We start from the raw sequence: 57671 nt of genomic DNA on the forward strand, positions 1-57671 counted from the left end.
ATCCCGACCAAGCAGACCGCGTTCAGCCAGTACGACCGGCCGAAGGGCGTGGCGCGCTACGCCGAAGTGGCCAAGCATCTGGGCCTGGATGCGGACACCGACCACCATCGTGTCGAGAAGCTGATTGAATGGGTGGAAGGCCTGAAGAAAGTGCTGGGTATCCCGGCCTCGATCCAGGCAGCCGGGGTGAATGAAGTGGAATTCCTGGCCAAGGTGGACGAACTGGCGGAAGCAGCGTTTGACGACCAGTGTACCGGTGCCAACCCGCGCTTCCCGCTGATCTCGGAGCTGAAGCAGTTGCTGCTCGATAGCTACTATGGCCGGGCGTATGCGGAGCAGTACCTCCGTGCAGTCGAAGGCGAAGAGAAAAAAGCCAAAGACGCTGCCTGATCTTTAGCTTGCAACCCTGAACCCCTGCCGAACCCGGCAGGGGTTTTTGTTCGTACTCAATTCAGGTCGCGTTAGCCTGGTCACTGCCAGATGGCTGGGCGATATACTTACGGCCTCTCCCAATTCTGGAATGACCCGCATCATGGCGAAAACGCTCCCCATGGCGATCATCGCGGACGAACTGGCTCGTCTGCGTGCAGCCACTCCTCTGGTTCATCTTTTGACCAACGAAGTTGTGCAGGAAATCACCGCCAACGTGCTGCTGGCTGCGGGTGCCGCGCCGGCGATGATCGTGGCCGAAGAAGAAGCCGCAGCATTCGCATCGATATCGGGTGCGCTGCTGGTCAATGTCGGCACGCTCTATCCGGCTCGCCTGACCGTGATGCAGCAGGCGGTGTCTGCGGCCAATCGCGCCGGCGTGCCGTGGACATTGGACCCGGTTGCGGTGGGCGTGCTCGATTATCGCACCGGAGCTTGCCGTGATTTCCTGGCGCAAAAACCTGCAGCGATCCGTGGCAATGGTTCGGAAATTCTGGCACTGGCCGGTTTTGCCGGTGGCGGCCGCGGTGTCGACAGTACCGCCGGATCGAACGCGGCCGTGGCGGCGGCAGAGCAGTTGGCGCGCGATACCGGCGCCATTGTGGCGGTGACCGGTGAAACGGACTACATCACCGATGGCGCTACGACCTGGGCCACGCCGTGGGGGCATCCGGTGATGACGCGCGTGGTGGGGACTGGTTGCGCGCTGTCTGCGCTGGTGGCGGCATTTACCGCCGGTGCTTCCAGTCGTCTCAATGCCGTGGCCGCCGCCTGTGCCGTGGCCGGAATTTGCGGTGAACGTGCGGCCATCAGCAGTCGCGGGCCGGGATCATTCAAGACCGATTTTCTGGATGCCTTGTATAACCTCACGCCGGATGAGCTTCGGGCGGAGACCGCATGAAGCCGCTGGATCTTTCGCTCTATCTGGTGCTCGATCCCGATTTGTGCGGTGGCCCGCTTGGCATGGTGGAAACGGCCCGTATCGCGGCCGGGCATGGCGCCACCGTGGTGCAATTGCGGGCACCCAACTGGAAAAAGCGGCAGTGGCTGGAAACTGCCGCCGAAATCAAGTCGGTACTGGCGCCATTCGGGGTGCCGCTGATCATCAATGATCATATCGATGTGGCGCTGGCGGTGGATGCCGAGGGTGTGCATGTGGGGCAGGACGACATGCCGGTCGACATCGTGCGCAGGCTGATTGGCCCGCAGAAGTGGCTGGGGCTGTCGGTTTCTTCGCCCGCCGAACTGGCGCAAGCACCGCTTGCGGGCGTCGATTACCTCGGGATTGGGCCGGTGTATCCCACCGGAACCAAGCTGGATGCAGCGCCTGCCTGCGGGCTGGACGGATTGGCCAGCATGGTGATGGCAGCAAATCTGCCCGTGGTGGCCATTGGCGGGATTCATCTGGGCAATTGCCAGCCCTTGCTGCAGGTGGGGGCTCATGGCGTGGCGGTGGTGTCTGCGATTTGTGGCCAGGATGATGTGGCTGAAGCAACCCGGTTGTTGCAGCAAAAGATTCGCGCCTTGCGTGCGCCGACCGGTCTGCAGCGTTGGCCTGCCGATTTTTGCTGCAATCACATTGGTTGAGTGTCTGCCGGTTCATAGCAATAGCCCGCGCCATAGACGGAGCGGATCAGCGTCTGGTCTGGGCACGCGGTCTCGAGTTTTCGCCGCAGGTTCTTGATGTGGCTGTCGACAGCACGGTCGGTGACGGCGCGGCCGTCATCGTAAAGCTGATCCAGCAATTTATCGCGTGAGTAAATACGGCCGGGCGTGGCCGCCAGCGTTTTGAGCAGTCGGAATTCCACCGCGGTCAGCTCCAGCGCACAGCCATTCAGGCTGGCGCGCAGGCGGTCGTCATCCAGAACCAGACCGGTGGATGGCGTTGGCGGATCATGCCGTTGCCGGCGCAGGATGGCACGCACCCGCGCCACCACTTCACGCGGGCTGTAGGGTTTGCAGATGTAATCATCCGCCCCGGCATCCAGCCCGAGCAGGCGATCCACTTCTTCCACCCGTGCCGTCATCATCACGATCGGCACATCGCTGAAACTGCGTAATTCCTGGCAGATGTCCAGCCCGTTGCGCCCGGGCAGCATCAGGTCGAGCAGGATCAGATCCGGATGGCTGCGTTTGAACGTATCGATGACCGCCAATCCATCGCTGACAATTTCAGTGCGATACGCGGCGGTGTGCAGGTAGCCGGCCAGCAAATTGGCGAGCTTGGGTTCGTCCTCGACGATCAGGATATGCGCGGGTCGGTCACTCATGTTCCGGATTCCATGCTGTAGCCGGCAGGCGAATTTCAATGCACAGACCGCCGAGATGGCTTGCGCTGGCGGCAATGTCTCCTGCGTGCGCTTCAACGATATTGCGGCAAATGGCCAACCCGAGGCCCGATCCGCCCGAGGCGCGATTGCGCGAGTTTTCTGCCCGGAAGAAGCGCTCGAACAGGCGGTTGATCTGGTCTGCCGCCACGCCCGGTGCGCTGTCTTCCACCGTGATGTGCCAGTGCTGGTCTTTGCGGGATAAGCGTATTCGTACCTGACCGCCACGATCGGTATAGCGCAGGCTGTTTTCCAGCAGGTTGTGAAACAGTTGCTGCAGGCGGGCGGCATCGGCCTGCATGCTGGCTCGGGGGGTATCGCATTGCAGGGTCAGGCTTAGCCCGTGTTGGGCAAAGCGCGGCTGCATGGCATCGACTGACTGCTGCAAGGCCTGGACCAGGTCATGCGTTTCAAAGCGGTAAACCAGCGCCCCGACATCCGACAATGACAGCTCGTGCAGGTCATCCACCAGTTTTTTCAGGGTGCCGACTTCCGCTTGCAGGGAGCGGATCGCCTCGTGGTTCAGCGGCAAGATGCCATCTTCGAGAGCTTCCAGCTCACCGCGCAGCACCGATAGCGGGGTGCGCAGCTCATGCGAGATATCTGCCATGAAGTCGCGCCGCATATGCTCGTTACGCTGCAGCGTCTGGGCCAGATGGTTGAAGTCGTCCGCCAGCTGGCCGATTTCGTCTTGGCTGGCGACATGCACGCGGGTTTCATAGCGTCCGGCCGCCAGCTGGTGGGTGGCATGCGCTACGCGCCGGATCGGTGCCAGCAGGATGCGCGCCAGCCAAAGCGCGATCAGCGCTGCCAGTGCGACGGCGACCAGGCTGGCGATGATGACGGTCTGCAACTGTCTTTCCTGCAGGCGTTGCTTGCCGGCATCGGTCACGCTCTGGAAAGAGGCAAGTACCACCCAGCCGACCACTTGCCCCTGATGGTGGATGGGATGGCGCAGCATGGCGGCGGTCAGATCACGGTAACCCGCCACCCATTGCTGCTGCGCGTCCACGAGGCCCATGCGCATCATTGCGCCGGTCAGATCGGATACCGGTACCCATCTGCCTGGTTCCGGGTTATCCGGCAATTCCTGCCCCAGCGCCGGGCGCGCCAGGCGAAACCAGGCAGCAGGATTGTCGTTGTCACGCAGAAAATCCCAGTTGCCATGACGGGCATAGGCCTGCTCGGTACGCGCTGCGACAAAGGTCATGCGTTCGATGGCCAGCTCGTTCAGGTAATCCAGGAATCCACGCGTGAAGCTCCAGTGCGTGGCGGTGCTGACCACGACCACGGCAAAGATCGCGATGGCAAGAACGACCAGAAACAGTTTGTGCGTGATGCCGATTTTCATGGAGGCGCAACTTCAAATTTGCTCCACATTTGTCGGGCATAGTGGCCAGCAACAATTGCGGAAGGAGTCTGCAGTGAATCGACATCATACTATTTCATTGCGCCTGCTGGCGTTGGTCCTGGCGCTGGGCGCTGCCGGGTTGTCCGGTTGCCAGAAGAGTGAATCCGCGCCTGCGGTGGCAGCCAAGGCGACGGAAGTGGGCGTGGTCACCGTGCAGGCCCAGCCCTTTACCCTGAGTACCGAGCTGGCCGGACGCACCACTGCCTACAAGGTGGCCCAGATCAGACCGCAGGTCGGTGGCATCGTGCAGCAACGCGCCTTTGTGGAAGGCGGGCAGGTCAAGGCGGGCGATGTGCTTTACCAGCTGGATGCCGCCTCGTACCGCGCCAGTTTTGCCAGTGCCGAGGCCAGCGTGGAGCGGGCCGAAGCTACCCTGCAGGCGGCACAACTCAAGGCCAAACGCCAGAGCGAGTTGCTGGCAATCCAGGCGATCAGCCAGCAGGATCATGAAGATGCCCAGGCCAGCCTGAAGCAGGCTCAGGCGGATCTCGCCTCGGCCAAGGCTGCGCTGGATACGGCGCGCATCAATCTGGAACGTACGCGCATCACCTCGCCGATTGCCGGGCGGGCCGAGGTTTCCACCGTCACGCAGGGTGCGCTGGTGACAGCGAATCAGGAAACCGCACTGACCACGGTGCAGCAGCTTGATCCGATCTATGTCGATATTCCGCAATCCAGCGTGCAACTGCTGCAACTCAGGCAGGCACTGGCCAGCGGTCAGCTCAAGCAGGCTGGCAAGGAAGGGATACAGATCCAGCTGGTGCTGGAGGATGGCAGCGCTTACCCGCATGCCGGCCAGTTGCAGTTCAGCGGTGTCAGCGTCAATACCGGCACCGGCGCGGTGACCTTGCGGGCGCTGGTGCCTAATCCGGAACATCTGCTTTTGCCTGGCATGTATGTGCGGGCCCAGATCAGCCAGGCAAAAGACCCTGACGCCTTGCTGGTGCCGCAACAGGCGCTCAGCCGCGATGGCAGCGGCCGGGCCTCGGTCTGGGTGGTGGCGCAGGATGGCAAGGCCGAACAGCGCGCGGTGACGACAGCTGAAGCGGTAGGCCAATCCTGGCGCGTAACCAGCGGGCTGAAAGCAGGTGAGCGCATCATTATTGAAGGTGCCGGCAAGGTGCGAAGTGGCCAGATCGTGCATGCGGTCAACGCTTCGCAACCTGCGGCGCAGACGGCTTCGGCCGTGACCATGGCTGCGCGCTGAGGAGATTGTAATGGCACGTTTTTTTATTGATCGGCCCATTTTTGCCTGGGTGATCGCGATCGTGATCATGCTGGCCGGTGCCTTGTCGATTCACCGGCTGGCGCTGGAGCAATACCCGGATATTGCGCCGGTCCAGATTTCGATTTCGGCCACCTATACCGGGGCTTCGGCCAAGACGGTCGAGGATTCGGTTACCCAGATCATCGAGCAGAAAATGCAGGGGCTGGATCACCTGCAGTCGATGTCCTCGACCAGCAGTGCCAATGGCAGTGCGCGGGTGCGCCTGAGCTTTACTGCCGGAACTGACCCGGATGTGGCGCAGATGCAGGTGCAGAACAAGGTGCAGCAGGCCCTGAAGCAACTGCCTGATGCCGTGCAGGATCAGGGGGTGACCGTTACCAAGTCCGGTAACGACTTCTTGATGCTGGTGACGCTGTATTCGGATAACCCCGCTTTGACCGCCACCGATATTGGCGATTACATGTCATCCAGTCTGGTTGATGTGATCAGCCGGCTGGATGGCGTGGGCGAGGTGCAATCGATGGGCTCCGGGTATGCCATGCGTATCTGGCTGGATCCGGCCAAGCTGGAAAAGTATTCCCTGATGCCTTCCGACATCACCTCGGCACTGACCGCGCAGAATACCCAGGTTTCCGCAGGCCAGCTTGGCGCCTTGCCAGCGGTAGGCGGGCAACAGCTCAACGCCACGATTTCGGCGCGCAGCAAGCTGCGTACTGTCGAAGAGTTCAACAACGTGGTGGTGAAATCCGCCAGCGATGGCACCATCGTGCGTCTGGCCGATGTGGCACGGGTCGAGCTGGGCAGCGAGAGTTACAGCGTCCAGATGCGTTATAACGGCAAGCCGGCTGCCGGGATGGGGATCAAGCTGGCGGCCGGCGCCAATGCGTTGGATGTGGCCGAGGCGGTCAAGGCCAAGCTGGCGCAGTTGCAGCCGTATTTCCCGGACCAGATCAAGGCCGAGATCGGTTATGACACCACGCCTTTCGTCAAGGTATCGATCAAGGAGGTGGTAGTGACGCTGGTCGAGGCCATGGCGCTGGTCGTGGCCATCATGTACCTGTTCATGCAGAACCTGCGTGCCACGCTGATTCCGGCCATTGCCGTACCGGTGGTGTTGCTGGGCACCTTTGGCGTGCTGGCGGCATTCGGTTATTCCATCAATACGCTGACCATGTTCGGCATGGTGCTGGCGATCGGCCTGCTGGTGGACGATGCGATTGTGGTGGTGGAAAACGTCGAGCGACTGATGACCGACAAAGGCTTGTCGGTGCGCGAAGCCACGCGCGAATCAATGCAGGAGATCACCGGCGCGCTGGTCGGCATTGCGCTGGTATTGTCGGCAGTATTCATCCCGATGGCCTTCTTCGGCGGCTCGACCGGGGTGATCTATCGTCAGTTCTCCATCACCATCGTGTCGTCGATGCTCTTGTCGGTACTGGTGGCCATGACCTTGTCGCCGGCCTTGTGCGCTTCCCTGTTGCGATTGTCCGATGTCGATCACCATGACGATGCCGCGCCGCACGGCCCGGTGCAGCGCTTCTTTGCCGCCTTCAACCGGGGTTTCGTGCGTGGCAGCGAGCGCTATCAGCGCGGTGTGGCGGGCGTGTTGCAGCGTGGCAAGCGCTATCTGGTGATCTATCTGCTGTTGCTGGCCGGGCTGACCGTTTCATTCATGCGCTTGCCAACCTCTTTTCTGCCGGATGAGGACCAGGGTGTATTGATGGCATCGATCCAGTTGTCATCGGGCGCCACACTGGCCCGAACCAATGAAGTGCTGCGCCAGTTTGAGGCCGCTTTGGCCAAACAGCCGGCCGTGAGCGATTTCATTACCCTGGTCGGGCTGAATGGCGATCAGGCTTCGGCCAATGCCTTTATCAAGCTCAAGGACTGGAGCGAGCGCGAAGGAGCGGGGCAGGATGCGGCTTCGCTGGCACGTGCCCTGAACGGGGCCATGAGCGGGATGCGCGATGCACGCGTATTCGTACTGTTGCCGCCAGCGGTGCGAGGCCTGGGTTCCAACGCCGGGTTCACGGTGCAATTGCAGGATCTGGCGGGCAATGGCCACGATGCCCTGGTCAAGGCGCGCGACCAGTTTCTGCAACTGGCGCGTCAGGACAAGCGCCTGGCGCAGGTACGGATCAGCGGTCTGGAAGATGTGGCCGAGTTTTCGGTCAATATCGATGATCGCAAGGCTGCGGCGCTGAGCTTGAGCACTGCCAATATCAACAGCACCCTGTCGACCGCGCTTGGCGGCAGCTACGTCAATGATTTCCTCAACAAGTCGCGCGTGAAGAAGGTCTATGTGCAGGGCGATGCGCCGTATCGGATGCTGCCGCAGGATATCCAGCGCTGGCATGTGCGCAACAGCGATGGCGAGATGGTGCCTTTCTCGGCGTTTTCCTCGACCAACTGGAGCTATGGCTCGCCGCGCCTGGAGCGCTACAGCGGCATGTCTTCGTATGAAATTGTCGGCTCGGCCGCAGAAGGCGTGAGCTCCGGCGATGCCATGGCTGCGGTGGAAGACATCATCAAGCAATTGCCTGCCGGTATCAGCTATGAATGGGCCGGGCAGTCGTACCAGGAACGTCTGGCAGGTTCCCAGGCTCCGGCTTTGTATGCGATTTCGATCCTGTTTGTATTCCTGTGCCTGGCTGCGCTGTACGAGAGCTGGTCGGTGCCGTTCTCGGTGATCCTGGGCGTACCGCTGGGCATCATCGGCGCCGTGCTGGCAACCTGGCTGGCCGGACTGGAGAACGATGTGTATTTCCAGATCGGCTTGCTGACTACTGTCGGCCTGTCTGCCAAGAATGCGATCCTGATCGTGGAGTTTGCCAAAACCCTGCAGGAGCAAGGTCTATCCCTGATCGATGCCACCTTGCAGGCAGTGCGCTTGCGCCTGCGCCCGATCCTGATGACCTCGCTTGCCTTTATGTGTGGCGTGTTGCCGCTGGCCTTCAGTAGCGGGGCGGGCTCGGCCAGTCGTCGCGCCATCGGCACCGGGGTGCTGGGCGGTATGGCCAGCGCGACCGTGCTGGGGCTGATTTTCGTTCCGCTGTTCTATGTATTGATTCGCGGTTTTTTTGAACGCCGTAAAGCCAGGGCTGCCCAGGCGTCCCCGGTCGTGATGGTTGAAGGAGAAGCATGATGCGCCGTTCCATTCTGGTGGTTTCCCTGTTGTGTGCCGGCTTGCTGGGCGGTTGTGTCAATCTGGCACCGGATTATCAGCGGCCTGCCTTGCCGGTTCCCGTTGCGCTCGATGGCAAGGCTGAATCCGGTCAGCAGATGGCCAAGATCGATTGGCAACAGGTGGTGACCGATGCGCGCTTGCGCCAGGTGGTTGATCTTGCGCTCGCCAACAACCGGGATCTGCGGATTGCCGTGCTCAATATCGATAAGGCCCGCGCCCAGTACCGGATTGCCGATGCCGACCGTTACCCGGCTATTAGCGGTTCTGCTGGCAGCAGCGCTTCACGTAGCGGTGGTAACGTATCGCACAACGTTAGTGCCAGCGTGGGCATGTCGTCCTATGAGCTGGATTTCTTTGGCCGCCTGACCAACCTGAAGGATGCTGCCTTGCAGGATGTGCTGGCGCTGGAATCCACCCAGCGCAGTGTGCGGACCAGCCTGATTGCCGAAGTGGCCAATGCCTGGCTGACCCTGGCGGGGGATCAGGCGCAGTTGCATCTGGCGCAGGAAACCTGGCAGAGCCGCCAGACCACGCTGGAACTGACCCGCAAACAGCAGGCCATGGGCGGGGCTTCCGGGCTGGATGTGGCGCAGGCACAGGCGTCCGCCGAGACAGCGCGGGGCGACGTGGCACGTTACACCAGCCTGGTGGCGCAGGACCGCCACGCGCTGGATCTGCTGGCCGGGACTTCCGTGCCGCAGGCGTTGTTGCCCAAGGCCGGGGATTCGCTCGATACCAGTCTGGTGGCCTTGCTGGAGGTGCCGGCAGACCTGTCTTCCGAGGTGTTGTTGCAGCGCCCGGATATCCAGTCGGCAGAGCACACCCTGATCGGGGCGCATGCCGACATTGGCGCTGCGCGTGCGGCCTTCTTCCCGTCCATTTCCCTGACTGCTGCGACCGGTAGCGCGAGCGCCAGTCTGGGCAATCTGTTCGAAGGTGCCAGTCGAACCTGGAGTTTTGCGCCGACCCTGACGCTGCCCATTTTCAATGCCGGCAGCCTGAAGGCATCGCTATCGGCAGCGGAAATTGCCCGCGATATCCAGGTGGCGACCTATGAAAAAACCATCCAGACCGCTTTCCAGGAGGTAGCCGATGCACTGGCCGAGCGCAGCACCCTGACCGAGCGCATGGCGGCACAACAGGCCCAGGTCGATGCCTATGCCAACAGCCTGCGCCTTTCAACCGAGCGTTACCGCTCCGGGGCGGACAGTTATCTGAGCGTGCTGGATTCGCAGCGCTCGCTCTATTCGGCCCAGCAGAGCCTGATCAGCTTGCGCTTGTCGGAGCAGAGCAACCGGATGACGTTGTTCAAGGTGCTGGGAGGGCAGTAACTCGCTACAAGGTACTGCAGGAATGCCACTTTCTTCACTCCCTCGCCCGCCTGCGGGAGAGGGTCGGGGAGAGAATCGAGCGTTGTGGTGGTCGTGGATGCCGGGATTGGCCGGGAGCCTGGGTTCTCTGCTCGCACTCGGCGACCTTGAAGGGGTTTGGGATGTACTTGCCTGCCTGTGCGAAAAAAGACAGCCAATGCAATGTAATGCTGTTCACTTAAGTGTCCATTTACCCTCTCCCCCAGCCCCTCTCCCGCAAGCGGGCGAGGGGAGTACTTGGCTAATCCACCAGTTTTGCTCCCTCTCCCGCTTGCGGGAGAGGGTTGGGGAGAGGGTAAACGGCCAGAATATCCCTTAAGTGAACGGCATTAGCCAATGCAATGGGTCTTATTCGGCCAGCCAAGCTGTTTACAGCACCCGTGCCAGATAATGCCCGGTATGGCTCGCAGAATTGGCTGCCACCTGTTCAGGGGTGCCGGTGGCGATGATCTGGCCGCCGCCGGCGCCGCCTTCGGGGCCGAGGTCGATGATCCAGTCGGCGGTTTTGATCACGTCCAGATTGTGCTCGATCACCACTACGGTATTGCCGTGTTCGCGCAGGCGGCGCACCACGGTCAGCAGCAGGTCGATGTCGTGGAAGTGCAAGCCGGTGGTCGGTTCGTCCAGGATATAGAGCGTGCGGCCGGTATCGCGCTTGGACAGTTCCAGCGCCAGCTTCACCCGCTGTGCCTCGCCGCCGGAAAGCGTGGTGGCGGATTGGCCGAGGCGGACGTAGCCCAGGCCCACGTCCATCAGCGTTTGCAGCTTGCGCGCGACAACCGGTACGGCACTGAAGAATTCCAGTGCCTGCTCGACGGTCATTTCCAGTACTTCGGTAACGTTCTTGCCCTTGTAGGTCACTTCCAGCGTTTCACGGTTGTAGCGCTTGCCGTGGCAGACATCGCAGGGCACGTAGACATCGGGCAGGAAGTGCATTTCCACCTTCAGCACGCCATCGCCTTGGCAGGCCTCGCAACGTCCGCCCTTCACATTGAATGAAAAACGTCCCGGCCCATAGCCGCGCTCGCGCGACATCGGTACGCCGGCAAACAATTCGCGGATCGGCGTGAACAGGCCGGTATAGGTGGCCGGGTTGGAGCGCGGGGTGCGGCCGATCGGGCTTTGATCAACGTTGATCACCTTGTCGAAATGCTCCAGTCCATGCACCGATGCATACGGTGCCGGTTCTGCGCTTGCGCCGTTGAGATCGCGCGCCGCGATGGTGTGCAGGGTATCGTTGATCAGGGTGGATTTGCCCGAGCCGGAAACCCCGGTTACGCAGACCATCAGGCCGACCGGCAGATTGAGTTCGACCTGCTTGAGGTTGTTGCCCGATGCTCCCTTGATCGTGAGCCATTTCTCGGGATTCGGCGCACGGCGTTCTGCGGGAACTTCGATCTTGCGTGCGCCGGACAAAAACTGGCCAGTGATCGAGCGCGGATTCTGCATCACGTCTTCCGGCTTGCCGATGCACAGCACTTCGCCGCCGTGTTCTCCCGCGCCCGGGCCCATATCCACGAGGCAATCGGCGGCGCGGATCGCGTCCTCATCGTGCTCGACCACGATCACCGAGTTGTCCAGATCCCGCAGGCGCATCAGCGTGGCCAAGAGGCGGTCGTTGTCGCGCTGGTGCAGGCCGATCGAGGGCTCATCCAGGACGTACATGACGCCGGTCAGGCCCGAGCCGATCTGGCTGGCGAGCCGGATGCGCTGCGCCTCGCCGCCAGAGAGCGTATCGGCCGAACGCTCCAGGCACAGGTAATCCAGGCCCACATTGACCAGAAAGCCCAGGCGCTCGCGGATTTCCTTGACGATCTTCTCGGCAATCTGCGCCTTGGCACCTTCCAGTTGCAGCTGGTCGAAAAATTCAGCGCAATTCTTGAGCGCCATCTGCGAGATGCGGTGCAGATTTTCACCACCCACCTTCACATGTCGCGCTTCCTTGCGCAGACGCGCGCCGCCGCAATGCGGGCAGGCCTGGTTGTTCTGGTACTTGGCGAGTTCTTCCCGCACCGCCATCGAATCGGTTTCCTTGTAGCGTCTCTCCAGGTTGTGGACGATGCCCTCGAAGGCATGCAGTCGCTGCACTTTCTGGCCGCGTTCGTTGACATAGGTAAACGCGATCTGTTCACGCCCCGACCCATGCAGGATGGCTTGCTGTGCTTCGTCCGGCAGTTCGTTCCACGGCAGGTGCAGATCGAAGCCATAGTATTCGGCCAGACTGGAGAGCATCTGGAAATAGAACTGGTTGCGCTTGTCCCAGCCCTTGATCGCGCCGCTGGCCAGACTCAGTTCCGGGTGCGCCACGATGCGTTTCGGATCGAAGAACGTAATCTGGCCCAGTCCGTCGCATTTCGGGCACGCACCCATCGGGTTGTTGAACGAGAACAGGCGGGGTTCCAGCTCAGGCAGGCTGTACGAACACACCGGACAGGCGAACTTGGCCGAGAACCAGTGTTCCTGACCGGAATCCATTTCCACGGCAATGGCGCGGCCATCAGCATGACGCAGCGCGGTTTCGAACGATTCCGCCAGCCGCTGCTTGAGGTCGGCCCGTACCTTGAGGCGGTCGATCACCACTTCGATCGTGTGCTTCTTGTTTTTGTCGAGCTTGGGCAGGTCATCCAGTTCGCATACTTCGCCATCGATGCGCACCCGCACAAAGCCCTGCGCGCGCAGCTCCTCGAATAGATCCACATTCTCGCCCTTGCGTCCGACAATCAGCGGCGCCAGGATCATCAGCTTGGTTTCTTCCGGCAGGGCCAGCACATGATCGACCATCTGGCTCACGGTCTGGCTTTGCAATGGCTGGCCGTGCTCCGGGCAGAAGGGCGTGCCGACGCGTGCGAACAAGAGGCGCAGGTAATCGTGGATTTCGGTGACGGTGCCTACGGTCGAGCGCGGATTGTGGCTGGTGGCCTTCTGCTCGATCGAAATGGCCGGGCTCAAGCCTTCGATCAGGTCGACATCGGGCTTTTCCATCAGTTGCAGGAACTGGCGAGCATAGGCCGACAGGCTTTCCACATAACGGCGCTGGCCTTCGGCATACAGCGTATCGAACGCGAGCGACGATTTGCCCGATCCCGACAAGCCCGTGATCACGACAAGCTTGCCGCGCGGGATGTCGAGGTTCACATTTTTCAGGTTGTGGGTGCGTGCGCCGCGAATGCGGATCATCGGCGTGTCGGGAGCAGGGCGATACATGGCAGTAGACCGGTAGCAGAGTAACCAACCATTTTACCGGACGGCGCGAGGCCGGGCAGGGGGAAATATGCCGATCGTCAGCGTGAACAGCTGGAATCGTGCGCGGGTGTTTCCATTTCCTGCCGGAAAAACTCGAAATGGTTGCGGCCGTGATATTTGGTTTCGTACATGGCCTGATCGGCATGCCGGATCAGTGTCTCGGAATCGCTGCCGTGATCCGGGCACAGCGCGATGCCGATCGATGGGGTGATCTGCAGGGTTGTTCCGGCCAGCACATAAGGGCGATCGATGGTATCCACCAGCTTTTGTGCCACATGGCTGGCATCGTCTTCCGGATCAGAGACATCGACCATCAACAGGAATTCATCCCCGCCTTGCCGGCACAGGGCATCGGTTGCCCGTACGCAGGTTTTCATGCGCATGGCGACTTCCTTGAGCAGCAGGTCGCCGATGTGGTGACCCAGCGTGTCGTTGATCTGTTTGAAATGGTCTAGATCAAGAAACAGCAGGGCAAAGCGGCCGCCATAGCGTTCTACGCGTGCCACAGCCTGTTCGATGTGTTCTTCGAACAGCCGGCGGTTGGGCAGTCCGGTCAGGTAGTCGTGTTCGGAAAGATAGCGGAAGCGTTCGCTGATTTTGCGTTCGGTAATGTCGGAAAAAACGCCGATAAAGTGGGTGGCTTTGCCGCTGTCATCCTCCAGGCAGGAGATGGTGATGTAGGCCGGATAGATCTCGCCATTTTTGCGCCGCAGGGAGACTTCCCCGATCCAGGGCTGGCTCTTGCTGATCTTGCCCCACTCCGGCGAGGGCGAAGATGCTTCACTGGCTGCGCACAGCAACATGGGCTGCTGGCCGATGATTTCATTGGCGGTATAGCCGGTAATGTCGGTAAACGATCGGTTGACGGAAAAAATCCGCATGGCGGCGGTGGCGATGAAAATGGCTTCGGTACTCGATTTGAACACCTGTGCCGACAGCCGCAGCTGTTCGTCGGCGGCCTGCTGGATGCGCGCGGTGTGTTCCAGGCGACGGTAGATGAATACAGCGAACCCGATCACGGCCATGGATGATAGGCCGATCACCCCTAGTAGCAGGTTCAGTTGCCTGTACCAGGGCTGTAGCAGGATATCGCGCTGCAGGTGAACTCCCAACAAAAAGGGAAAGGTGCGCGATGATTGATAGCTGGACAGATAGCTTTTCCCTTCACGTATCTGTGCCAGCACGCGTTGCGGCCCGGTGTTGTCCATCATGGTGGGAGGCAGGGTGGCTTTACTGCCAGGGCTGAGTGTCTCATCGGTCGCGAACAAGATGTTGCCATCAAGTCGTAAGGCCTCGATATGACCGTTTTCGGGAGGAATCATCTGGGCGAGATGATTGATGAAGTAGTCCGTGTTGATGGTGGCTACCAGTCGCAAGGTACGATCCGGCAGAATTACATCCTTCAATATCGGTAAAAACACCAGTGAATCGGGGTGTGCCGGCTTATCCTCGGAGATAACCTGTGCTTCGTACAGGTCGCGCCCCATTTGTGGCGTACCCAGCCGCAGCTTGTCGGAAGCAATCTGGCTGTCCGGCATGAAATCGGTGAGTACCACGTTATGGCCGAGATTCTGCGGGTTGGAACTGGCGAGTACAGCGCCTTGTTGGGTGAGGAGTGAAATCGAGCGCAGGTAAGGTGCATCCCTAAGTGCCAGTGCCAGTGCCTTTTCGGTTGACAAGCCGGATTCCCATACCAGCGGGATGTTGCGTAAAGCCAAGTCAATATTGTTGAAGCTTTGCGAGAGGTAATCCTCAAACAGTCGGGTTTGTGTGGTGGCCAGATCCAGCCCGTTCTCGATTTTCTGCCGGTAGATCAGCCAGAGCGCATAGCTGCTGACCAGCACCAGCCCACCCAGGAGGAAAGCTACGATGCTGATGTACAGCTGGCGGATTTTGCGGTCGCGGAAATCAAACAAGGCTTGGCTCCCGTCATTCAATCCGCAACCACGATGGCCGACAGGCCATGGCGCCCGGCAACGTCACGCAAGCGCCCGTCACGCTTGATATCCCTGACAAAGCGTTCAACCCGCGCCTGCCAGGCCGGATCATTTTTTTGCATGGCATAAGCGTAGGGCGTGACGTGATAGGTGCCGGGCGGGGAGACCAGCCTGGCCCAGTCGGTGGTTTCCAGCATGCGTTTGCTGTAGGGGTAATCGGTCATGAAAACATCTGCTCGTCCGGATTCCACTTCCAGCTCACGGGCATGCGGGCTGTCGAGAACCAGTAATTTGGCGGATTGCAGTTTCGTTTTCATGACGGTTTCATGCAGTGTGCCCTTGGCAACCGCCACGATCACGCCTGGCTTGTCGATATCGTCCCACTGCTTGATGCGCCGGTTGGATCGGGTGGTAATCGCGTAAATATCACTTTGCAGATAAGGTGCGCTGAAATGCAGTTTTTCTGTGCGCTGAGGCACAACGCCGATGGCGAACATGGCGATGTCGCAATGATTCTGGGTGATATCCTCGATCAGGCGGGCAAAGCTGCTGTCGATGAATACGGGTTTGGCCCCCAAATCCTTGGCCAGCGCATGGGCCAGATCAATATCGATGCCGCTCAGGCTCATGGTCATCGGATCGCGGTAGGTAATGCCGTAATAATCCGGCCAGATGCAAACCCGCAGCGTCTTGCTTTGCGTGACGTCTTCCAACCGGCCTGCCTGGGCTGCCCATGCGCAGGCACACAGCAGCGTGGCCAAAATTGTTCGGGCAGCAGGTCGCACGGTTTTCCTCCTGGCGGGAAACAATCATTTTGCAACAACAGGATTACAGTGTCGCACAAACGTAAGATTAGACTGAACTGTTACCAAATTGCAGGGTGTGCGCTGGTATTTATTTGGCAAGCGGATGCCACTGGCTGTGATCGCGGAAGATCACCACGCTCCCCAGCAATTTGCCCTGGTTGTCACGGATGCTGGCTGCAGCCTCTTCGATGTTGAAATTCAGCCCAAAATTGTTCAGCAGTATCCCATTGCGATAGCGTTGCAGCGTGCCTTGATCGGCCAGGATAAGCCGATGCAGCGATGCCAAGGGCAGACGCGTTTCCGCATCGATGACCTGATAAATATGATCAACCGGCTGTTGACGGGCTTCTTCGAGTTCGCGCCCGGTCAGCGCAACCGCAACGGGATTCATGTATTCGACATGGCCGGCGCTATCGGTGGTGATGATGCCGTCGGAAATCGATTCAAACAGCGCGGCCAGCTTGTGACAATGGTTTTCCGCCTGCCGGTGGGCCTGGTGCGTGCCGGTAATGTCATGGCCGATGCCATGGTAGCCGATGAAATAGCCGTCAGGATCAAATCTGGGGGAGCCGGAAAGACTCAATATCCAGCTGGCTTTTTCGCCATGCACGTTCAGGATGAAGTCGCGAAATGGCTGGTGTGAATCGAACAGCTGACGATAACGCTGCCAATCGCCTTCACCTGTCAGGAAGTGGCCCGGTGCCGGCGAACCGGCCTCGCGTAGCCAGCTCAGCCTCAGCCCCTGTTCGCTTGCCAGCCGGCCGGATAGCTCGGTGAATTCGCCTAATGCATCCTGCTCCCACACCAGATCGGCGGCGAGATCGAGCATTTTCTGCAGGCGCGTATTGTTCTGGTGCAGTGACTGGCTGTTTTCCGTGAGCTGGGTGATGTCCCGTGCCAGCAGGACCGTGCCATCTGCCGAACTATCTGTCCGGCTGAGCGAAACGACCATGACCGAGTAATGACGCAGCACGCCATCCATGTCCAGGTGTGAACTGATTGCCTGTACCGGTTCATTGGGGTGCCCGACTTCTGCCGATAGCAGCAAGGGAGCGCTGGAATGATTCAGCGGATGGGCCGCCTTGCCCAGGCGGTGGATGGCTGCCGGGTTGGCGTACTCTATGCGACCCTCGCTGTCGCGAATGACGATGATGTCGCTGGTGGTTTCCGCAACACCTGCCAGTTTGCGATGTTTGGCTTCCTGCCGCCGTAATGTCATGGTCATTTCGCTGGCCATTTTGCGCGCCAGGTCAACCGCATGTACCTGGGTTTGCATCAGTCCGCCTATCAGCAGGCTCAGGCCGATGCCCACCAGCCAGATCAACCAGATCTTGTTTTGATGCGCGCCAGTGATCTGGCCGGGCTGGGCGCACATTTGCAAATGCCATTGCCGGCCGGGTAGTTCCACCAGTTCCTTGTGGCAAAGCCAGCTGGCAGGGTCGACTTGCGTTGATGGGTCTGAATCGTACAGCAGGGTTTGTGCCTGACGTAGGCTGCGATCGATTGCCCCGCCCGTGTCATGCAGCAGAATTTTTCCGGTGGGCAGATGCTGCCCGAGCTCCAGAAAATCGATGAATTGCTGTACCTGATAGATGGCGCTGAGTGTGCCCAGGTAACGGGATTCGCGCCTGCTGGTAGGCAAGGCGCTTTCCTCATCTGGCACGAAGACAGGAACATGCAGCATGAATTCAACCGGTGATTCATTAGGTTTTCCCTGCCGGTAGGGGGCGGTGGCCAGTGCAATGCCGTTATCACGTGCAAAGTTGAGGATCTGCCGATTGACCTGCAGGCTGAGCAGATCCAGGCCCAGATATCGGGCCGTGGATGGCGTGAGCGGGTAGAGGTATTCAATCGGTTGCAGCCTGGATTGGCCAATATCCGGGTGGATGGTGTAGTCGGGGGAGATCGTGTCGACCGCTTCGCTGGCTTGTTTGTCCGTGAGAGGATGGCTCAGTTGTTCGCGTGTGAGCGGGCGCGAAAATCCGATTGCCACAAAGCCCGGCTGCCTTTGCAGGATGTTTTGCCGGTTCAGGATTTCGGTGATGGTCTGTTTCGATAGATCCGGCCTGGCATAAAACACCGATTGCAGGCTATGCAGGGTGCCGGTCTGTTCCTTCAGGCGGGTTTCGATTTGCCAGCTGGCCAGTGCCGTGCGTTGCGCCAACTCCTGGCCAGCGTTTTCTCGCAACTGTGTGGTGATCCATGTACTCAGCCATGCGGTCAGCAATAGCCCTGCCGCCAGTGCCAGCAGCAGGGTACGCATTTCCCGCCAAAGGATGAGTGGATGATGGTGCATCGGCATGAGTCCGTGAGTTCGCCCGGCTTGTTTTACTATGGCGTATGCCGGCTACCTCTGCCAGCAACATGCTCATGCTGCATGGGCGATCAGTGGGAGTGCTCGTTATCGGCCCAGTTGGAATCCGGATGCTCGGCAAAACGCAGGCGAACTTCGTTGATCTGACTCAGGACGCGGAAAAATGCATCGACGACTGCGGGATCGAAATGCACACCACTTTCGGCACGGATGGTTTCCAGTACTTTGTCCTGCGGCCAGGGCTCCTTGTAACATCGTGCGTGCGATAGCGCATCATAGACATCCGCGAGGGCAACGATACGGCCAGCCAGAGAAATGTTTTCACCGGACAGTCCGCGTGGATAGCCTTGGCCATTCCATTTTTCGTGATGCTCGTAGGCGATTTGTGCTGCCAGTTTCAGAATGCGCGGACGGGCATCCTTGAACAGCTGGTAACCGAGTTCGGCATGGCCATCCATGATCTTGCGTTCTTCGGAATTCAGCTTTCCGGGTTTGTTCAGCACGGCATCGGGAATGGCGACCTTGCCGGCATCGTGCAGCGGGCTGGCGGCGTGAATCATCCAAGCCTCTTCATCAGAAAGCCCTAACTTCTTGGCAATCAACCAGCAATATTCCGCCATGCGCCGGATATGGTTGCCGGTATCGGGCGAGCGGCGCTCGATCACTTCGGATAGCTGACAGATGACAGTGCGTTGTGTATCTTCGATTTCATGCGAGAGCATCAGGTTTTCATAGGCAATCGAGACATTGCGGCAGAACAGCTCCACCAGTCCGGTATCCGGATGCGACAGTGCCACCGGGCCATCGATGATCAGCAGATTGACCGGCCCGTGCGGCGATTTGAAAAAGCCGATGAAATGGTCCTGGCCATAGATGCTGCGCTCTTCACTGATGGCACGATTGATCGAATCCCGGAAATGCTCCAGTTCGCCATTTTCGAGATCGTTCCCGCATAGTTGCTGGTAACCGCCAGTGGCATACATGACCTTGATTTCGCCATCGTGCCCGGTCAGTGCGGTCAGGCCGCCATGAACGACGACGTAAAGCGCATCCTGCTCGAAGAACAGCAGGGCTTGCAGTTGTTCAAGCACGCCTTGCGCAAACTGATCGAGTGATTGCTGACGGAAGATGGTGCTGGATGCCTCGATGACTTTCAGCAGGCCGCGCCGGTTGGCATCCAGCATCGAGCGCTGGTGCTCGATGAGCATGATGTCGTTGTAGGAGCGCAGCGACCCGAGCACGGCGGTGAACAGCTTGTCGCGCGTGAGTTCGGTCTTGGCCTTGTAGTCGTTGATGTCGTAGGTTTCGATGACCTGGCGTTCCGGCGCGACACCGGGCTGGCCGGTACGCAGGATGATGCGGACACGATGGTTGTGCAATTCCTCGCGAATGATGCGGGCGACTTCCAGGCCGGCATTTTCCGATTCCATGACGACATCAAGCAGAACCAGCGCAATATCATCGCGACTACGCAAGGTATCCAGTGCTTGCTGGCCGGTATAGCAGTTGATTAGCTCGAGCGGGCGGCCAAGGAAATCGATATTGCCCAGTGCCAGCCGCGTGACCTGGTGCACATCCGGCTCGTCATCGACCACCAGCACCCGCCACGGCGGCTCCTTGTTGGCGCTGGTTTCTACGGTATCTTCCTCGAGCCAGTTGTCGTCTTCCTGATCCATATTTCCCGCCTTTGACCGTCATGCCCAATCCGGTTTTCCATGCCTCCGAACTTGTTCACGATCTGTCGCGAGAAGCCGTCAGCGGAGTGAAGAGCAGCGCAAAAACCGGAATGTACAAGTAGTACATGAGGATTTTGAGCAGCGCATGAGCCCCGATCACGGCTTCGCAGCAAGATCGTGAATACGTTCTCAGTGTAGACCGGCCGACTGGGCTTTGCGGTCTTTAATGGAAACCGGCCAAGGTGAGCACGATTCCAGATCGGATATGTTTTGCCTGTTTTTTGAGCAGTTGGTGCCGTAGCCAGCGGATTGCCACGCATCCTGCCGGTGCATCTGTCGATATCTCTGGGGATAAGCTGGGAATGCTTTGGGAAGTGTCGAGTCAGGAATTGATCATCATCAATCGCACTTTATTTGGTGTCGCGATGGGTGAGTTGGCACAATATATTGTGTTTCTATACGGAGGAAAACCACTAGAGGAGGGGCGATGGACAGGCAGCCGCAATACATTCTCAAGCGTGACGGTCGAGTTGTGCCGTTTGATATCAGGAAGATTGCCGCTGCCCTGGCCAAAGCCGGTGCCGTTACCGGCGAGTTCGACGAAGCCAAGGCCGATCGCCTGGCCCTGCTTGTGGTCGAACAACTGCCGCGCGATATCACCCCTGCCATTGAAACCATCCAGGACGTGGTCGAAGAAACGCTGCTCGGCCTGCATCACATCAAGACCGCCCGCGCCTATATTGCCTACCGCAGCCAGCACGCACGCTTGCGCAATGACATCCGTACCGTGGTGGATGTCGAATCGAGCATCAACGAATACCTCGATCAATCCGATTGGCGCGTGCATGCCAACGCCAACCAGGGGTGGAGCCTTGGCGGCATGATCCTGAATACTTCCGGCAAGGTGATCGCCAATTACTGGCTCAATCATGTCTACCCGCCGGAAATCGGCGCGGCGCATCGTTCGGGTGCCCTGCATATCCATGATCTCGACATGCTGTCGGGCTATTGTGCCGGCTGGTCGTTGCGCCGCCTGCTGCATGAAGGCTTCAATGGCGTGCAGGGCAAGGTGGAAGCCAAGCCGCCCAAGCATTTTTCCGCCGCCGTGGGGCAGATCGTCAATTTTCTTGGCACCTTGCAAAACGAATGGGCCGGTGCGCAGGCGTTCAGCTCGTTCGATACCTATATGGCGCCATTCGTGCGCACCGACAAGCTGAGCTATACCCAGGTCAAACAATTCATTCAAGAGTTGATCTACAACCTGAACGTGCCGAGTCGCTGGGGTACGCAAACGCCGTTTACCAACCTGACTTTCGACTGGATCTGTCCGGAAGATCTGCGCGAGCAGATTCCGTATGTCGGCGGCGAGGAAATGCCGTTCACCTATGGCGAGCTGCAGGCCGAGATGGACATGATCAACCGCGCTTATATCGAAGTGATGATGGAGGGTGATGCCAAGGGCCGCGTGTTCACCTTCCCGATCCCGACCTACAACATCACCGACGATTTCCCGTGGGATCACCCGAATACCGATCTGCTGTTCGAGATGACGGCCAAATATGGCCTGCCCTATTTCCAGAATTTCCTGAATTCCGATCTGGAACCGCAGATGGTGCGTTCGATGTGCTGCCGCCTGCAGCTCGATCTGCGCGAGTTGTTGAAACGCGGCAACGGACTGTTCGGCTCGGCCGAGCAGACCGGCTCGCTTGGGGTGGTGACACTCAACTGTGCCCGCATCGGTTTTGAATTCAAGGGCGACGAACATGGCCTGTTTGCGCGCGTCGACGAATTGCTCGAGCTTGCCAGGCAGTCGCTGGAAATCAAGCGCAAGATCGTCGAGCGCCTGATCCAGTCGGGCCTCTACCCGTACACCAAGCGTTACCTTGGCACCTTGCGCAATCATTTCTCCACCATCGGTGTGAATGGCATCAACGAAATGGTTCGCAACTTTACGCAGGATCAGGACGACATCACGACGCAGGCCGGGCATGCCCTTGCCGTGAAGCTGCTCGATCATATCCGCGCCAAAATGACCGAATTCCAGGAAGAAACCGGCCACCTTTACAATCTGGAAGCCACGCCAGCCGAAGGCACCACGTATCGCTTTGCCAAGGAAGACAAAAAGCGTTATCCGACTATCCTGCAAGCAGGGACTGCGGATGCGCCGTATTACACCAATTCGTCGCAATTGCCGGTGGGCTTTACCGATGATCCGTTCGAAGCACTGGCGCGCCAGGAAGAGCTGCAGCGCAAATACACGGGTGGAACGGTGCAGCATCTGTACATGAACGAGGCCATTTCCAGTGCCGCGGCGTGCAAGCAACTGGTTTACCGCGCACTGAAGAATTTCCGCCTGCCCTATATCACGATTTCGCCGACCTTCTCGATCTGCCCGAAACATGGCTATATTTCCGGCCATCACGAGTTCTGCCCTAAATGCGATGAAGAGCTGATCGCCAGAAAGCGGCGGGAATCCTGCTGCTAATCGAGATACTGAGGTGTTGTTTTTCCTCGCTTTGACCAAAACAACTGGAGAAAAGAAATGACCGTAACCGCAGTGAAGGAGCAGGCACAAGCCACCGTGGTGTTGAAAGACGAAGAGCGTACCCGCTGCGAAGTCTGGACTCGCGTGATGGGCTATCACCGCCCGGTTTCCGCCTTCAATGTTGGCAAGAAATCGGAATTTGCCGAGCGCAAGTTTTTCACGGAATGCCAATGCCGTTAAGCCAGGATACCGTCATAGCTGGCACTGACGATCGCACTGACGTGCACGAAGGCCCCCGGCTGCCCAAGCTCGGGGGCTTTGTGCCCTTTTCCAGTTGCGATTGGCCGGACAGGCTGGCGGCAGTGGTCTTTGTATCCGGTTGTCCCTGGCGTTGCCACTACTGCCACAATCCGCACCTGCAAAAACGCACCAAGGAATCGGGAGACCCCGCCTGGAATGATGTGCTGGCCTGGCTGGAAACGAGGCGCGGCTTGCTTGATGGCCTGGTCGTGTGCGGTGGTGAACCGCTGGCCGAGCCACGCCTGCCGGAAATGCTGGCGCAGGTGAAGACCATGGGTTTTGGCGTGGCGCTGCATACCGGTGGCGGCTACCCGGCGCGTTTGCGCGAATGCCTGCCGCTGGTCGACTGGGTGGGGTTCGATGTCAAGGCGCCTTTCGAGCATTACCCTCGTATCACGCGAATTCCACGCAGTGGCGATGCCGCCAGCCAATCGCTGCTGGCCGTGATCGACAGTGGCGTGGCGTTTGAATGCCGCACCACCGCACATCCGGCCTTGCTCAGCGATGCCGATCTGCTGGAGATCGGCCGGCGCTTGTCGGCGGCGGGCGTAGCGCATTACGCAGTGCAAAAATTTCGCCCGCACGGTTGCAACGATGCGGGCTTGCTGGCCAATCAGCCCTCTGCAGATTACCCGGCTGCCGAAACCCTGGATGCCCTGCGCGGACTTTTCCCGCATTTCAGTCTGCGTTAGCATCAATGGCCCTTGTTCGGGGCTGCAGGAAAAATCATGCACACCATCGGCATCTTCGGCGGTTCGTTCGATCCGATTCATTTCGGCCATCTGGCCATGGCACGTACCTTGCGCGCGACCTTTGCGCTGGAAGAGGTACGCCTGATTCCCACCGGGCAGCCGCCGCATCGCGAAGCTTCCGCGGTCACACCGCAGCAGCGCCTGGCCTGGGTGCAGATGGCGCTGGACGATGAGCCGGGGCTGGTGGCCGATGATCGCGAAGTCCGGCGTGAAGGCTATTGCTATACCGTCGATACGCTGCATGAAATCCAGCGCGAGCGTCCCGGTACCCTGCTGGTGTGGCTGATCGGTGGCGACTCGCTCAATTATCTGGACAAATGGCGCCGCTGGTACGATTTGCTCGAGGCCGGACATCTGGTGGTTGCGGCCCGGCCGGGCTTCGATCTGGCCGATTTGCCGCCGGCGGTGGCGCATGAATTTGCCGCTCGTGCAGTTTCTGCTTCGCCCGAATCGCTCGGGAAAGGTAGAATCAGTGTTTTGCCAATGCCGCTGCTGCCTTTTTCTTCGACCGAGATCCGGATGAAGCTGGCAAAAGGTGAGGATGTCAGCGCGTTGACCCCGGTCGCGGCGCAGTTGCGCCAGTCCGGTTATTACCGATAACGGATGAATGCATGGAAGAAATTGTGAAGCAAATGCGCGATGTTGCCGTCGCCGCACTCGAAGACGTGAAGGGCAAGGATATCCTGTCGCTCGATACCACCAAACTGACCGATCTGTTTGAATGCATGATCGTTGCCACCGGCGATTCCAACCGTCAGGTGCGTGCGCTGGCCAATAACGTGCGTGAAGAGCTCAAGGCCAAGGGCTACGATATCGTCAGCACCGAAGGCGAAGAATACGGCGAGTGGGTACTGGTCGATGCCGGCTCGGTGATCGTGCATGTGATGCTGCCGGCAGTACGCGATTACTACGATCTGGAACAGCTCTGGGGTGGCCAGAAGCCAGTCTTCAACCCGCTGGGCAAGGCCTGGAGCGCGGTCGACAAGCAGGATTGATTGGATTTTCCGCTCACCGAACCCCGGCACTTTGCTGGGGTTTCTTGTTTTTGCGAGTCAGCCATGAAGCTTTACCTGATCGCGGTCGGCCACAAGATGCCGGACTGGATTTCCGAGGGTTACGAGGAATTTGCCAAGCGCATGCCGCGCGATTTTCCGTTGCAACTGATCGAGCTCAAGCCAGACAAGCGCAATGCCGGGCGGACGCCACAGCAGGTGATGGCGGAAGAGGCCGAGCGCATTTTCGCCGCGATCCCGAACGATGCGCGCGTGCTGGCGCTGGACGAGCGCGGTGCGAACTGGACAACCATGAAACTGGCCGAGCAGATGAAAACGTGGCAGCGCGATGGGCGCGATACGGTGTTCATCATCGGCGGCACCGATGGGCTGGACCCGAGCGTGAAGCAGCGCGCTGATCAGTTGCTGCAATTGTCGGCGATGACCTTGCCACACGGGATGGTGCGGGTGCTGCTGGCGGAGCAGCTGTATCGGGCGGTGTCGATCTTGAATAACCATCCCTATCACCGCGAATGAAGGCAGGCGGCTGCGTCTACCGATGAGTGATGTTGAAGCCGTCGAAAGACGGCTTTCTTATGCGCCTTGCGGCGCCGGCATTTGGGTGCCGGTTCCGCCCGGCACGGCGTGATACTTTCTTTGCTTCTGCAAAGAAAGTATCCAAAGAAAGTATCCAAAGAAAGTATCCAAAGAAAGTATCCAAAGAAAGTATCCAAAGAAAGTATCCAAAGAAAGTATCCAAAGAAAGTATCCAAAGAAAGTATCCAAAGAAAGTATCCAAAGAAAGCAGCCCCCAGGCGGCCGCCCCTCCGGGGTGTCCTGCGTCGGTCGCGAGCCAAGGGTCTCGCTCCGCTCCTCGGCGGCCTTGCAGGGGGTTAGGGTGTTTCTGCGAATTTTGGTGCAACAATGGGGAGCTGCAAGAAGCGCAGGTGTAGGTTGGGCTGAATGAAATGAAGCCCAACATGCTTTGCGATCGACTGATCGCGATGTCAGGCGCTTGAAACTGCTGGATCATGCCCTGGGGCCGGCGAGATGCTTATTTCAAGGCAGAAAGCGCTCCAGCAAGGCATTCAGATAGCGCTGCCCCTTGGCCGTCGGCCAGGCCCGCAAATGGTCGCGGGCGAGCAGGCCTTCCTTTTCGGCACGGTCGAATTCAGCCAGCACCGTGGTCAATGGCAGGCCCGTGCGCTCGGTGAAAAGTGAAAGCTCGAATCCTTCGGTCAGGCGCAGTGCGTTGAGCATGAATTCGAACGGCAGTTGCTCGTGCGGCACCACTTCCTCGCTCTGGATGGCCGAACCCTGCCCGATGGCGCGCAGGTATTCGGTCGGATGGCGATAACGCGCCTGTCGCACGATGCGATCCGGGAAACTGATCTTGCCATGTGCGCCGGCACCAATGCCTACGTAATCGCCGAACTGCCAGTAGTTCAGATTGTGGCGTGTACGCCGGCCCGGTCGGGCAAAGGCCGAGGTTTCGTAATGCTCGAAACCGGCGGCGGCCAGATGCGCCTCGATGGCTTCCTGCATGTCGGCGGAAAGGTCGTCGTCCGGCAGCGGCGGCGGGGCGGCGGCGAAGGCGGTATTGGGTTCCAGCGTCAGGTGGTAGGCGGAAATATGCGTCGAGCCGGAGGCGATTGCCAAATCGATATCCGCCAGCGCCTCGGCCAGCGTTTGCTGCGGCAGCGCGTACATCAAATCCAGATTGAAGTTGTCGAAGGTCGCGCGCGCGATCTCGATCGCCTTGTGCGCCTCAATCGAGTTGTGCACGCGGCCTAGCGCTTGCAGGTGGCGGTCGTTGAAGCTCTGGATGCCGATCGATAGCCGGTTGATGCCGGCTTCGCGGTAGCCAGCGAATTTCTCGGCCTCGAAGGTGCCGGGGTTCGCTTCCAGCGTGATCTCGGCTTCCGGCAGCAGGCGCGTGCGGGCGCGGATCGCATCGAGCAAACGGCTGATCGCCGCGGCGGAAAACAGGCTCGGTGTGCCGCCACCCATGAAGATGGTCAGGATCGGCCTTCCCCAGAACAGCGGCAAGGCGTGTTCGAGATCGGCAATCAGCGCGTCGATGTATTCCTCTTCCGGCAGGCCGCTTTTCACCGCATGCGAATTGAAATCGCAGTATGGGCACTTGCGGATGCACCAAGGGAAGTGGATGTAGAGCGAGAGCGGCGGCAGGATCGGCAGCGACCAGTGGCCGGTAGACAGGGGTTTCATAATTTCCCGTATGGATTCACCAGCTTGCCCACCAGCCCGTGCAGAACCTCGCGGATCTGGATTTCCGAGACTTCCATCAGCAGGGCATCCTCGAACAGGTCCTGCGCCATCTGCTGCAGTTCGTCCAGGTTCTCGTTCATGACCTTGACTTTCTCGGTGCAGGAAACCACCGAGCCATCATCGCGCAGCCACACGGCCCAGCGCTTTTCGTCGTTGTTCACAACCCATGCTCCTTCAACTTGGCAATCAGCTCGCGCAGGGCCTTGCCTCGATGCGAAATCAGGCTTTTTTCCTCGGCGCTGATCTGGGCGACGGTTTTGCCGAACTGCGGCAGGAAGAAGTACGGATCGTAGCCAAAGCCGCCATCACCCTGTGGTATTTCGCTGATCTCGCCATCCAGAAAGCCATCGGCAATGACTGGCTGCGGATCGTCGGCGTGGCGTACCAGCACCAGCGCGGCGTAGTAGAACGCACGGCGGTCGGTCTGGCCGATGAGCGCGGAGACCAGCTTTTCATTGTTGCGCGCATCGGATTTGGGCTCGCCGGCAAAGCGCGCCGAGTAGACGCCCGGCGCGCCGCCGAGCACATGCACGCAGATGCCGGAGTCGTCCGCCAGCGCGGGCAGGCCGGTGCTGCGTGCGGCGTGGCGCGCCTTGGCCAGTGCGTTTTCGACGAAGGTGGCGTGCGGCTCTTCGGCTTCAGAAACGCCCAACTGGCCTTGCGGAATGATTTCAATGTCGAGATCGGCAAACAGGCGGGCGAATTCACGCAATTTGCCAGCGTTATTGCTGGCGAGAACGATTTTTTTCATGGCAGGACAGGGGTGTGCATGACAGCCTGCAAGTTTACCCGTTTGGCTATATGATTGGCCGACCGTTTTGATCAACTTGTACCGCCATGATTTTCCAGCAAGCCATCGACCGCGCCCTGTGGCAGATTGCCGTCGATCTCTCCAATACCATGCCGGGCGAAGTGCAGTTTCAGCGCCTGGTTTCCGCCATCGGCACCGTGCTGCCTTGCGATGCAGTGTCCTTGCTGCATCTGCAGGATGGAGTGCTGGTGCCGGTGGCCAGCCATGGCCTAGCGCCAGATCTGATGGGGCGGCGCTTTGATCCTGCCGCGCATCCGCGTCTGGATGCCATTCTGCAGGCGGCGCGACCGGTGCGTTTCCCCGTCGATTGCGATCTGCCTGATCCGTTTGATGGCCTGATGGCGATCGATACCGAGCGTGAGCAGCCGGTACATGCCTGCATGGGCTGCAGCCTGCATGTTGATCAGGAACTGGTGGGCGTGCTCACGCTCGATGCACTCGATCAGCATGCCTTCGATCGCTTGCCCGATTCCACCGTGGCGGCCTTTGCCGCGCTGGCAGCGGCGACTTTGCGCAATGTGGCGCTGATCCGGGCATTGGAGCAGGCGAGCGAACGCCAGCGCGCCATTGCACGCGATCTGATGCAGGAAGCGCTGCGGCGCGAAGGCAATCTGATCGGCAATAGCCCGGCGATGGGAAATCTGCGCCAGGAAATCGCCATGGTGGCGGCAACCGATCTGGCAGTGTTGATCACGGGTGAGACCGGTACCGGCAAGGAGCTGGTGGCGCGTACCGTGCATGCGTTGTCGGCACGGGCCGAGCAGGCGCTGGTGCAGATCAATTGTGCCGCCTTGCCTGAGTCGGTTGCGGAAAGCGAACTTTTCGGCCACAAGAAAGGTGCGTTCACCGGTGCGGTGAGCGAGCGCGCCGGCAAGTTCGAGCTGGCGCACGGCGGTACGCTGTTTCTGGATGAAATCGGCGAATTGCCGCTCAGCCTGCAGGCCAAGTTGCTGCGCGCCTTGCAGCAGGGCGAAATCCAGCGCGTGGGCGCGGACGAGGTGATACGCGTGAACGTGCGCATCATCGCCGCCACCAACCGCGATCTGCTGCATGAAGTCGAGGCCGGGCGTTTCCGGGCCGATCTCTATCATCGCCTGCATGTCTACCCGATTGCCGTACCTCCCTTGCGCCGCCACAAGGAAGACCTGGCCGCCCTGGCCGGGTATTTCCTCGATGCTGCCCGCCACAAGCTGGGGGTGCCGCGCATCGATCTGCATCCGCATGCGTTGGCGGCGCTACAGGCTTACGACTGGCCCGGCAATGTGCGCGAATTCGAGCACCTGCTGCTGCGCGCCAGCCTGAAGGCGGTACAGCGTGATAACGAACGCGCCATGCTGCGCCCGGATGATCTGGGCCTGCCGATCCAGGCTGAGGTGCAAGAAGTCGGCGGTGTGCCGGTATCAGCGGTGGTGGCGGAAGATTTGTCGCTGCGGGAAGGCGTGGATGCCTATCAGCGCCAGCGCATTCAGGCCGCGTTGACTATCAATCATGGCAACTGGAGCCAGGCTGCCAAGCAGTTGGGCGTCGATCGCGCTAATCTGCTACGGCTGGCCAAGCGCTTGGGGTTATGAGTCCGAGTGCATGCAGTCTCTGCTAATATGCAATTTTTGTAAGTAATGGTGCTGTAGCCATGTGTGGGCTGACAGGGATGTGTACATATAGTCGAGGGGTAAATCACTGTGAATAATCCGTCTGATGCGGTGCAAACACTTACTTTGCAGGCATTTCGTGCGCGAGCTGACCGGATTTTTCTGGTTACGCTAGGGCTGCTGTGGCTGGGTTCTGTCGTCTATGGATTGTTTACGGATACCTGGGGGCTTGCTCTGATCGTGGGCGCAGTGGCAACTCTTCTTCCTGTCGCCCTTTATCGTCTCAGTCCAGGAAGCATGCCTGCGAGATTGGCTGTGGCCGTAGCCTTGATGGTTTTTTCAGCGCTTATGATTCAGCAAGCGCAGGGACAAATCGAGGCGCATTTCGGTATTTTCGTTCTACTCGCATTTCTCGTGTTGTACTGTGATTGGCGCCCTTTGATTCTGGCTGCCGGGGTGATTGCTGTTCATCATTTGCTTTTCTGTTACCTGCAAGGTGCATCGTATCCGGTGTATGTGTTTCCAACTCACGATCATGGTTATTTGCGGGTATTGGTCCATGCCGCTTTTGTTGTAGTTGAAACAGGGGTGCTCTGCTATATCGCCATCATGCTACGCAGAATGGTCGAAGACAGCATGGAAGTATCGAGTTTTGCTCGCGAGGCCGCCGCTGGCCGAATAAATTACGTACTGGAAGGCGCCAGCGACTCCCCGCTTTTGCAGAATGTGGCCAGCATGCAGCAAGCCTTGCGTCATACTCTGGATGAGGTAACGCAGACCGCAGCAGATCTCAAGCAGCTTTCAGCTCGGATGCATCAAGCTTCTGCGGAGATTGCCTTGGGCACGCAGACACAACAGGAATCTACAACGGCCATGGCCAGTGCTGTGGAGGAGTTGTCGGTGTCGGCTTCCCATATCACGGATAGCATCGACAATGCCTATATGCTGGCTGATGAATCAAAGCGTGCCGCGAGTGGTGGCAGTGATGTGATCAAACGTGCCGCGAGTGAAATGGCTGCGATTGCAGAGGTGATTCGTCAGGTTTTGGTACGAGTCGAAGAATTGGGCGATAAGTCTGAAAAGGCCAGTGTCGCGGTTAATATCATCAAGGATATTGCGGATCAAACCAATTTGCTGGCGCTGAATGCGGCGATTGAGGCGGCGCGCGCAGGCGAGCTCGGACGTGGTTTTGCAGTCGTTGCGGATGAGGTCAGGAAGTTGGCAGAGCGGACAACCGAGGCTACTAGCGAAATTGCTGTCATGATGAGCGATATGCGCAATACCAAGGATAGTATGCTGGGAAGCATTGACGAGGCGGTCAGCAAGGTGAGCGCAGGGGTCGAGCATGCTCAGGCAGCGGGCGTCGCGATTGATGATATTACCCAGAAAGTAATGCAGGTTGGTGGCGTGGTTGAGCAAATTTCTGAAGCCTTGCGTGAGCAGGGGGCTGCAACACAGGAGATTGCCAAGCATGTCGAGCAGGTCGTAAATATGACGGACAGAAATTCGGCAGCTACGAATGAAATTGCCTCAGAGTCGCGCGATCTGGATCGTAGTGCTGTACAGCTGACACAGGCGCTCAGTCACTTTACCCTGTAAGACTGTTGTGTCATTTTGACTCATTGAGTCAATTTTACCCAACCTGGGCGCGTGTCTTTATGACTCTCGCCTGGGTTTGTAAAATAAGAAATTCATATAAATCATAGGGTTGTTGTTCTGGCACGCTTCTCGCTAATTGGATGAAGTCATTATCCTGATTAGCTTGGAGTCAAACAGATGTTTTGCGTGCAATGTGAACATACCATCCGTACCCCTCAAGGCACTGCCGGCTGCAGCTATGCGCGCGGTATGTGTGGAAAGACCAGTGAAGTTTCCGATCTGCAGGATATGCTGGTTCACCTACTGCAAGCCGTATCGACCTACGCCGTTGCCGCTCGCAAGGTAGGTGTGATCGATACCGAGATCGATGCCTACGCCCCGCAAGCTTTCTTCTCGACCCTGACCAACGTGAACTTCGATGCCGAGCGTATCATCGATTTCAGCCGCCGTGCTGATGCCTATCGCAACGATCTTCGCGCTCGTTATGAAGCTGCCTGCGCAGCACAAGGCGTGGCTGTGGAGACTTTGCCACCAGCCGCACACTACAAACTGCCGGATGCCAAGACCGTGATGCTGTCCGATGCGATGCAGTTTGCGTTGAATCGCCAGAAGAACGAAGTAGGCGAAGATATCATCGGCCTGCGTCTCTTGTGCCTCTATGGCTTGAAGGGTGCAGCCGCCTATATGGAACACGCCCGCGTTCTCGGTCAGACTGATGCGGAAGTTGCTGGCAAGTACCACGAATTCATGGCCTTCCTCGGTACCAATCCGGCCGACATGGCTTCGCTGTTCCAATGCGCGATGGACATTGGCCAACTCAACTACAAGATCATGGCCATGCTCGACAAGGGTGAAACCGATACCTTCGGCCATCCGGAACCGACCCGTGTGAATATGCGTCCGGTTGCCGGTAAGGCCATAGTGGTGTCTGGCCATGACCTGCATGACCTGGAAATGATCCTGCAGCAGACCGAAGGCAAGGGTATCAACGTCTATACCAACGGCGAAATGCTGCCGGCGCATGCTTACCCGGCGTTCAAGAAATACAAGCATCTCGTTGGCAATTACGGTACGGCCTGGCAGAACCAGCAGAAGGAATTCGCCGCGTTCCCCGGCGCGATCGTGATGACTTCCAACTGCATGATCGATCCGAACGTCGGCCAGTACGGCGCGCGTATCTTTACCCGCAGCATTGTTGGCTGGCCGGGGGTAACCCATATCGAGGGCGACGATTTCAGTGCTGCGATCGAAGCTGCGCTGGCACAGCCAGGGTTTGTCGAAGATGCTGCGCCGGTCTACTCGACCACCGGCTTTGCGCGCAATGCGCTGATGGGTGCCGCACCTGCGGTGATAGAGCAGGTCAAGGCAGGCAATATCAAGCACTTCTTCCTCGTCGGTGGTTGCGACGGCGACAAGAAGGAGCGTAGCTACTACGCCGATCTGGTCGAAGCTGCGCCGAAAGATACGGTGATCCTGACGCTGGCTTGCGGCAAGTTCCGTTTCAATACCAAGGAGCTGGGTGATATCAACGGCATTCCGCGCCTCTTGGATATTGGCCAGTGTAACGATGCCTACTCTGCGATCCAGCTGGCGCTGGCATTGGCCGATGCCTTCGAGTGCGGCGTGAACGATCTGCCGCTTTCCTTGGTGTTGTCGTGGTTCGAGCAGAAGGCCATCGTGATTCTGTTGACGCTGCTGTCACTGGGCATCAAGGACATCCGTGTCGGCCCGACCGCACCGGGCTTCCTGACCCCGAATCTGGTTGGCGTGCTGAATCAGCAGTTTGGTTTGAAGCTGATTACGTCGGTTGAGGAAGATCTGGAAGAGATGCTGGCTGCCTAAGCCCTTGCCGTTCTTCCGGCTCAGGCCGGAATCTCGGTAATGCTTAGCGCCTGCGGCGCGGGTTTTGAGTGCCGGTTCCGCCCGGCGGGCAGGAAGAGCTTGCTTCACCAAGCCCCCTTCGACCGAAGGGAGTCCCTGTGGGACACCCCCAAGGCGACCCCGCTGCCACGCCCTTCGGGTTCCCTTGCGCTTCTCGAGGATCGCGGCGGCTGCGGCGACGATTGGCAAAGCCAATCAAGTCCCTTTTCGGGAAACTCGCCCTGCGGGCTCAAACAGTCCTCGCCGAAACCCCACGATCTTCTGCGATGCTCGGCGTAGCAAGGGGAAAGGGTGTTCTTGCCAGCATCAGTTGCTCGATTGCTGGCAAGAACACCCTGAGCCCCCTTCTGGCTGTCGATGCCGTAGGTCGGGTTTTAACCCGACACAATACCGCTGCTGTCGGGTTAAAACCCGACCTACAGCAGAAGCAAAGAAAGTATCACGCCAAGCCGGGCGCGACCGGCACCCAAAACAGCGCGCCGTAGGCGCATAAAAATCGGGGTCACGGCTTACGAGACCATTCCGATTGCACGAACAGGCAATTGTCCAATACAGGTTTATCGGAACCATGAACAAACCCATCGAACTGCCTGCCGTCTGGCAGGGCGAAACCCCGCTGGTCTGCATCGCGCGGACCGAAGAAACGCACGATTGCGCCACCTTCGAACTGGCTGCCCCCACAGGCCAGCGTTTCGACTATTTCCCTGGCCAGTTTGTCTCGGTCGGTGCCGAAATTGATGGCCGTACCCACTGGCGCGCCTATTCGATTTCATCCAGCCCCAGCCAACCGGAAACGCTATCGATCACGGTCAAGCGTGTGCAGGGTGGGTTGGTGTCCAACTGGCTGCTCGATAACTGGCGTGCCGGCATAAGTCTGCCGGCCTTGGCGCCAGCGGGTGAGTTTGGCTTGAAGTCCGCCGATGTGCCGCAGACTCTGGCACTGTTTTCGGCCGGCAGCGGCATCACCCCAATGGTATCGATGTCGCGCTGGCTGCTGGAAACCGGCGCGGACGTGCAGATCCATTTTTTCCACAGCGCGCGCAGCGAAGCCGATTTCATTTTTGGACGCGATCTGCTGGCGCTGGCGGATGAGTATGCAAATTTCCATCTGCACCTGTTCCTGACCCGGCCCCAGGGCACGATCCCTTGCCACCGGGGGCGGCTGGATGCCGAACGCTTGCAGGCATTGCTGCCCGAAGTACAGCAGGCACAGGCCTGGCTGTGCGGGCAGGATGGCTATATGGACAGCGTGACCGAATGGCTGACGGCGGCAGGCATGCCGGAATCGCTGATTCACCGCGAAAGCTTCACGCCGACTGTGGCTGAGGTCGCAGCCGACGCGGCGCGCTTCGAGCTCAATGTACCGGCTTTCGGCAAATCGGCAGAAATCGCCACAGGCGAGACCTTGCTGGATGTGATGGAGCGTGAAGGCTTGCCGATCATCGGTGCCTGCCGTACCGGCGTGTGCGGCTCGTGCAAGTGCAAGGTGCTTTCCGGGATCGTGGAATCCACGAGCGCCGTCCCGCTGACGCCTGATGAAGTGGCTGCGGGCTATGTGCTGGCGTGCAGCAGTACGGTGACGAGCGATGTGACGGTTGCGCTGGGTTGATTGGATTCGCTGCTGGCGATCAAAAGCGCTTGGTCAGGATCAGCTTGTCGCCGTCGCGTTCCATACTGAAACGGCTGAGTACGCTCATGCCGATCAGCGGGATTTCGGGCGAGCTGCCATCGGTCACACCTGCTTCGACGTTGTAGAGCGTGATGCCGGCGAGTTTCACTTCGGTGAGCGAGAGCTTGTAGTACGGCACCACACCGGCGGCGGTGCGGACATGGCCCGGCGTACCGCGTTTCGGATCGATGCTGGCTTGTCTGGCTTGTACGCCCGACATGGCAAGCGAGGTGGCGCCGGTATCGATCAGGCCACGGAACGGCATGCCGTTGATCGTGATATTGGCAAAGAAATGCCCGCCGGTATCGGCGAACAGAATGATCTTCTTGCCATCGCCCTCGCTGCCGGGCGTGGTGCCGCTGCTGCGGAAAACCCGGCTGTCCATCGACAGTGTCTTGCGCTGGCCGTTGATGTCGAACACCGCCGCACCATTGGCCACCGATACCAGCCTGGCGCCATCGGCGCTCTGGCCTGGTGCGAGCAATCTGGGCTTGCCGCCGTTGATTTCCACCATTGCGCGCTCACCCATGATGGCGACCAGGTTCAATTCGGTGGCCGACGTGGCCAGACTGGTCAGCAGAACCAGAGCGGCGGCAAAGCGTTTCATCACAACTCCCGGGGTCTGCGGCTCGCTGCCACTTGGGCCAGCGCCTGTTCGATCAGGCCGAAATCGGCATCCTTGAGCAGTTTGGCATCGGATAGCATCCGGCGCCACTGCCTGGCACCTTTCTGTCCCTGAAACAATCCCAGCACGTGGCGCGCGATCAGGCGCAGCGGCAGGCCATCGGCCAGTTCGGCTTCGATGTAGTCGCGCAGGCCCAGCATGATTTCTTCGCGGGTTTTCTGCGGATACGCATCGCCGTAATAGCGCGCATCCACTTCGGCCATGATCCACGGATTGTGGTAAGCCTCGCGTCCGAGCATCACGCCATCGACATGCTGCAGGTGTTCGGCAATCTGTTCGTGTGTGGTGATGCCGCCATTGATCAGGATCTCCAGCGTCGGGAAATCCTGCTTGAGCTGGTAGGCGTATTCGTATTTCAGCGGCGGAATCTCGCGGTTTTCCTTGGGCGAGAGACCTTTCAGGATCGCGTTGCGCGCGTGCACGATAAAAGTGGTACAGCCGGCCTCGTGAATCCGGCCGATGAAATCGCGCACGAATTCATAGTCCTCGATCTTGTCGATACCGATGCGGTGTTTCACCGTCACATCGATATTGACGGCATCGCGCATGGCCTTGACGCAATCGGCCACCAGATCGGGCTCCAGCATCAGGCAGGCGCCGAAACTGCCGTTCTGCACGCGCTCGGAGGGGCAGCCGACATTCAGGTTGACCTCGTCATAGCCCCACTCCTGCGCCATGCGCGCGCACTGCGCCAGATCGGCCGGATCCGATCCGCCCAGTTGCAGTGCCAGCGGGTGCTCGCACGGATCGTATCTGAGGAAGCGTTCGCGATCGCCATGGATCAGCGCGCCGGTGGTGACCATTTCGGTATAGAGCCAGGCATGGCGCGAGATTTCGCGCGCAAAGCGCCGGTAAAAACGGTCAGTCCAATCGAGCATCGGGGCCACGGTGAAGCGGCGGGAAGGGGTTATCACTTGCATGGTTTCTACTAAGGGGTTCTTTATCGGGCAACAACGGGCGAGAACCCGTCCAGGTATTGGCTGAGCTGGTACATGTCCTGGTCGAAAGGGCGTTTCATGCTGGTCAGGCATTCGACGATGTCATGGTGCACCAGTGCATTGTTCAGCAAGCCGACGCAGCGCCCGCCATGGCCCTCGATCAGCAACTGAACAGCATAGGCACCCATGCGGCTGGCCAGGATACGGTCGCGTGCCGTGGGCGAACCACCGCGCTGGATGTGCCCAAGGATGGTGGCACGCGTTTCGATGCCGGTGCGCCCTTCGATCTGGTTGGCCAGCGCGCTGACATCGGTGATGTGTTCGCAGATCACGATCAGCGCATGGCGCTTGCCGCGGGTAATGCCGTTTTCGATCTTGCGGAACAGCGCCATCTTGTCCAGCCCACGCTCCGGCACGATGGCTGCTTCGGCACCACCGGCCACGGCTGCCGACAGGGCCAGGTCGCCGGCATGCCGGCCCATCACCTCCAGCAGCGAAATGCGTTTGTGCGAGGACGAGGTATCGCGCAGCCGGTCGATCGCATCCACGGCCACGTTCAGGGCGGTGTCAAAGCCGATGGTGAAATCGGTGCCGGCGATGTCGTTGTCGATCGTGCCTGGCAGGCCGATGCACGGGTAGCCCATTTCATTGAGCGCTTTGGCGCCCATGTAGGAGCCATCGCCACCAATGACAACCAGTGCCTCGATGCCATGTGCTTCAAGATTGCTGATGGCCTGACGGCGAACCGCTTCTTCCTTGAATTCCGGAAAGCGTGCCGTACCCAGGATGGTGCCGCCGCGGTTGATGATGTCGGAAACGCTCTGGCGCTCGAGCTTTTCGATTTTCCCAGCGTGCAGGCCGTGATATCCGTCATATATCCCGCAGACTTCCAGACCGTTGGTCAATCCAGTCCGGACCACGGCGCGGATGGCCGCGTTCATGCCTGGCGCGTCCCCACCACTGGTCAGGACGCCAATTTTCTTGATCATGCAAATGCCTCGACGGGGGTGAATAGATATGGCTGAAAATCATACCACCGCCGTCGTTCATCCACCCGGTTGGTGATCGATGCAGTTGGCGGCGGTCAATGCCGAATGATTTCTGCAGGTTCGGCAGCAACGGCTTGGAATCCGCGCTAGTATGCCGGCAACGCAGCACGATTTGATCCGGGCATGCCTTTGCGGCGTGCCGAAAATACCAGGAGAACACGATGGCTTCATCCCCCGACAATCTCAGCATGGCGATTTTCTGCGATTTTGAAAATGTCGCGCTTGGCGTGCGGGATGCCAAATACGAGCAGTTCGATATCAAGCCGATCCTGGAGCGACTGTTGCTCAAGGGCAGTATCGTGGTGAAGAAAGCCTATTGCGACTGGGATCGCTACAAGACCTTCAAGGCGACGATGCATGAGGCCAATTTCGAGCTGATCGAGATTCCGCATGTGCGCCAGTCCGGCAAGAATTCGGCCGACATCCGTCTGGTCGTTGATGCACTCGATCTGTGCTACACCAAATCGCATGTGAATACCTTTGTCATCATCAGCGGCGATTCGGACTTTTCGCCGCTGGTTTCCAAGCTGCGTGAAAACGCCAAGCAGGTGATCGGCGTCGGGGTCAAGCAATCCACTTCCGATCTGCTGATCGCCAACTGCGATGAATTCATTTTTTACGATGACCTTGTGCGCGAAAATCCGCGCGCGGCGGCCAAGCGCAACCCGCGCGGTACGCAAGCCGGCAAGCGTTCGCCCGAAGAGGAAAAACGACGCAAGGAAGAGCTGGAGAATCGCCGCAGTCAGGCCATCGAACTGGCGGTGGAAACCTTCGATGCGCTGCTGTCCGAGCGTGGCGACAGCGGCAAGATCTGGGCCTCGGCGCTCAAGGACGCGATCAAGCGTCGCAAGCCGGATTTCAGCGAGTCCTACTATGGCTTTCGCGCATTCGGCAATTTGCTGGAAGAGGCGCGCATGCGCGGCTTGCTGGAGTTTGGCCGCGATGAGAAATCGGGCACCTATGTTTTCCGCAGTGGCGCGCAGGAGGTTGCCGCAGCCATGGCAGAGCCGGTAGTTGCTGAAATATCTGAAACTGCGTCAGCACAGGAGATCAGTGTGCCGGTTGTCGAGCAGGCATTGGCACCGGAAGGTGAGGGCGGGGAAAAGCCGAAACAGGGCGAATCGCGGCGCAAGGGACGCGGCGGACGCAAGCCGGCAGCAAAGAAAGCCGAAGCCACCGTGCCGCCCGAGCCTGTGGCGGAAGTGCAGATCCCACCGGTCGAGGTGGCTGAGCCAGTTGGCAATGAGCCGCCGGCTGATGAGGCGAAGGCCAAGAAACCGCGCAAGCCTTCCACCCGCACCCGCCGCCCACGCAAGACCGATACTGCGCCCGAGAGCGCGTAGACGTATCTGAGTTTTCCCTCTCCCCAACCCTCTCCCGCAAGCGGGAGAGGGAGCAAAGTTGGTGGATTAGCCAAGCATTCCCCTCGCCCGTTTGCGGGAGAGGGGCTAGGGGAGAGGGTAAATTCGATGCTCAAGCTAACAGCATTACGCAGGCGCGGACGTTGCGTTTTCAGTCGGCCAGTGCCTGTTTTTGCAGGACAAACAGCTCGCGAATACCGGCTTCGGCCAGATCGAGCAGTGCATTCATTTCGGCACGGCTGAACGCTTCGCCTTCGGCCGTACCCTGGATTTCGATGAACTTGCCACTCTCGGCCATCACCACGTTCATGTCGGTTTCGCAGCCGGAGTCTTCCGGGTAGTCGAGATCGAGTACGGGTGTGTTGTCGAATACGCCCACAGAAATCGCGGCTACTGCTTCCTTGATCGGCGATTCCGTCAGCTTGCCGGCGGTGATCAGGCCGTTGATGGCGTCGGTCAGTGCCACGAAGGCGCCGGTGATGCTGGCGGTGCGGGTGCCGCCGTCAGCCTGGATCACGTCGCAATCGACCACGATCTGGCGCTCGCCCAGCTTTTTCAGGTCGACCACTGCGCGCAAACTTCTGCCAATCAGGCGCTGGATTTCCTGGGTGCGCCCACCCTGCTTGCCACTGGCGGCTTCGCGCTTCATGCGGCTACCGGTCGAGCGCGGCAGCATGCCGTATTCGGCCGTCACCCAGCCCTGGCCTTTGCCTTTCAGAAAGCCGGGCACATTTTCCTCGACGCTGGCGGTGCAGATGACCTTGGTATTGCCGAATTCGATCAGTACCGAGCCTTCGGCATGACAGGTGTAATGACGGGTGATGCGCACGGTGCGCAGTTCATCGGGGCGGCGGGAAGAGGGGCGCATGCAATGGACTCGGTAGGGAAGGGATGCGGGATTATACCGCTACGGCCGCCCTACAGCAGATGGGCCAGGCAAGCCAGCAGCCAGGTCAGGGCGGAGATGCCGGCGATCAGTAGCAGGAATTTCCGGTTGCGGTGCAAGAGCCAGGCCAGGCCCAACACCCAACAGATACTGAGCAGCCAGCCCCAATTCCAGCCGTTGAGCCACAGGGCGGGTACGATCGGCAGTAGCCAGCCGGTCAACGTCGCGCGTCGCAATTCGCGCTGGCTTGGGGCGGGTGGTGTCAGTTCGGGCAAGGCCGCCACAAGGGGAGGCAAGCCGGCTTGCGGATCACGTGCCAGTTCGGCCAGCAACTCGCTTGCCTGCCGGGTGGCTATGTCCTTGCTCATGAGCAGGCCATGCAAGCCCAGCGCTGCTTCTGCCCCGGGTAGCACTTCTTCGCCCGTGACCGCTGTCGTGGGCGCAGGCGGGTAATGGCGTCGGGCACGCCAGAGCTTGATGGCACCACCCAGCAACAGCAAGAGCCAGGCGGCAAACTGGCTGCTGGCCGGCAACAGATCGAATCCGGCCATAAGTGCACTCAGACAGGCCAGCAACAGTGCTGCGTCATCGAAACCCTGACGCAGAATCTGCCCTTGCATGCGTGCCTGGTCGCGATAGATATCCAGCCCCACCTGCTGCAATGAATTCAGAACCGGTAGCAATGGCGCAATACCGAGCCAACCGGCCAGCCTGGCCAGTAAGCGGGTGCGCCGGCTGTGTTGTGCTGATCCAAGCGCGGCAGCGATTTCCAGCAGCAGCCACTGGCGCGGCGAGCCGGATTCCAGATCGGACAATGCGCGCAACAGGTGAGCCTGTTCCGGACGGGACAGCGGGGCCAGCAGGTTTTGCAGAAGGCGCATGCGGAGAAACTGGGAAACGGGGCAGGAGGGAAATGGTAGGAGGGGAGTGATCTGGGCGCAAGAGGCCGTTGCGCCCACCCATTACTGCAGATTACTTGGCATAGCCGGCTTCATTGGGATCGACCACGATTTTCAGCAACCGCTCGCCTTGGGAAAAGGCACCGCCCGCAGCAAAAATCAGCCGCCCTTCTTTCTTGTAGTAATACTCGGTGCGATAGGCGTCACGGCCGAAATAGAACGGGATGAACGCCTTGCCGGACATGTGGCCGCTTTGGTCACTGTGTACCCCGATCAAGTCATCGACCTGTTTTTTGGACATGCCAATTTTGACCTTGGCAAATTTGCTCTTCGGGTTGATCTTGCCGATGATTTCGCCATCGAAGTCACCAGTGGTGGATTTGACGATGGTGATGGGTTGTCCATCACTGGTCGTGCTTGCCTGTGCGGAGGAGGCGGGCGCTTCGCGTGTTTCCATGGTTTTGCAACCGCTGGCTGCCAATACCAGCGCGACCAAGGACACAACTAGAAGTGGTTTGAGCTGCATGGGAACTCCTTTGCTTTCGGTAAAGCAGGCATTCTATCTAGGAATTCCTTTCTTTAATTAATTTGCTTGTCAATTTTTTACGTAAGTTTTGTGCCGGGCCTAATGCGCTGTTTCCGGAATCAGCCGAGCCAGTAATCCGCGACCATACCGGCAAACACGATCCCGCCAATGCGATTGTTGGCCAGAAACGCGGCAAAGCAGGCGGCCGGTTCCCGCATGCGGATGCGGCGGTACTGGTCGAACACCAGCAGCAGGCTGGCAACCAGGCTGGCGAAATAGAGCATCCCCCTGTCCGTTGCCAGGCCTATGCCCAGCATCAGGCCGAGGAATCCGGCGTAACAGAGCAGGATCGCCGCTACGTCGAAACGGCCAAAGGTGATTGCGGAAGTCTTGATGCCGATTTTCAGATCGTCGGCGCGGTCGACCATGGCGTATTCGGTGTCGTAGGCGATGGTCCACAGCACATTGGCCAGCAGCAGCCACCAGGCGATTGCCGGCACGCTGCCGGTCTGGGCTGCAAATGCCATCGGAATACCAAAGCCGAAGGCAATGCCGAGGTAGGCCTGCGGGATGGCGAAGAAGCGTTTGAAAAACGGGTAACTGGCCGCCAGCAATACCGCCGGGATCGAAAGCAGCCAGGTCAGCCTATTGAGCGGCAGGATCAGCAGGAACGAGGCGATAGCCAGCCCGGCAGCGAGCCAGAGTGCTTCTTTCGGCTCAACCTCGCGCGCGGCCAGTGGGCGTTTTTGCGTGCGGGCGACATGGCCATCGAAATCGCGGTCGGCCCAGTCGTTGATGGCACAGCCAGCGGAGCGCATCAGGAAGGTGCCCAGCACGAAGATGACCAGGATCAGCGGATCGGGGCGGCCAGCGCTGGCGATCCATAATCCCCACAGGGTAGGCCACAGCAGCAACAGCGTACCGATCGGTTTGTCGATGCGCATCAGGCGGATATAGGCAGACAGGCGTTGTCGGTTCATGGGGATGCATCGATGGCAGGGAGAAATAATTCGGTCACCAAAAGGCGATCGTTTCCGGTCTGAAATACCGAGCGACGGGCCCAGAGTCGCCGCGGCAGCGGGCCGACAGCCACTTGAGCCTTGCGCCAGAGCGGGTGTCGCGCATCGACGCAGCGCCACGATAGCGGTGAGCGACGGATGGTGGGGTTGGCGAACAGGGATTCACCGAGCGGCCGGGAGCCGATGCGCCCGAGCAATTGGAATCCGCCGCGCAGGGTTTTTCTTAGCGTGATGCTATGGGCGAAGACCAGCGGCGTATTGCCGCTGAGCAGCAGGACTTCACGCGTGGCAACGTGCAGATGTTGCCGGGTGAGTTGCAAGGGTATGTATTCATCCTGATGGGCGGGTTGCCAACCTTGCAGCAGAACCTGAACGCGAAACTGCGGAAAACGGGCCTTCAGCCTGGCGGTCAGCGAGCCAGGGTCGCTGAGCCATGGATGCAGGTGGTGCGGGGCAAGGCAGAGGGGTTGGTGCCAGCAGGCAGTCTTGGGCATCGCAAAACTTGGGTGACGATCTGCCCCGGATTATGCCACAGGCACTTTGCCGGGCCGGATGTGGATGGCAGTCCGCCCGCATCGTAGTGCGGGCGGACTGCCTGGCAGGGCTGGTGAGGTTACACGCGGAAATGGCTGACTGCCGTCAGCAGGTGCCTTGACGATTGCGTTACTTCCTTGATGCTTTCACTGGTTCTGCCGATGACCTCGCTGGTTTCCTCGGCCATCTGCGCTACCTTCTCCACATACTGGGCAATGGCCGTGTTGGCAGCCTGTTGCTCGCGTACCGAAGCCGCGATGCCATTGATGCCACTGTTGGCATGCTCCACCGCAACTTCCGCCTGGGCGAGGGATGTCTTGACGTTTTGCACCACGCCAAGGCTTTTCTCCAGCGACTGGATACCCTTGCTCAGGGCGGATTCCACTGTGCCGGACTGGCTGCTCAGGCTGTGGGTGACGCTGTCGATCTGCTGCGCCGACTGGCTGGATTTTTCCGCCAGCTTGCGCACTTCATCGGCAACCACGGCAAAACCGCGCCCTTGTTCCCCGGCGCGTGCTGCCTCAATCGCGGCGTTCAATGCCAGCAGGTTGGTCTGGTCGGCGATATCTCGTACCTGCTGGGTAAGCGAGGCAATCGCGTGCGTGCTTTGCACGAACGATGCCACCGTGCTGGCGATATCCTTGACCGAGCTTTCCACCGCCTGCACTTCGGCGATCAATGCCGCCAGATTTTGCGTGCCCTGGCGAGTGGCTTCATAGTTTTCCTGCGAACGCGTGCGCACGGTTTCGGCACTGTCGGCAATCGTGCTGATGCTGACCGTGACTTCTTCCACCGAAGCTGCCGTAGCAGCAGCGGTATCCGCCTGTTCCTGGCTAGCCTGCAGCACTGCAGCGGAAGAATCGGCCAGCCGGGTCGACATGGCATCGACCTGTTCGACCGTATTGCGCACCTGGCGCACCGTGCCGGAAAGATTTTCCACCATGCGGCCCAAGGCATTGAGCAGCTGGCCGGTTTCATCATTGGCACGGGAATCGACCCGGTCGGTAAGATCGCCATTGGCGACCGATTGCGCAACATGCACGGCACGCGCCAATGGCACGGTAATGCTGCGGCGAACCAGTGTGCCGAGAATGAAGCTGATGACCAGTGCTGCGCCGGTACAAGCCAGAACCACCGTCAGCATGGTGCCGGCGCTGCCATGAATCGCGCTCATGCGCGCCGTGCTGTCCTGGATCTCGTAATCGTCGAGCTGCTTCAGTGCCGCGATCAGCGACTCGCCCTGCTGGCTGAGTTCCTTCTGCCCGCTCTCGAACTGGTCGCTACGTGCATACGGATCGCGCAGGATCTTGATGAATTCACCGGTTTGCTTGTCATAGGGCGCGCGTACGGCGTCGACCTTGTCGAACAGGGTTTTTTCCTGTGCCGTGAGCTGGCCCTTCTGGATGGCTTTGGCTTGTTCCTGCTGGATCTGGGCCAGTTGCTTGTGCGCATCATCCAGTTTTTTGGCTGCTGCCTCGCGTTCATCCTGATTGATGGCCTGCAGCGAATCCCAGACGGCCTGCTGCTGGGTCTGGACCAGTTTGAGGATTTCCTTGCTGAAATTGATCTGTTCCTGATTGAATTGCAGGATTTTCAGGCTGGCGCGCTGGTTTTGCAGGCCGACAATGGCCACGACGGCAACGGCGAGAAAGATCAGGTTGATGAACAGAAAGGCGGCTTGCAATCGCTGCCCGATTCTGAGATTGAGGATAAGTCGATTGATTCCTTGGGTAAACGCCATGATTTCCCTCCTGATACTGTTTTTTATTGTCGATACCCGACCCATTGTCATGGAAGCGGGTTCGTCCTGCATGGGTTAATCGGCCAAGCGAAGAAAACTTTTTGCAGTTCGCCAAAGAAATACTCTCAGGTAAATCTGAGGCGGGCAACCTGGTTTTGTCAGCCTGGCTTGTAAGCTAGGCGCCCAGTATAGGTTAGTTACCGGTAACAGTTGAGGCCATCCGTCAAAAATGCAAATTTTGTCAGAAATCCAACACAAACTGACCCAGCGTCGGGCCGAAGGTCTTTATCGCCAGCGTCGAATCGTGGAAAGCCCGCAGCATGCGCAGGTGACGGTGGATGGCCGCGAGCTGCTGAATTTCTGCAGCAACGATTACCTCGGGCTTGCCAATCACCCGGCCTTGGTTGCTGCTGCACAGGAAGGTGCGGCGCGCTGGGGCGTGGGCAGCGGCGCCTCGCACCTGGTAAGCGGGCATTTCGCCGTGCACGAGCAATTCGAGCAGCGTTTTGCCGCCTGGGTTGGCTTGCCGGCGGCGCTGTCGTTTTCCACCGGCTATATGGCCAATCTGGCCGTGATCACCGCCTTGGCCGGGCGCGGTGATGCGGTGTTTGCCGACAAGCTCAACCATGCTTCGCTCAACGATGCGGTGCAGTTGTCGCGTGCCGAATTCAAGCGCTACGCCCACAATGATCTGGCTGCACTGGAACGCTTGCTGGCTGCCAGTACTGCCCGGCACAAGCTGATCGTCAGCGATACCGTGTTCAGCATGGATGGCGATATTGCGCCGCTGGCAGGCTTGCTCGATCTGGCCGAGCGCTACGATGCGCTGCTGTATCTGGATGATGCGCACGGTTTCGGCGTACTGGGGCAAGGGCGCGGCGCGCTGGCCGAGTACGGACTGGTCTCGCGGCGCATCATCTATATGGCGACGCTGGGCAAGGCTGCGGGCGTGGCGGGAGCTGCGGTGGCGGCTGATCCAGTCATCATCGACTGGATGATCAATCAGGCACGGCCGTATGTGTACACCACGGCCGCGCCGCCGTTGCTGGCGCATACGCTGCTGGCGAGTCTCGATCTGATTGCTACGGAAAACTGGCGGCGTGAACGACTGTCGCAGCACATTGCCTTGTTCCGGCAAATGCTGGCGCCGGTTTCCAGTCGCTTGCTCGATTCCGCCTCGCCGGTTCAGCCCGTACTGATGGATGACAATGCCCAGGCATTGGCCATGTCGGCCGCGTTCAAGGATGCCGGTTTCTGGGTCGCCGCCATCCGCCCGCCCACCGTGCCGACCCCACGTCTGCGCGTGACGCTGACTGCGGCGCATACCGAAGCCGAAGTGGTGGCATTGGCGCGCTGCCTGCTAGAACTGTTGGGAGCAGAAAAATGAGTCTTTACGTAGAAACGCACGGTCGTGGACCGGATGTGGTGCTGCTGCATGGCTGGGGCATGAATGGCACGGTCTGGCGCCATGTGGTGCCGGCGTTATCCGAAGACTATTGCCTGCATCTGGTGGACATGCCCGGACACGGCAAAAGTGACATGGTCGAGCCGTTCACGCTTGAAACCCTGGCGCAGCAGGTCGATGCCGCGTTTCCGTTTCCGGCGCATGTGATCGGCTGGTCGCTCGGCGGCGCGGTGGCCACGCAATGGGCCTTGCAGGAGCCAGACAAGATCCGTTCGCTCACGCTGGTGGCCTCTTCGCCGTGTTTCGTGCAGCGCGATGACTGGCTGCCGGCCATGCCGGCGGCAACGCTGGATCAGTTCTTCGCCCAGTTGCACGCCGATTGGCGCGGTACGCTCAAGCGCTTCATCGGTCTGCAGGCGATGGGCGATGCCGCGGCGCGTGCCGTGGCGCGCGAACTGACGCAAGATCTGTTCAGCCATGGCGAACCGCCGCTGGCAGCGCTGGAGCACGGGCTGGAAATCCTGCGCGATACCGATCTGCGCGATCGGGTCAGGGCGGTAGCTTGCCCGCTGCTGCTGCAATATGGTGACAAGGACATGCTCACGCCGGTGGGGGCGGCGCAATGGCTGGCAGAGGCTGTTCCTCACGCGGAGCTGATGATTCATGCCGGCGCGGCGCATGCGCCGTTCTTGTCGCATGCGGCTGAGTTTGTGGCGCGGCAGCGGGTGTTTCTCAATGCGGTTTGAGTGGTTGGTTTTGATGGGTTTTATGCGCCTGCGGCGCGGGTGCTTGGGCTTGCCGGGAGTTCACCCCGGCGGGTGAGTTACTTTCTTTGCTTCTGCAAAGAAAGTAACCAAAGAAAGCAGCCCCCGGGCGGCCGGCGCTCCGCGCTGCCCTCGTTTGGTCGGGAGCCTGGGTCTCCCTCCGCGCACTCGGCGGCCTTGTAGGGGGTTGGGGTGTTCTTGCCGATCTTTCGCCATGTTTCAAATGGGGCTGGCAGATTGCAAGGACACTTTCATGCCCTGGGAGGTGCCGAGAAGCACAGCAAGGTCCGGGAATTCGGCGAGGACTGTTTGAGCCCGTAGGGCGAGTTCCGCAGCCGCCGGTTCTTGTGAGCATCGCAGGGGACCCCGAAGGGGCACCGGATCGGGCTCGCCTTTGGGGTGAAGGGGGCTTTGGCGACGCAAAGCCTCCTTCTTGCCCGCCGTGCGGAAACGGCTCTAAATCAAACTGCGCCGCAGGCGCATAAAACCTTCTTGGCTGGGGGGCATTGAGCCATGATGGCCGATTATGTAACGGTTAACTCACCGACTCCATCTTCGGCGCCCGCCCCATCAGCTCCGCCACCACCTCGCGCGGCGGCACGTTTTCAAACAGCAGGTGGCAGACCGCGCGCGTGATCGGCATGTCGATGCCGAGTTTCTCGGCGCGGGCCAGCACTTCCTTGGCGGTCGGCACGCCTTCGGCGACATGGCCGAGGCTTTGCAGCGTGCCAGCCAGATCCATGCCCTGGGCCATCAGCAGGCCGACGCGACGGTTGCGCGAAAGATCGCCGGTAGCGGTCAGCAATAGATCACCCACGCCGGTCAGTCCCATGAAGGTTTCCGGCTTGGCGCCGTGTGCCATGCCAAAGCGCGCCATTTCGGCCAGTCCGCGCGTGAGTAGTGCTGCCCGGGCGTTGAAACCCAGATTGAGTCCGTCGCACACACCGGCCGCAATCGCGATCACGTTTTTCACGGCTGCGCCGATTTCCACGCCAACGATGTCTTCGCTGGCATACAGGCGCAGGACCGGTGTGTTGAGTTCAGTCACCATGTCGCGTGCAAAATCACCCTGGGCCGATGCCAGCGTGATGGCGCAGGGCAAACCTTGCGCCACCTCTTGGGCAAAGCTCGGGCCGCACAGCGTGCCACGTGCCACGGCAGGGGCCATTTCCTCATCAGCCACCTGATGCGGCAACAGCATGGTGTCGGCTTCCAGGCCCTTGCAGACCCAGATCACCGGCACGCGCGAGCCGAGTTCGCGCAACTTGCGCAGCGTCGGGCGCAAGCCGGCCATCGGCGTGGCGATGATGATCAACCCGGCATCCTGGATCGAGGTGTCGAGCGCGCTGGAGAGCTGGATAGTGTCGGGTAGGGCGATGCCGGGCAGATAGCGGGTATTGACGCGATCATGCTGCATCTCGGCGATGCTGTCGGTGTCGATGGACCAGAGTGTGACCGCATGCCGATCGGCGAAACGGATTGCCAGCGCGGTTCCCCATGCGCCGGCTCCGAGAATGGCAAGCTTCATAATCCCCAGATATCCTCGATGCGGATGAAGCCTGTAGCCCCATCGCGATGCTTGACGCGAATCCAGCCTGTCCGGGTATTTTCCTGCAGATTCAGCAGCAGCCCCGTATTGGCTCGGAAGGCAATTTCCGACAGGGCATTGGCTTCGCGATAGGCAACTGCCGGTTTGATGACCTGCACGGTACGTTGGCTGGATAGATCGCGTTTATGCAACCAGGCCAGTGCACCACTCTGGTCGCGCACGCGCGCCCAGTCACCCTGTTCGGCAAACACCTCGAGCGGGGTGCCGCGGCTGAGCACGAACACCTTGCGCGCATCATTGGCGGGGCGATCGTACAGGATCACCCCGTGCGTAGCCGCCGAGCGCATTTCCAGCGCGATGGCGGCCTGGCTGAAGAGCGCCAGCGCCGCGATCAGGCAAGATTTACTGATTTGCCGCATTGCCTTGAGCCTGTTCCATACGTTGCTGCAGGAAGATGGCTTCGAAATTCACGGGCTGCAGCACCAGCGGTGCAAAACCGGCGCGGGTGGTCAGGTCCGACACGGCTTCGCGCAGGTAGGGGAACAGGATGCTCGGGCAACCGATGCCGATCAGGCTGTCCATTTCGCCTTCCGGCACGTTTTCGATGTTGAACAGGCCAGCCTGGGTGACTTCAACCAGGAAAAGGGTGCGATCTTCGGTCTTGGCTTCGGCGGTAACTTTCAGCGAGACTTCATAAAAGCCACCTTCGAACGCCTTGGCGCCGTTTTGGAAATTTACGCTGATTTCCGGCGTGGTCGAATCCATGAAGGAAATCGGAGCATTCGGGGATTCCACCGAGATATCGGTGATGTAGAGCTTTTGAATCGAGAAGACCGGTTGCTGGGTTTCTTGGGCTTGTTGTTCGCTCATCGCGATTCCTATGAATGTGTGCGGGTTAAAAGGCATAAAACTGAACGCGGAATGATCGCATGATTCCTGTTCAACGATCCAGTTGCTGTTGCAGCGGCGCAAAAAAAGAACCCGGCATGCGCCGGGAGGGAGGAGGTTGAAGAAGTTTGATTCAACGGATGCCTGGTTTATTGGCTATTTGTCCGGCGGGCTGGCTTGTTATTCATTGTGGCAATGGGGCAGGAGTCAGCAGGCGCCCTTCGCTGAAAAACGCTTGCAGGTTGGCCAGTACCAGATCTTCCATGGCCTTGCGGGTCTCAACCGTACCGCTGGCGAAATGCGGTAGCAGTACCACGTTATCCAGTGTCATCAGTGCAGATGGCACGTTGGGTTCGTCCATATAGACGTCCAGCCCGGCACCTGCGATCTTGCGCTCGGTCAGTGCCGCTATCAGCGCCGCCTCGTCGACGACAGAACCACGCGAGACATTGATCAGGAAACCTTCCGGCCCCAGGGCTTCCAGCACTTCGTTTGAGATCAGATGCTGGGTGCCAGTGCCGCCAGAGACGGTCACAACCAGAAAGTCGGCCCAACGGGCAAGATCGGTCAGTGACGGTTCATAGCCATAATCGACCCCATCCACCGGCGCAAGGTTGTTATAGCGAATCTGCATGTCAAAACCACAGGCGCGGCGTGCAATGGCCTGGCCGATCTGACCCAGACCCACGATGCCGAGATGTTTGCCGCTGACATCGCTGGTCAGCGGATATTTATCCTTCAACCAGTTGCCGGCACGCACGAATCGATCCGCAGCAGACAGGCGTCTGGCAACGTCAATTACCAGGCCAAACGCCAGATCGGCCACGCAATTGGTGAGTACGCCAAAGGTACCGCTGACCTGAATGCCGCGCTCACCGGCACGTTTCAGGTCGACCTTGTCGAGCCCGACACCGCGGCATGAAATGACCTTGAGGTTGGGCAGGGCATCGATCAACTCGGCCGATGCGCCCATGGGGGCCGAGGTTGCCAGGCCGACGAACTCCTTGCCGTGCCTGGTGAGGAAGGCGTGGGGATCCGGCTCCTGCCACAAATGATGCAGGTCGAATGATTCTGCGAGTTCGGCTTCAAGCGTCGGTGACAGGCGGCCGTTTTGCAGGATTTTTGGCTTCATGATGTATCCCTGGCTATGCGTTCGGAGTAGGTTCAGACAGTTGGCGCTGCTTGAATCGATGGGGTGTGGCACTGGCGTTGCCGCAGTTTTTTGTACTCGCCGTACAGGGTGTAGGCGACGACGATAATGGTTGCAGCCAGAATGACGCCGGAAATCGGCTCTGTCAGGAAGGGCGAAAGATCGCCTTTGCTTTTCATCAGGCCGCGCCGCAGGTTGACTTCAATGACCGGGCCGAGAATGAAACCCAGCAACAAGGGCGTGCTCGGCAGCGAAGCCTTTTTCATCACCCAGCCAAGCAGACCAAAGAACAGCATGGTCCAGACATCAAACAGGCGGTTGTTGAGGCCATACGCACCGATCACGCACAGTGCCATGATGATCGGCAGCAGGATATGCGTTGGTACCGACAGAACACGAACGAAAGCGCGCATGCCGCCGAACAGGGTGATGATCATGAAGATGTTGGAAATGACCAGCGCTGTGAAAATGCCATATACCAGCACGCCATCGGTCTCGAATAGCAGCGGGCCGGGGGTAATGCCGTGAATCATGAAGCCGGCCAACATGATGGCGGTGGTATTGTCTCCGGGTATGCCCAGTGTCAGCAGCGGAACCATCGCGCCACCGGTTGAGGCGTTGTTGGAGGTTTCACTGGCCACAATGCCATCGACAATGCCTGTACCGAATTTTTCCGGATGCTTCGATTGTTTTTTCGCGGCGCCGTAGGCCAGCAGATTGCAGACAGCAGCGCCCAGGCCAGGAAGAATGCCGATTACGGTACCAATGATCGAGGAGCGGAAGAAATTACCGGTCTGGCCGATGAATTCCTGCATTGATAAGCCAAAACCCTTGATCTTGTAATCCATGGGTTTGACGGGCTCATAGCGTTTGCGGCTTTCTGCGGTTTCCAGAACCTGTGCGACGGCAAACAGGCCGATCAGGGCAGGCAGTAGATTGATCCCGGCATCCAGTTCCGTGAATCCCAGGGTGAAGCGTGGGAAAGCCGTGATGGGGGCCATGCCCACGAAGGCAAACGTCATCCCCAGCGTGGCGGCTATCAAGCCGCGGACCAGTGAACCATCGGAAAGGCCAGCCACCAGCGTGAGCGAGAACAGGGCGATCGAGAAATACTCATACGGACCGAACTCCAGTGCGATTTCAGCCAGCAGCGGCGAGATAAAGAACAGCACCAGCAGGCTGAAGACCCCACCCAGGAACGAATAGACGATGCCTACGCCCAGCGCCTTGCCGGCTTCGCCACGCGCCGCCATCGGAGCACCATCAAACGTGGTGGCAATCGAGGCCGGTGTACCGGGAATCTTGAGCAGAATCGCCGAGATCAGGCCGCCGGAAGTTCCGCCGATATAGAGCCCCATCAGCAGCGATAGGCCTTCGACCGGTGACATGCCGAAGGTGATCGGCAAAAACAGCGCAACACCCATGGTCACCGTGAGGCCGGGAATGGCACCGATGATGATGCCGATGACTGTTCCGCCCAGAATCAGCGCGAGTGCCTTGAGGGTCAGAACCGAGAGAATACCTGCCATTATCATTGGATTGCTCCTTGTCGCTTAGCCGAGCATGCCGGCGGGAATCATGACCTGAAACACCTTGACGAACAGGTAGTAAGTCGCGGCTGAAGTGGTGACGGCCAATATGCCGAACAGCAGAAATTGACGTGGCGCACCTTTGGTCAGAATCAGCGTTTGAAGAAAAATGTAGGCAATCGATGAGAGGATGAATCCCACCATATCCATCAACCCGACATAGAGGCACATCAGCACAAATGTCAGCAGCACGGCGCTTACGCCACCAAAGGCAGTGGCCGCCGGTGCCGGATTCTCTGATCCGGATCGGGATTTGGGCGGGGCAGTACGCAACGCCACAATAAGCATGACGGCGCCAAGCACGATAAACAGCCAGGCTGCAATCGTGGGAAGAAAAGCTGCGCCAACGCCGACGGCCGCAAAATCCTTGACCCCTTGGCATGCCCAGAGCAAAACGCCGCCCAGGCCGATGACGCTACTACCAGTGATGACATCTTTACTGGCATTCATAAGAGACCCCCTGTATTTCGAAAAGGCGGGATTCCGGTGGCCGTCCAGTACTGAAACTGGACGGCGTGGCGGTTTGAACCCGGCTTATTTTTTCGAACCTGCCCGGAACAAATCCTGGAAGCCGGCAAAGTACTTGTATTGCTCTGCTGCGTAAGTACTGGCTTCGTTAGGCGCCATGTAGGTGGGAGTCACGTACAGCTTGGCCGCCTCGGCCTTGTACTCCGGGTTATCCACCACACGCTTCATGGCTGTGCTGAATTTGTTCACGATCTCGGCAGGTGTGCCCTTGGGCATGGCATAGAAAAAGAATTTGTTGAAACTGATCGGAAACCCCTGTTCCTTGGCGGTGGGAACATTGGGGAACAACGGATTGCGCTTGTCGGATAACAAGCCCAGATTGACGAAATCGCCGGAGGTAAAATAATCCTTGGTCAAACCATATTGGGTATTGATCACATGGATCTTGCGCCCCTTGAGCGCTACCGTTTTCGCAGCATTGCCACCCACATCGACCAGATTGAGCTTGGTGCCGGTCTGCTGAGCCACCGCTACGCCGATCAAGTGCGGATAACCCCCTGTCAGAATGCCAAACTCAACTTCGTCCGGATGGGATTTGGCGTAAGCCACGAATTCCTTCATGTTCTTGTAGGGAGCCTTGCTGTGCGTTGCCAGCACCGTCGTATCATCCACCAGGCCGATACCCACCATCTGGAAGGCATCAATGCCGAAATCAGCCAGGCCAGCCAGTTTGGGAATCATGGCCTCGCCATGGAAGAACAGTGCCGTATAGCCGTCGGGTGCGGCATCCAGTACCTTGCGCATGCCGATGGTGCCGCCACCGCCGCCGATATTGACGGTGACCATCGATTGTCCAAGTTCCTTCTCCAGAAATTTTCCAAACAGGCGTGCGTTGACATCGGTATCGCCGCCAGCGCCAACCGGGACGATGACCTGCACCGGTTTGGTGGGCCAACTGGCAGCAAAAGCGCCCGAGGCAAATGCCAGACTCGCGGCGATCAGGGATAGGCGAACAAGCTTTTTCATGATTCCTTCCTCCTGCAATGTTAAAAAACAAAGATTTCCAGATTTGTGGCGAATGGGACCCGACTGACGGCACGGCTTTCTTTGGACCGTTCCCGGGAAAGCGAAACCTGTGTAGTGGTTTTTGTTCTTGCTACACATCATAAGCAGCGCATCGATAATGGTCTAAGCTATAAACGGTATTGATTAATACAAGAATTGAAATGATCCTGGACCTGAATCAATTGCGCTGTTTTGTGACCGTTGCCGAGGAGTTGCACTTTGGGCGTGCGGCAGCACGTCTGTTCATGACGCAGCCGCCGCTATCGCGCCAGATACAACTGCTGGAGCACAGCCTGGGCGTGAAGTTGTTCGAACGAACCAGTCGTACGGTGAAGCTGACAACGGCCGGGCAGGTTTTTCTGGTGGATGCGACGCGTTTGCTGAATCTGGCCGAACAGGCTGCCATTTCCGCCCAGCGTGCCAGCAAGGGCGAGACCGGCCGCGTGACGATCGGCTTTACCGCCGCAGCCGGTTATGAAATCGTGCCGCGCCTGTTGGCTGCGGCCAAGCAGGCTTTGCCCGATATTGACGTGGTCTTGCGTGAGCAGATTTCCGTGGCGCAGATCGCCATGCTCGAGTCCAACACGATCGATCTGGGATTTTTGCGGCCACTGTTCTCGCGTACGCCCATCAATTTTGAGCTGATAGAACAAGAACCGCTGGTGGTGGCGATGCCCGTGAATCATGAATTGGCCCGGCGAGAGCTGATCGCCTTGTCCGATATGAACGGCCAGCCCTTCGTGATGCATTCACCCAAGGAGGGCAAATACTTTCACGATCTGATACTGAGCATGTTTGTTTCTTCGGGAGTGAAACCCGATTACATCCAGTATCTGGACCAGACACACACCATCTTGTCGCTGGTGCGTGCCGGCCTGGGGATTGGCATCCTGCCCGAGTCAGCACAGCGCTTTCATCTTGAAAACGTGGTATTCCGGCCGCTGGAAAAAAATGATGTTGTGGCTGAACTCTGTATGGCGTGGCGGCCGGATCAACGTAGCAGTCCGGCTGTTCTGAAGTTTCGGCGCTTTGCCGAGAGCTATTTCGCAGCAAAGCGCAAGGCAAAAGACGTGGATTGAATTGCCAGCCAGCGGCCGAGAGCCTGGCTGGCTTGGAAATTTATCGTCCCAGCAACGGATCAAGCTTGCCGGCGCGATCCAGCGCGGCCAGATCATCAAAGCCGCCGACATGCAGATCGTCGATAAAGATCTGCGGCACGGTGCGACGCTGGGTTTTTTCGATCATTTCGTCGCGCCGCGATGGATCGATATCCACGCGGATTTTTTCGATCTCGGTGATGCCTTTTTGTTTCAGCAGTTGTTCGGCGCGGATGCAGTATGGGCAGACTGCGGTGCTGTACATCAGGATATGGGCCATGAAAATGCTCGCGGATGATTGATGCTTGAAGCGTGATGATTGGGCTTGTACGTCAACATTGCAAGGGTCGTTGTGGCATGAATCGAATGGCGAGATCGATTTTTCCGCACGGGTAACTATTATGTAAAAGTTGTTGTCCTGATCCGGGAGTCTGCCAATGAATGTCTTTCTGCTTCCTGCGATACGTCTTGCGCAGAAACTCAATTCTTCCGCCAAATTTCTGCTGATCGGCATCGCGCTGATTGTGCCATTGCTGGGTTTGCTGGCGTTTATTGTGCAAGGACAGGTTCGTGCCTTTCAGGGGCTGCAGCGCGAGCAGGTCGGGGCCGAGTACAACCAGACCTTGCGCCTGGTGATTGAAACCCTGCAACAGCATCGCGGCATGTCGAACGGGTTGCTGAGCGGAGACACCAGTTTTGCCGAGAAGATCAAGGAAAACGAAACAGAACTGCAAAAACGCCTGGAGCGTTCGCGCGCGGTGACCGCTTCGCAGGAGTCGATCCTGCAGCTGACGGCCGAATGGCAGCGGGCAGAGCAATCCTGGGCTGCGCTTCAGTCCGAATGGCGCGGGTTGACGGCAGCAGAAAGCACGCGGCGGCACTCGGCGCTGATTGAAGAAATCATGTTTCTGGGGCAACAGGCTGCCGATCGCAGTGGACTCACGCTGGAGGCAGATACTTCCCCGTATTTCCTGCAGAGCATTCTCTATGACCATGTCATTTCGCTGACTGAGTGGCTGGGGCGTTTGCGTGGTCGCGGCACTGCCGCTGCGGCGCAGGCGACTCTGGATGAGGGGCTGCGCATGGAGCTGGGCGTGCTCAGCGCCATGGTGGGCAACGCTGAGCGCACCATCCGCAATCAGTTGCAACGCGCCTACCAGGCCGATTCGGCCCTCCAGCAGTCGTTCCAGTCCAAAGCTGACAAGGCGCTGGCCGATGTTGCTGCCGGCCAGAAAATCATTCGCGAACAGGTGCTGGGCAGCTCGGGTGTCACTATCTCCGCAGGCGACTACTTTAGCCGGCTTACCCAGGTCATCGATAGCAGCTTTACCTTGTTCGACGACATGCATGCGCAATTGCTGCAGGAGCTGGAGGCAAAGAAAGCCCGCATGCTCAAGCAGATGCTGCTGGCCTTGATTCCGACCGTGCTGCTGGTGGCAATCGGAAGTTATCTGTCGCTGGGGGTGTTGATTGTGCTGCGCCAATCCGTGGCCGAACTGCAAGCCTGTAGCCAGCGATTGGCCGAAGGCGATCTGACCCAGCGCATCCCGGTACGTACCCGTGATGAACTGGGCGATGTCGGTAGGGCCATCAATGAAATGGTGGCTGTCTGGCAGGGCGTGATCAGCCAGATTCAGCAAACCGTGCATCAGGTCTATGTCAGTGCCGAGCAATTGCAGCAGGCTACCCGGGATCTGATCGATCGCTCCGGGCAGCAGAGCCGTTCCGCTGCCAACATGGCGGCAGCCGTTGAGCAGATGTCGGTCAGCATTTCGCATGTCGCAGACCGGACGCAGGAGACGGATGGCATTGCGCATCATGCCGAGGAAAATTCGCAGCAAAGCCGTAGTGTGGTGCAAAACGCCACGCGGGAAATCCAGCAGATTGCCGCGCAGCTGGCCCAGACCACGGCCAGCGTCGAGCAGTTGGGGGAGCAATCGCAAAAGATTTCCAGCGTGGTAACGGTGATTCGTGAAATTGCGGAACAAACCAATCTGCTGGCACTCAATGCCGCAATCGAGGCTGCGCGGGCCGGAGAATCGGGGCGTGGCTTTGCCGTGGTCGCCGATGAGGTGCGTAAGCTGGCCGAGCGCACGCGCGTCTCCACGCATGAGATTGCCGCCATGGTTGAGGGTATCTCCACGGCTGCGACCAGCGCGGTACAGCACATGCATGCAAACCGGCAGCGCATGGAAACCGGACGTGCCTTGACGCAGCAGGCCGATGATTGCATGCAGATATTGCTGGAGGAGGCGCAAGTTCTGCTGGGGGCCGTCAGTGATATTGCCAATGCCTGCCAGGAGCAGCGCGCTGCCAGTCAGGATATCGCCCGCAATATCGAAATGGTGGCGCAGATGTCCGATGCCAATCTGGATACGGTTGAATCAACGGCACGAATTTCACAGGTGCTGGAGCAGGGAACCGCTTCGCTGGAGGCGGCGATTTCGCGCTTCAAGGTATGATGGGCATGCGAGGGTAAGCCTGATAGCACCCATATCAGGCTTTCCGGCTTGATTCACGTCGAGCAGGCCGCATATGCTCAGGATTACCCAACCCGCTGGAACCCATCATGAGCGTGCCTCACCTCACCACGGCCCTGTCCGGCCCTCTGCATGATCTGGAACGAAAAATCCTATGTTCACTGCCCGAAATCGAACACTGGTTCCGCAACCAGTGGCAGGAACATACCCCGCCGTTTTATGGTTCGGTTGATCTGCGCAACGCCGGTTTCAAGCTGGCTCCGGTCGATATGAACCTGTTTCCGGGCGGATTCAACAATCTGAATCCGGATTTCCATCCACTGTGCGTACAAGCGGCGATGATGGCGCTGGAAGGCTTTTGTCCGGATGCGCGGCGCCTGTTGTTGATCCCGGAAAACCATACGCGCAACCTGTTCTACCTGCAAAACGTGTCGGCGATTGCACGCATTCTGCGTCAGGCCGGCATCGTGGTGCGAATCGGTACGATCAACCCTGAAATTACGCAACCGACGCGTTTCGATCTGCCCGATGGCGGTTGCCTGACGCTGGAGCCGGTGCTGCGCGAGGGTAATCGCGTGAAGCTGGCTGATTTCGATCCTTGTGTGGTCGTGCTCAATAATGACCTTTCCGCAGGCATCCCAACTCTGCTGCAAGGCATCGACCAGACACTGCTGCCACCGCTGCAGGCTGGCTGGGCCGTGCGGCGCAAGACGCGCCATTTTGCTGCCTATGACGAAGTGGTGAATGATTTCGCCAGCTTGATCGGCATCGATCCCTGGGTGATCAATCCCTATTTCTCTGGTGTTTCCGGGCTGGATTTCCATGCGCGCGAGGGCGAACAGCAACTGGCCGATACGGTGTCGGACATGCTGGCAAAAATCCGCGTCAAGTATGCCGAACATGGCATTGATGAGCAGCCGTTCGTGATTGTGAAAGCCGATGCCGGCACCTATGGCATGGGCGTGATGAGCGTGAAATCGCCGGATGACGTGCTCGGGCTCAATCGCAAGCAACGCAACAAGATGTCGGTGGTCAAGGAAGGGCTGGAGGTGTCGGAAGTGATCGTGCAGGAAGGGGTGCCGACCTTCGAGCAGATCAATGCTGCCGTGGCCGAGCCGGTGATCTATATGATCGATCGCTTCGTGGTGGGGGGCTTCTATCGCGTGCACACCGGGCGTGGTCCGGACGAAAACCTGAATGCGCCGGGCATGCATTTCGTGCCGCTGGCGTTTGCCACGCCGTCGAATACGCCGGATTGTGATGGCCGCCCGGATTGCCAGGCC

At 59.2% G+C, this 57671-nt stretch carries 48 protein-coding genes and 1 pseudogene (1 of these 49 running past the window's edge); 22 read left to right on the forward strand and 27 right to left on the reverse strand.

Features of this window, described 5'->3' with window-relative positions:
* The 3 genes and pseudogenes from AC0KVQ_RS03600 to thiE all read left to right on the forward strand — a co-directional run.
* Positions 1–390 (forward strand): annotated as a pseudogene (locus tag AC0KVQ_RS03600) (bifunctional acetaldehyde-CoA/alcohol dehydrogenase); the annotation flags it as partial.
* 142 nt (positions 391–532) lie between these two features.
* Complete coding sequence (gene thiM, locus AC0KVQ_RS03605) at positions 533–1330, forward strand: hydroxyethylthiazole kinase (RefSeq protein WP_473419754.1); 798 nt, start codon at positions 533–535, stop codon at positions 1328–1330.
* Positions 1327–2016, forward strand: coding sequence for a thiamine phosphate synthase (thiE, locus tag AC0KVQ_RS03610; protein ID WP_473419755.1), 690 nt, complete (start codon positions 1327–1329; stop codon positions 2014–2016). Before thiM ends, thiE begins: the two co-directional genes overlap by 4 nt.
* Here the strand turns inward: thiE and AC0KVQ_RS03615 are convergent.
* On the reverse strand, positions 2004–2699 hold the full coding sequence (locus tag AC0KVQ_RS03615; RefSeq protein ID WP_473419756.1) for a response regulator: 696 nt from the start codon (positions 2697–2699) through the stop codon (positions 2004–2006). The two genes, thiE and AC0KVQ_RS03615, sit on opposite strands and share 13 nt — an antisense overlap.
* Entirely contained in the window at positions 2692–4107 is a 1416-nt protein-coding gene (baeS, locus tag AC0KVQ_RS03620) for a sensor histidine kinase efflux regulator BaeS (protein WP_473419757.1), read from the reverse strand. The genes AC0KVQ_RS03615 and baeS overlap by 8 nt, the downstream gene beginning before the upstream one ends.
* Before the next feature lie 73 nt (positions 4108–4180).
* Here baeS and AC0KVQ_RS03625 point away from each other — a divergent pair, with 73 nt between their 5' ends.
* The 3 genes from AC0KVQ_RS03625 to AC0KVQ_RS03635 are packed head-to-tail and all read left to right on the forward strand — an operon-like array spanning position 4181 to position 9913.
* A complete protein-coding gene (locus AC0KVQ_RS03625; RefSeq protein WP_473419758.1) occupies positions 4181–5374 on the forward strand; it encodes an efflux RND transporter periplasmic adaptor subunit in 1194 nt (397 codons plus the stop codon).
* A 10-nt stretch (positions 5375–5384) separates the two neighbouring features.
* On the forward strand, positions 5385–8540 hold the full coding sequence (locus AC0KVQ_RS03630) for an efflux RND transporter permease subunit (protein ID WP_473419759.1): 3156 nt from the start codon (positions 5385–5387) through the stop codon (positions 8538–8540).
* Positions 8537–9913, forward strand: coding sequence for an efflux transporter outer membrane subunit (locus AC0KVQ_RS03635; RefSeq protein WP_473419760.1), 1377 nt, complete (start codon positions 8537–8539; stop codon positions 9911–9913). The genes AC0KVQ_RS03630 and AC0KVQ_RS03635 overlap by 4 nt, the downstream gene beginning before the upstream one ends.
* A gap of 408 nt (positions 9914–10321) precedes the next feature.
* Here AC0KVQ_RS03635 and uvrA read toward each other — a convergent pair whose 3' ends face one another.
* The 5 genes from uvrA to AC0KVQ_RS03660 form a co-directional block, all read right to left on the reverse strand.
* On the reverse strand, positions 10322–13156 hold the full coding sequence (gene uvrA, locus AC0KVQ_RS03640) for an excinuclease ABC subunit UvrA (RefSeq protein ID WP_473419761.1): 2835 nt from the start codon (positions 13154–13156) through the stop codon (positions 10322–10324).
* Between the two features lie 77 nt (positions 13157–13233).
* Positions 13234–15111 carry a diguanylate cyclase domain-containing protein gene (locus tag AC0KVQ_RS03645; protein WP_473419762.1) on the reverse strand — a complete coding sequence of 626 codons (1878 nt, stop codon included), beginning with the start codon at positions 15109–15111 and terminating at the stop codon, positions 13234–13236.
* A 17-nt stretch (positions 15112–15128) separates the two neighbouring features.
* Positions 15129–15917 carry a substrate-binding periplasmic protein gene (locus AC0KVQ_RS03650; protein ID WP_473419763.1) on the reverse strand — a complete coding sequence of 263 codons (789 nt, stop codon included), beginning with the start codon at positions 15915–15917 and terminating at the stop codon, positions 15129–15131.
* A 109-nt stretch (positions 15918–16026) separates the two neighbouring features.
* Positions 16027–18201: a CHASE domain-containing protein gene (locus AC0KVQ_RS03655; protein WP_473419764.1), complete on the reverse strand. Its 2175-nt coding sequence runs from the start codon at positions 18199–18201 to the stop codon at positions 16027–16029.
* 122 nt (positions 18202–18323) lie between these two features.
* Complete coding sequence (locus AC0KVQ_RS03660; RefSeq protein ID WP_473419765.1) at positions 18324–19928, reverse strand: DUF3369 domain-containing protein; 1605 nt, start codon at positions 19926–19928, stop codon at positions 18324–18326.
* Positions 19929–20415: 487 nt separating this feature from the next.
* Here AC0KVQ_RS03660 and AC0KVQ_RS03665 point away from each other — a divergent pair, with 487 nt between their 5' ends.
* The 6 genes from AC0KVQ_RS03665 to rlmH all read left to right on the forward strand — a co-directional run bounded on the left by AC0KVQ_RS03665 (position 20416) and on the right by rlmH (position 24994).
* Positions 20416–22413: a ribonucleoside triphosphate reductase gene (locus AC0KVQ_RS03665; RefSeq protein WP_473419766.1), complete on the forward strand. Its 1998-nt coding sequence runs from the start codon at positions 20416–20418 to the stop codon at positions 22411–22413.
* Between the two features lie 57 nt (positions 22414–22470).
* Positions 22471–22653: an anaerobic ribonucleoside-triphosphate reductase gene (nrdD, locus tag AC0KVQ_RS03670; RefSeq protein WP_473419767.1), complete on the forward strand. Its 183-nt coding sequence runs from the start codon at positions 22471–22473 to the stop codon at positions 22651–22653.
* The gene (locus tag AC0KVQ_RS03675) at positions 22644–23405 is read left to right on the forward strand and encodes an anaerobic ribonucleoside-triphosphate reductase activating protein (protein ID WP_473419768.1); all 762 of its coding nucleotides are present in this window, start codon (positions 22644–22646) and stop codon (positions 23403–23405) included. The genes nrdD and AC0KVQ_RS03675 overlap by 10 nt, the downstream gene beginning before the upstream one ends.
* Before the next feature lie 36 nt (positions 23406–23441).
* Positions 23442–24065 (forward strand): nicotinate-nucleotide adenylyltransferase, encoded by a 624-nt coding sequence (gene nadD, locus AC0KVQ_RS03680; protein WP_473419769.1) that lies wholly within the window; start codon positions 23442–23444, stop codon positions 24063–24065.
* Positions 24066–24076: 11 nt separating this feature from the next.
* Positions 24077–24460 carry a ribosome silencing factor gene (gene rsfS / locus AC0KVQ_RS03685; RefSeq protein WP_473419770.1) on the forward strand — a complete coding sequence of 128 codons (384 nt, stop codon included), beginning with the start codon at positions 24077–24079 and terminating at the stop codon, positions 24458–24460.
* 63 nt (positions 24461–24523) lie between these two features.
* Complete coding sequence (gene rlmH, locus AC0KVQ_RS03690) at positions 24524–24994, forward strand: 23S rRNA (pseudouridine(1915)-N(3))-methyltransferase RlmH (RefSeq protein ID WP_473419771.1); 471 nt, start codon at positions 24524–24526, stop codon at positions 24992–24994.
* A gap of 522 nt (positions 24995–25516) precedes the next feature.
* Here rlmH and hemW read toward each other — a convergent pair.
* Genes hemW through rdgB form a run of 3 tightly spaced genes read right to left on the reverse strand, consistent with a single transcriptional unit; the run spans position 25517 to position 27497 of the window.
* Entirely contained in the window at positions 25517–26686 is a 1170-nt protein-coding gene (gene hemW / locus AC0KVQ_RS03695) for a radical SAM family heme chaperone HemW (RefSeq protein WP_473419772.1), read from the reverse strand.
* Positions 26683–26907, reverse strand: coding sequence for a hypothetical protein (locus tag AC0KVQ_RS03700; protein ID WP_473419773.1), 225 nt, complete (start codon positions 26905–26907; stop codon positions 26683–26685). The genes hemW and AC0KVQ_RS03700 overlap by 4 nt, the downstream gene beginning before the upstream one ends.
* A complete protein-coding gene (rdgB, locus tag AC0KVQ_RS03705; protein WP_473419774.1) occupies positions 26904–27497 on the reverse strand; it encodes an RdgB/HAM1 family non-canonical purine NTP pyrophosphatase in 594 nt (197 codons plus the stop codon). Before rdgB ends, AC0KVQ_RS03700 begins: the two co-directional genes overlap by 4 nt.
* An 86-nt stretch (positions 27498–27583) precedes the next feature.
* Between rdgB and norR the strand changes: the two genes are divergently transcribed.
* From norR to AC0KVQ_RS03725, 4 genes are all read left to right on the forward strand, one after another.
* Positions 27584–29128: a nitric oxide reductase transcriptional regulator NorR gene (norR, locus tag AC0KVQ_RS03710; RefSeq protein ID WP_473419775.1), complete on the forward strand. Its 1545-nt coding sequence runs from the start codon at positions 27584–27586 to the stop codon at positions 29126–29128.
* 108 nt (positions 29129–29236) lie between these two features.
* Positions 29237–30745, forward strand: coding sequence for a methyl-accepting chemotaxis protein (locus tag AC0KVQ_RS03715; protein ID WP_473419776.1), 1509 nt, complete (start codon positions 29237–29239; stop codon positions 30743–30745).
* Between the two features lie 177 nt (positions 30746–30922).
* On the forward strand, positions 30923–32587 hold the full coding sequence (hcp, locus tag AC0KVQ_RS03720) for a hydroxylamine reductase (RefSeq protein WP_473419777.1): 1665 nt from the start codon (positions 30923–30925) through the stop codon (positions 32585–32587).
* Between the two features lie 607 nt (positions 32588–33194).
* Positions 33195–34235, forward strand: coding sequence for an FAD-binding oxidoreductase (locus tag AC0KVQ_RS03725; protein ID WP_473419778.1), 1041 nt, complete (start codon positions 33195–33197; stop codon positions 34233–34235).
* 19 nt (positions 34236–34254) lie between these two features.
* Here the strand turns inward: AC0KVQ_RS03725 and AC0KVQ_RS03730 are convergent, their stop codons facing one another.
* The 3 genes from AC0KVQ_RS03730 to pfkA form a co-directional block, all read right to left on the reverse strand.
* Positions 34255–34902 carry a retropepsin-like aspartic protease family protein gene (locus AC0KVQ_RS03730; protein WP_473419779.1) on the reverse strand — a complete coding sequence of 216 codons (648 nt, stop codon included), beginning with the start codon at positions 34900–34902 and terminating at the stop codon, positions 34255–34257.
* Positions 34902–35858 carry a tRNA dihydrouridine(20/20a) synthase DusA gene (gene dusA, locus AC0KVQ_RS03735; RefSeq protein WP_473419939.1) on the reverse strand — a complete coding sequence of 319 codons (957 nt, stop codon included), beginning with the start codon at positions 35856–35858 and terminating at the stop codon, positions 34902–34904. Before dusA ends, AC0KVQ_RS03730 begins: the two co-directional genes overlap by 1 nt.
* 62 nt (positions 35859–35920) lie before the next feature.
* Positions 35921–36907, reverse strand: a complete 987-nt coding sequence (gene pfkA / locus AC0KVQ_RS03740; RefSeq protein WP_473419780.1) for a 6-phosphofructokinase — start codon at positions 36905–36907, stop codon at positions 35921–35923.
* A 221-nt stretch (positions 36908–37128) separates the two neighbouring features.
* Between pfkA and AC0KVQ_RS03745 the strand changes: the two genes are divergently transcribed.
* Positions 37129–38310 carry an NYN domain-containing protein gene (locus AC0KVQ_RS03745; RefSeq protein WP_473419781.1) on the forward strand — a complete coding sequence of 394 codons (1182 nt, stop codon included), beginning with the start codon at positions 37129–37131 and terminating at the stop codon, positions 38308–38310.
* 169 nt (positions 38311–38479) lie between these two features.
* Here AC0KVQ_RS03745 and rph read toward each other — a convergent pair whose 3' ends face one another.
* From rph to AC0KVQ_RS03775, 6 genes are all read right to left on the reverse strand, one after another.
* Positions 38480–39196 (reverse strand): ribonuclease PH, encoded by a 717-nt coding sequence (rph, locus tag AC0KVQ_RS03750; protein ID WP_473419782.1) that lies wholly within the window; start codon positions 39194–39196, stop codon positions 38480–38482.
* 50 nt (positions 39197–39246) lie between these two features.
* The gene (locus AC0KVQ_RS03755; protein ID WP_473419783.1) at positions 39247–40095 is read right to left on the reverse strand and encodes a hypothetical protein; all 849 of its coding nucleotides are present in this window, start codon (positions 40093–40095) and stop codon (positions 39247–39249) included.
* A 91-nt stretch (positions 40096–40186) separates the two neighbouring features.
* Positions 40187–40639: a hypothetical protein gene (locus tag AC0KVQ_RS03760; protein ID WP_473419784.1), complete on the reverse strand. Its 453-nt coding sequence runs from the start codon at positions 40637–40639 to the stop codon at positions 40187–40189.
* 119 nt (positions 40640–40758) lie between these two features.
* A complete protein-coding gene (gene ubiA, locus AC0KVQ_RS03765; protein ID WP_473419785.1) occupies positions 40759–41619 on the reverse strand; it encodes a 4-hydroxybenzoate octaprenyltransferase in 861 nt (286 codons plus the stop codon).
* A complete protein-coding gene (locus AC0KVQ_RS03770) occupies positions 41616–42152 on the reverse strand; it encodes a chorismate--pyruvate lyase family protein (RefSeq protein ID WP_473419786.1) in 537 nt (178 codons plus the stop codon). Before AC0KVQ_RS03770 ends, ubiA begins: the two co-directional genes overlap by 4 nt.
* A gap of 119 nt (positions 42153–42271) precedes the next feature.
* On the reverse strand, positions 42272–43933 hold the full coding sequence (locus AC0KVQ_RS03775) for a methyl-accepting chemotaxis protein (RefSeq protein WP_473419787.1): 1662 nt from the start codon (positions 43931–43933) through the stop codon (positions 42272–42274).
* A 229-nt stretch (positions 43934–44162) separates the two neighbouring features.
* Here AC0KVQ_RS03775 and bioF point away from each other — a divergent pair, with 229 nt between their 5' ends.
* Entirely contained in the window at positions 44163–45320 is a 1158-nt protein-coding gene (gene bioF, locus AC0KVQ_RS03780; RefSeq protein ID WP_473419788.1) for an 8-amino-7-oxononanoate synthase, read from the forward strand.
* Entirely contained in the window at positions 45317–46084 is a 768-nt protein-coding gene (gene bioH / locus AC0KVQ_RS03785) for a pimeloyl-ACP methyl ester esterase BioH (RefSeq protein WP_473419789.1), read from the forward strand. Before bioF ends, bioH begins: the two co-directional genes overlap by 4 nt.
* Positions 46085–46637: 553 nt before the next feature.
* Here the strand turns inward: bioH and AC0KVQ_RS03790 are convergent.
* The 7 genes from AC0KVQ_RS03790 to AC0KVQ_RS03820 form a co-directional block, all read right to left on the reverse strand.
* A complete protein-coding gene (locus tag AC0KVQ_RS03790; protein ID WP_473419790.1) occupies positions 46638–47630 on the reverse strand; it encodes an NAD(P)H-dependent glycerol-3-phosphate dehydrogenase in 993 nt (330 codons plus the stop codon).
* Positions 47627–48070, reverse strand: coding sequence for an SH3 domain-containing protein (locus tag AC0KVQ_RS03795; protein WP_473419791.1), 444 nt, complete (start codon positions 48068–48070; stop codon positions 47627–47629). The genes AC0KVQ_RS03790 and AC0KVQ_RS03795 overlap by 4 nt, the downstream gene beginning before the upstream one ends.
* Entirely contained in the window at positions 48054–48521 is a 468-nt protein-coding gene (gene secB / locus AC0KVQ_RS03800; protein ID WP_473419792.1) for a protein-export chaperone SecB, read from the reverse strand. Before secB ends, AC0KVQ_RS03795 begins: the two co-directional genes overlap by 17 nt.
* Before the next feature lie 202 nt (positions 48522–48723).
* Positions 48724–49671: a 2-hydroxyacid dehydrogenase gene (locus tag AC0KVQ_RS03805; protein WP_473419793.1), complete on the reverse strand. Its 948-nt coding sequence runs from the start codon at positions 49669–49671 to the stop codon at positions 48724–48726.
* Between the two features lie 32 nt (positions 49672–49703).
* The gene (locus tag AC0KVQ_RS03810; RefSeq protein ID WP_473419794.1) at positions 49704–51224 is read right to left on the reverse strand and encodes a tripartite tricarboxylate transporter permease; all 1521 of its coding nucleotides are present in this window, start codon (positions 51222–51224) and stop codon (positions 49704–49706) included.
* Positions 51225–51242: 18 nt separating this feature from the next.
* Positions 51243–51728, reverse strand: a complete 486-nt coding sequence (locus AC0KVQ_RS03815; protein WP_473419795.1) for a tripartite tricarboxylate transporter TctB family protein — start codon at positions 51726–51728, stop codon at positions 51243–51245.
* 84 nt (positions 51729–51812) lie between these two features.
* A complete protein-coding gene (locus tag AC0KVQ_RS03820; RefSeq protein ID WP_473419797.1) occupies positions 51813–52772 on the reverse strand; it encodes a tripartite tricarboxylate transporter substrate binding protein in 960 nt (319 codons plus the stop codon).
* A 200-nt stretch (positions 52773–52972) separates the two neighbouring features.
* On the opposite strand from AC0KVQ_RS03820, the gene AC0KVQ_RS03825 reads away from it, so the two are divergent.
* Positions 52973–53890, forward strand: coding sequence for a LysR family transcriptional regulator (locus tag AC0KVQ_RS03825; RefSeq protein ID WP_473419798.1), 918 nt, complete (start codon positions 52973–52975; stop codon positions 53888–53890).
* A gap of 40 nt (positions 53891–53930) precedes the next feature.
* Here AC0KVQ_RS03825 and grxC read toward each other — a convergent pair whose 3' ends face one another.
* On the reverse strand, positions 53931–54188 hold the full coding sequence (gene grxC, locus AC0KVQ_RS03830) for a glutaredoxin 3 (RefSeq protein ID WP_473419799.1): 258 nt from the start codon (positions 54186–54188) through the stop codon (positions 53931–53933).
* A gap of 157 nt (positions 54189–54345) precedes the next feature.
* On the opposite strand from grxC, the gene AC0KVQ_RS03835 reads away from it, so the two are divergent.
* Both AC0KVQ_RS03835 and gshA read left to right on the forward strand, forming a co-directional pair.
* Positions 54346–56370 (forward strand): methyl-accepting chemotaxis protein, encoded by a 2025-nt coding sequence (locus tag AC0KVQ_RS03835; RefSeq protein ID WP_473419800.1) that lies wholly within the window; start codon positions 54346–54348, stop codon positions 56368–56370.
* Positions 56371–56477: 107 nt separating this feature from the next.
* A protein-coding gene (gene gshA / locus AC0KVQ_RS03840) for a glutamate--cysteine ligase (RefSeq protein WP_473419801.1) crosses the window boundary here: on the forward strand, positions 56478–57671 show its 5' portion. Its footprint extends 108 nt past the window's final position; 1194 of the gene's 1302 nt are visible here — the first part of the coding sequence; its start codon is at positions 56478–56480; the stop codon falls past the right edge of the window.

This window comes from Formivibrio sp. oc-25 (assembly GCF_055810895.1).

Bases quoted from the DNA above. Each gene is read 5' to 3' on its own strand.
- thiM (WP_473419754.1), top strand. From the start codon at position 533: ATGGCGAAAACGCTCCCCATGGCGATCATCGCGGACGAACTGGCTCGT.
- thiE (WP_473419755.1), top strand. From the start codon at position 1,327: ATGAAGCCGCTGGATCTTTCGCTCTATCTGGTGCTCGATCCCGATTTG.
- AC0KVQ_RS03615 (WP_473419756.1), bottom strand. From the start codon at position 2,699: ATGAGTGACCGACCCGCGCATATCCTGATCGTCGAGGACGAACCCAAG.
- baeS (WP_473419757.1), bottom strand. From the start codon at position 4,107: ATGAAAATCGGCATCACGCACAAACTGTTTCTGGTCGTTCTTGCCATC.
- AC0KVQ_RS03630 (WP_473419759.1), top strand. From the start codon at position 5,385: ATGGCACGTTTTTTTATTGATCGGCCCATTTTTGCCTGGGTGATCGCG.
- AC0KVQ_RS03635 (WP_473419760.1), top strand. From the start codon at position 8,537: ATGATGCGCCGTTCCATTCTGGTGGTTTCCCTGTTGTGTGCCGGCTTG.
- uvrA (WP_473419761.1), bottom strand. From the start codon at position 13,156: ATGTATCGCCCTGCTCCCGACACGCCGATGATCCGCATTCGCGGCGCA.
- AC0KVQ_RS03655 (WP_473419764.1), bottom strand. From the start codon at position 18,201: ATGCGTACCCTGCTGCTGGCACTGGCGGCAGGGCTATTGCTGACCGCA.
- AC0KVQ_RS03660 (WP_473419765.1), bottom strand. From the start codon at position 19,928: ATGGATCAGGAAGACGACAACTGGCTCGAGGAAGATACCGTAGAAACC.
- AC0KVQ_RS03665 (WP_473419766.1), top strand. From the start codon at position 20,416: ATGGACAGGCAGCCGCAATACATTCTCAAGCGTGACGGTCGAGTTGTG.
- nrdD (WP_473419767.1), top strand. From the start codon at position 22,471: ATGACCGTAACCGCAGTGAAGGAGCAGGCACAAGCCACCGTGGTGTTG.
- AC0KVQ_RS03675 (WP_473419768.1), top strand. From the start codon at position 22,644: ATGCCGTTAAGCCAGGATACCGTCATAGCTGGCACTGACGATCGCACT.
- nadD (WP_473419769.1), top strand. From the start codon at position 23,442: ATGCACACCATCGGCATCTTCGGCGGTTCGTTCGATCCGATTCATTTC.
- rsfS (WP_473419770.1), top strand. From the start codon at position 24,077: ATGGAAGAAATTGTGAAGCAAATGCGCGATGTTGCCGTCGCCGCACTC.
- rlmH (WP_473419771.1), top strand. From the start codon at position 24,524: ATGAAGCTTTACCTGATCGCGGTCGGCCACAAGATGCCGGACTGGATT.
- hemW (WP_473419772.1), bottom strand. From the start codon at position 26,686: ATGAAACCCCTGTCTACCGGCCACTGGTCGCTGCCGATCCTGCCGCCG.
- rdgB (WP_473419774.1), bottom strand. From the start codon at position 27,497: ATGAAAAAAATCGTTCTCGCCAGCAATAACGCTGGCAAATTGCGTGAA.
- norR (WP_473419775.1), top strand. From the start codon at position 27,584: ATGATTTTCCAGCAAGCCATCGACCGCGCCCTGTGGCAGATTGCCGTC.
- hcp (WP_473419777.1), top strand. From the start codon at position 30,923: ATGTTTTGCGTGCAATGTGAACATACCATCCGTACCCCTCAAGGCACT.
- AC0KVQ_RS03725 (WP_473419778.1), top strand. From the start codon at position 33,195: ATGAACAAACCCATCGAACTGCCTGCCGTCTGGCAGGGCGAAACCCCG.
- AC0KVQ_RS03730 (WP_473419779.1), bottom strand. From the start codon at position 34,902: ATGAAACGCTTTGCCGCCGCTCTGGTTCTGCTGACCAGTCTGGCCACG.
- dusA (WP_473419939.1), bottom strand. From the start codon at position 35,858: ATGCTCGATTGGACTGACCGTTTTTACCGGCGCTTTGCGCGCGAAATC.
- pfkA (WP_473419780.1), bottom strand. From the start codon at position 36,907: ATGATCAAGAAAATTGGCGTCCTGACCAGTGGTGGGGACGCGCCAGGC.
- AC0KVQ_RS03745 (WP_473419781.1), top strand. From the start codon at position 37,129: ATGGCTTCATCCCCCGACAATCTCAGCATGGCGATTTTCTGCGATTTT.
- rph (WP_473419782.1), bottom strand. From the start codon at position 39,196: ATGCGCCCCTCTTCCCGCCGCCCCGATGAACTGCGCACCGTGCGCATC.
- AC0KVQ_RS03755 (WP_473419783.1), bottom strand. From the start codon at position 40,095: ATGCGCCTTCTGCAAAACCTGCTGGCCCCGCTGTCCCGTCCGGAACAG.
- AC0KVQ_RS03760 (WP_473419784.1), bottom strand. From the start codon at position 40,639: ATGCAGCTCAAACCACTTCTAGTTGTGTCCTTGGTCGCGCTGGTATTG.
- ubiA (WP_473419785.1), bottom strand. From the start codon at position 41,619: ATGAACCGACAACGCCTGTCTGCCTATATCCGCCTGATGCGCATCGAC.
- AC0KVQ_RS03770 (WP_473419786.1), bottom strand. From the start codon at position 42,152: ATGCCCAAGACTGCCTGCTGGCACCAACCCCTCTGCCTTGCCCCGCAC.
- AC0KVQ_RS03775 (WP_473419787.1), bottom strand. From the start codon at position 43,933: ATGGCGTTTACCCAAGGAATCAATCGACTTATCCTCAATCTCAGAATC.
- bioF (WP_473419788.1), top strand. From the start codon at position 44,163: ATGCAAATTTTGTCAGAAATCCAACACAAACTGACCCAGCGTCGGGCC.
- bioH (WP_473419789.1), top strand. From the start codon at position 45,317: ATGAGTCTTTACGTAGAAACGCACGGTCGTGGACCGGATGTGGTGCTG.
- AC0KVQ_RS03790 (WP_473419790.1), bottom strand. From the start codon at position 47,630: ATGAAGCTTGCCATTCTCGGAGCCGGCGCATGGGGAACCGCGCTGGCA.
- AC0KVQ_RS03795 (WP_473419791.1), bottom strand. From the start codon at position 48,070: ATGCGGCAAATCAGTAAATCTTGCCTGATCGCGGCGCTGGCGCTCTTC.
- secB (WP_473419792.1), bottom strand. From the start codon at position 48,521: ATGAGCGAACAACAAGCCCAAGAAACCCAGCAACCGGTCTTCTCGATT.
- AC0KVQ_RS03805 (WP_473419793.1), bottom strand. From the start codon at position 49,671: ATGAAGCCAAAAATCCTGCAAAACGGCCGCCTGTCACCGACGCTTGAA.
- AC0KVQ_RS03810 (WP_473419794.1), bottom strand. From the start codon at position 51,224: ATGATAATGGCAGGTATTCTCTCGGTTCTGACCCTCAAGGCACTCGCG.
- AC0KVQ_RS03815 (WP_473419795.1), bottom strand. From the start codon at position 51,728: ATGAATGCCAGTAAAGATGTCATCACTGGTAGTAGCGTCATCGGCCTG.
- AC0KVQ_RS03820 (WP_473419797.1), bottom strand. From the start codon at position 52,772: ATGAAAAAGCTTGTTCGCCTATCCCTGATCGCCGCGAGTCTGGCATTT.
- AC0KVQ_RS03825 (WP_473419798.1), top strand. From the start codon at position 52,973: ATGATCCTGGACCTGAATCAATTGCGCTGTTTTGTGACCGTTGCCGAG.
- grxC (WP_473419799.1), bottom strand. From the start codon at position 54,188: ATGGCCCATATCCTGATGTACAGCACCGCAGTCTGCCCATACTGCATC.
- AC0KVQ_RS03835 (WP_473419800.1), top strand. From the start codon at position 54,346: ATGAATGTCTTTCTGCTTCCTGCGATACGTCTTGCGCAGAAACTCAAT.